Source organism: Lysobacter sp. (assembly GCA_013141175.1).
GTDB lineage: Bacteria > Pseudomonadota > Gammaproteobacteria > Xanthomonadales > Xanthomonadaceae > Lysobacter_I.
Genome location: JABFRN010000001.1, coordinates 1 through 57671 on the forward strand (window position 1 = coordinate 1; position 57671 = coordinate 57671).

At 60.9% G+C, this 57671-nt stretch carries 55 protein-coding genes (1 of these 55 running past the window's edge); 35 read left to right on the forward strand and 20 right to left on the reverse strand.

The features are described from left to right. The first annotated feature begins 1161 nt into the window (after positions 1-1161). From HOP03_00005 to HOP03_00125, 25 genes are all read left to right on the forward strand, one after another. Complete coding sequence (locus HOP03_00005) at positions 1162-1377, forward strand: hypothetical protein (GenBank protein ID NOT86544.1); 216 nt, start codon at positions 1162-1164, stop codon at positions 1375-1377. 1878 nt (positions 1378-3255) lie between these two features. Further along, entirely contained in the window at positions 3256-3612 is a 357-nt protein-coding gene (locus tag HOP03_00010) for a PDZ domain-containing protein (GenBank protein NOT86545.1), read from the forward strand. A gap of 131 nt (positions 3613-3743) precedes the next feature. Beyond that, positions 3744-4496: a hypothetical protein gene (locus tag HOP03_00015; protein NOT86546.1), complete on the forward strand. Its 753-nt coding sequence runs from the start codon at positions 3744-3746 to the stop codon at positions 4494-4496. A 113-nt stretch (positions 4497-4609) separates the two neighbouring features. After that, the gene (locus HOP03_00020) at positions 4610-5089 is read left to right on the forward strand and encodes a hypothetical protein (protein NOT86547.1); all 480 of its coding nucleotides are present in this window, start codon (positions 4610-4612) and stop codon (positions 5087-5089) included. A 1366-nt stretch (positions 5090-6455) separates the two neighbouring features. Next, entirely contained in the window at positions 6456-7271 is an 816-nt protein-coding gene (locus HOP03_00025) for a hypothetical protein (protein NOT86548.1), read from the forward strand. Positions 7272-7802: 531 nt separating this feature from the next. Then, positions 7803-8096 carry a hypothetical protein gene (locus tag HOP03_00030; GenBank protein NOT86549.1) on the forward strand — a complete coding sequence of 98 codons (294 nt, stop codon included), beginning with the start codon at positions 7803-7805 and terminating at the stop codon, positions 8094-8096. 603 nt (positions 8097-8699) lie between these two features. Beyond that, complete coding sequence (locus HOP03_00035) at positions 8700-8939, forward strand: hypothetical protein (protein ID NOT86550.1); 240 nt, start codon at positions 8700-8702, stop codon at positions 8937-8939. 1054 nt (positions 8940-9993) lie between these two features. Further along, positions 9994-10359, forward strand: coding sequence for a hypothetical protein (locus tag HOP03_00040; protein ID NOT86551.1), 366 nt, complete (start codon positions 9994-9996; stop codon positions 10357-10359). Between the two features lie 62 nt (positions 10360-10421). Then, positions 10422-10823, forward strand: coding sequence for a hypothetical protein (locus HOP03_00045; protein ID NOT86552.1), 402 nt, complete (start codon positions 10422-10424; stop codon positions 10821-10823). Positions 10824-12120: 1297 nt separating this feature from the next. Continuing rightward, positions 12121-12555, forward strand: coding sequence for a hypothetical protein (locus HOP03_00050; protein NOT86553.1), 435 nt, complete (start codon positions 12121-12123; stop codon positions 12553-12555). Positions 12556-12664: 109 nt separating this feature from the next. Further along, positions 12665-13135, forward strand: a complete 471-nt coding sequence (locus HOP03_00055) for a hypothetical protein (GenBank protein NOT86554.1) — start codon at positions 12665-12667, stop codon at positions 13133-13135. 885 nt (positions 13136-14020) lie between these two features. Beyond that, positions 14021-14311 carry a hypothetical protein gene (locus HOP03_00060; protein ID NOT86555.1) on the forward strand — a complete coding sequence of 97 codons (291 nt, stop codon included), beginning with the start codon at positions 14021-14023 and terminating at the stop codon, positions 14309-14311. A 538-nt stretch (positions 14312-14849) separates the two neighbouring features. Then, the gene (locus HOP03_00065) at positions 14850-15464 is read left to right on the forward strand and encodes a hypothetical protein (protein NOT86556.1); all 615 of its coding nucleotides are present in this window, start codon (positions 14850-14852) and stop codon (positions 15462-15464) included. Positions 15465-16064: 600 nt separating this feature from the next. After that, positions 16065-16412: a hypothetical protein gene (locus HOP03_00070; GenBank protein ID NOT86557.1), complete on the forward strand. Its 348-nt coding sequence runs from the start codon at positions 16065-16067 to the stop codon at positions 16410-16412. A 598-nt stretch (positions 16413-17010) separates the two neighbouring features. Beyond that, positions 17011-17418, forward strand: a complete 408-nt coding sequence (locus HOP03_00075) for an ankyrin repeat domain-containing protein (GenBank protein ID NOT86558.1) — start codon at positions 17011-17013, stop codon at positions 17416-17418. 124 nt (positions 17419-17542) lie between these two features. Next, positions 17543-17761, forward strand: a complete 219-nt coding sequence (locus HOP03_00080) for a hypothetical protein (protein ID NOT86559.1) — start codon at positions 17543-17545, stop codon at positions 17759-17761. Between the two features lie 1088 nt (positions 17762-18849). After that, complete coding sequence (locus tag HOP03_00085; GenBank protein ID NOT86560.1) at positions 18850-19242, forward strand: hypothetical protein; 393 nt, start codon at positions 18850-18852, stop codon at positions 19240-19242. A 133-nt stretch (positions 19243-19375) separates the two neighbouring features. Continuing rightward, complete coding sequence (locus HOP03_00090) at positions 19376-19861, forward strand: hypothetical protein (protein NOT86561.1); 486 nt, start codon at positions 19376-19378, stop codon at positions 19859-19861. Between the two features lie 124 nt (positions 19862-19985). Then, positions 19986-20657 (forward strand): cyclodeaminase/cyclohydrolase family protein, encoded by a 672-nt coding sequence (locus HOP03_00095; GenBank protein NOT86562.1) that lies wholly within the window; start codon positions 19986-19988, stop codon positions 20655-20657. A gap of 109 nt (positions 20658-20766) precedes the next feature. After that, on the forward strand, positions 20767-21282 hold the full coding sequence (locus tag HOP03_00100; GenBank protein NOT86563.1) for a hypothetical protein: 516 nt from the start codon (positions 20767-20769) through the stop codon (positions 21280-21282). A 116-nt stretch (positions 21283-21398) separates the two neighbouring features. After that, positions 21399-21773: a hypothetical protein gene (locus HOP03_00105; GenBank protein ID NOT86564.1), complete on the forward strand. Its 375-nt coding sequence runs from the start codon at positions 21399-21401 to the stop codon at positions 21771-21773. 664 nt (positions 21774-22437) lie between these two features. Continuing rightward, positions 22438-22815 carry a DUF3592 domain-containing protein gene (locus tag HOP03_00110; GenBank protein NOT86565.1) on the forward strand — a complete coding sequence of 126 codons (378 nt, stop codon included), beginning with the start codon at positions 22438-22440 and terminating at the stop codon, positions 22813-22815. A gap of 163 nt (positions 22816-22978) precedes the next feature. Next, the gene (locus HOP03_00115) at positions 22979-23317 is read left to right on the forward strand and encodes a hypothetical protein (GenBank protein ID NOT86566.1); all 339 of its coding nucleotides are present in this window, start codon (positions 22979-22981) and stop codon (positions 23315-23317) included. Between the two features lie 1137 nt (positions 23318-24454). Continuing rightward, positions 24455-24838 (forward strand): VOC family protein, encoded by a 384-nt coding sequence (locus tag HOP03_00120; GenBank protein NOT86567.1) that lies wholly within the window; start codon positions 24455-24457, stop codon positions 24836-24838. 661 nt (positions 24839-25499) lie between these two features. Further along, positions 25500-26342: a CPBP family intramembrane metalloprotease gene (locus HOP03_00125; protein NOT86568.1), complete on the forward strand. Its 843-nt coding sequence runs from the start codon at positions 25500-25502 to the stop codon at positions 26340-26342. Between the two features lie 246 nt (positions 26343-26588). Here the strand turns inward: HOP03_00125 and HOP03_00130 are convergent, their stop codons facing one another. The 7 genes from HOP03_00130 to HOP03_00160 form a co-directional block, all read right to left on the reverse strand. Then, entirely contained in the window at positions 26589-27056 is a 468-nt protein-coding gene (locus HOP03_00130) for a L,D-transpeptidase family protein (GenBank protein ID NOT86569.1), read from the reverse strand. An 80-nt stretch (positions 27057-27136) separates the two neighbouring features. Continuing rightward, positions 27137-28369 (reverse strand): FAD-dependent monooxygenase, encoded by a 1233-nt coding sequence (locus tag HOP03_00135; protein ID NOT86570.1) that lies wholly within the window; start codon positions 28367-28369, stop codon positions 27137-27139. Between the two features lie 144 nt (positions 28370-28513). Further along, complete coding sequence (locus tag HOP03_00140) at positions 28514-28720, reverse strand: cold-shock protein (GenBank protein ID NOT86571.1); 207 nt, start codon at positions 28718-28720, stop codon at positions 28514-28516. 164 nt (positions 28721-28884) lie between these two features. Then, positions 28885-29649: an S-methyl-5'-thioinosine phosphorylase gene (locus HOP03_00145; GenBank protein NOT86572.1), complete on the reverse strand. Its 765-nt coding sequence runs from the start codon at positions 29647-29649 to the stop codon at positions 28885-28887. Between the two features lie 4 nt (positions 29650-29653). Then, positions 29654-30214 carry a hypoxanthine-guanine phosphoribosyltransferase gene (locus HOP03_00150; protein ID NOT86573.1) on the reverse strand — a complete coding sequence of 187 codons (561 nt, stop codon included), beginning with the start codon at positions 30212-30214 and terminating at the stop codon, positions 29654-29656. Next, positions 30211-31218, reverse strand: a complete 1008-nt coding sequence (nagZ, locus tag HOP03_00155; protein NOT86574.1) for a beta-N-acetylhexosaminidase — start codon at positions 31216-31218, stop codon at positions 30211-30213. The genes HOP03_00150 and nagZ overlap by 4 nt, the downstream gene beginning before the upstream one ends. Next, positions 31209-31742, reverse strand: a complete 534-nt coding sequence (locus HOP03_00160; GenBank protein ID NOT86575.1) for a CYTH domain-containing protein — start codon at positions 31740-31742, stop codon at positions 31209-31211. Before HOP03_00160 ends, nagZ begins: the two co-directional genes overlap by 10 nt. A gap of 248 nt (positions 31743-31990) precedes the next feature. Between HOP03_00160 and HOP03_00165 the strand changes: the two genes are divergently transcribed. Continuing rightward, positions 31991-32857, forward strand: a complete 867-nt coding sequence (locus HOP03_00165) for a hypothetical protein (protein NOT86576.1) — start codon at positions 31991-31993, stop codon at positions 32855-32857. 42 nt (positions 32858-32899) lie between these two features. Here the strand turns inward: HOP03_00165 and rlmD are convergent, their stop codons facing one another. The 3 genes from rlmD to HOP03_00180 all read right to left on the reverse strand — a co-directional run bounded on the left by rlmD (position 32900) and on the right by HOP03_00180 (position 37051). Then, positions 32900-34270, reverse strand: a complete 1371-nt coding sequence (gene rlmD / locus HOP03_00170; protein NOT86577.1) for a 23S rRNA (uracil(1939)-C(5))-methyltransferase RlmD — start codon at positions 34268-34270, stop codon at positions 32900-32902. Between the two features lie 70 nt (positions 34271-34340). After that, positions 34341-34937 carry a YdbL family protein gene (locus HOP03_00175; protein ID NOT86578.1) on the reverse strand — a complete coding sequence of 199 codons (597 nt, stop codon included), beginning with the start codon at positions 34935-34937 and terminating at the stop codon, positions 34341-34343. 59 nt (positions 34938-34996) lie between these two features. Then, positions 34997-37051 (reverse strand): hypothetical protein, encoded by a 2055-nt coding sequence (locus HOP03_00180; GenBank protein NOT86579.1) that lies wholly within the window; start codon positions 37049-37051, stop codon positions 34997-34999. Between the two features lie 24 nt (positions 37052-37075). Here HOP03_00180 and HOP03_00185 point away from each other — a divergent pair, with 24 nt between their 5' ends. Then, on the forward strand, positions 37076-37819 hold the full coding sequence (locus HOP03_00185; GenBank protein NOT86580.1) for a response regulator: 744 nt from the start codon (positions 37076-37078) through the stop codon (positions 37817-37819). On the opposite strand, the gene recO is transcribed toward HOP03_00185, so the two are convergent. From recO to rpoE, 10 genes are all read right to left on the reverse strand, one after another. Further along, on the reverse strand, positions 37789-38562 hold the full coding sequence (gene recO, locus HOP03_00190) for a DNA repair protein RecO (protein NOT86581.1): 774 nt from the start codon (positions 38560-38562) through the stop codon (positions 37789-37791). The genes HOP03_00185 and recO overlap by 31 nt on opposite strands. Positions 38563-38566: 4 nt before the next feature. After that, complete coding sequence (locus HOP03_00195; GenBank protein ID NOT86582.1) at positions 38567-38827, reverse strand: hypothetical protein; 261 nt, start codon at positions 38825-38827, stop codon at positions 38567-38569. A gap of 11 nt (positions 38828-38838) precedes the next feature. Then, a complete protein-coding gene (gene era, locus HOP03_00200) occupies positions 38839-39747 on the reverse strand; it encodes a GTPase Era (GenBank protein ID NOT86583.1) in 909 nt (302 codons plus the stop codon). 145 nt (positions 39748-39892) lie between these two features. After that, positions 39893-40564: a ribonuclease III gene (gene rnc / locus HOP03_00205; GenBank protein NOT86584.1), complete on the reverse strand. Its 672-nt coding sequence runs from the start codon at positions 40562-40564 to the stop codon at positions 39893-39895. A gap of 17 nt (positions 40565-40581) precedes the next feature. After that, entirely contained in the window at positions 40582-40959 is a 378-nt protein-coding gene (locus HOP03_00210) for a DUF4845 domain-containing protein (protein NOT86585.1), read from the reverse strand. 92 nt (positions 40960-41051) lie between these two features. Then, positions 41052-41870 (reverse strand): signal peptidase I, encoded by an 819-nt coding sequence (gene lepB / locus HOP03_00215; protein NOT86586.1) that lies wholly within the window; start codon positions 41868-41870, stop codon positions 41052-41054. Between the two features lie 127 nt (positions 41871-41997). Then, positions 41998-43791: an elongation factor 4 gene (lepA, locus tag HOP03_00220; protein NOT86587.1), complete on the reverse strand. Its 1794-nt coding sequence runs from the start codon at positions 43789-43791 to the stop codon at positions 41998-42000. A 146-nt stretch (positions 43792-43937) separates the two neighbouring features. Then, positions 43938-45521: a DegQ family serine endoprotease gene (locus tag HOP03_00225; protein ID NOT86588.1), complete on the reverse strand. Its 1584-nt coding sequence runs from the start codon at positions 45519-45521 to the stop codon at positions 43938-43940. 91 nt (positions 45522-45612) lie between these two features. After that, a complete protein-coding gene (locus tag HOP03_00230) occupies positions 45613-46548 on the reverse strand; it encodes a sigma-E factor negative regulatory protein (GenBank protein NOT86589.1) in 936 nt (311 codons plus the stop codon). Positions 46549-46586: 38 nt separating this feature from the next. Beyond that, positions 46587-47201, reverse strand: coding sequence for an RNA polymerase sigma factor RpoE (rpoE, locus tag HOP03_00235; GenBank protein NOT86590.1), 615 nt, complete (start codon positions 47199-47201; stop codon positions 46587-46589). A gap of 307 nt (positions 47202-47508) precedes the next feature. Here rpoE and HOP03_00240 point away from each other — a divergent pair, with 307 nt between their 5' ends. From HOP03_00240 to purU, 8 genes are all read left to right on the forward strand, one after another. After that, positions 47509-49575, forward strand: coding sequence for a 3-hydroxyacyl-CoA dehydrogenase (locus tag HOP03_00240; protein ID NOT86591.1), 2067 nt, complete (start codon positions 47509-47511; stop codon positions 49573-49575). Between the two features lie 111 nt (positions 49576-49686). Further along, positions 49687-50925 carry a J domain-containing protein gene (locus HOP03_00245; protein ID NOT86592.1) on the forward strand — a complete coding sequence of 413 codons (1239 nt, stop codon included), beginning with the start codon at positions 49687-49689 and terminating at the stop codon, positions 50923-50925. Between the two features lie 200 nt (positions 50926-51125). Further along, on the forward strand, positions 51126-52199 hold the full coding sequence (locus HOP03_00250) for a glycerophosphodiester phosphodiesterase (GenBank protein ID NOT86593.1): 1074 nt from the start codon (positions 51126-51128) through the stop codon (positions 52197-52199). 94 nt (positions 52200-52293) lie between these two features. Next, complete coding sequence (locus HOP03_00255; GenBank protein ID NOT86594.1) at positions 52294-52761, forward strand: MarR family transcriptional regulator; 468 nt, start codon at positions 52294-52296, stop codon at positions 52759-52761. Positions 52762-52763: 2 nt separating this feature from the next. Then, the gene (locus tag HOP03_00260) at positions 52764-54230 is read left to right on the forward strand and encodes an efflux transporter outer membrane subunit (protein NOT86595.1); all 1467 of its coding nucleotides are present in this window, start codon (positions 52764-52766) and stop codon (positions 54228-54230) included. Beyond that, positions 54227-55414 (forward strand): HlyD family efflux transporter periplasmic adaptor subunit, encoded by a 1188-nt coding sequence (locus tag HOP03_00265; GenBank protein ID NOT86596.1) that lies wholly within the window; start codon positions 54227-54229, stop codon positions 55412-55414. Before HOP03_00260 ends, HOP03_00265 begins: the two co-directional genes overlap by 4 nt. Positions 55415-55433: 19 nt before the next feature. Then, positions 55434-57014 carry a DHA2 family efflux MFS transporter permease subunit gene (locus HOP03_00270; GenBank protein ID NOT86597.1) on the forward strand — a complete coding sequence of 527 codons (1581 nt, stop codon included), beginning with the start codon at positions 55434-55436 and terminating at the stop codon, positions 57012-57014. Between the two features lie 135 nt (positions 57015-57149). Beyond that, positions 57150-57671: the 5' portion of a formyltetrahydrofolate deformylase gene (gene purU, locus HOP03_00275; GenBank protein NOT86598.1), read on the forward strand. 339 nt of this gene lie beyond the right edge of the window; the window shows 522 of its 861 coding nt (coding positions 1-522); the start codon lies at positions 57150-57152; its stop codon lies beyond the right edge, outside the window.

The following is a 57671-nucleotide window of genomic DNA, read 5'->3' on the forward strand; positions in this document are numbered from 1 at the left end:
CGGCCTTTCGGCAAGTTTGTGGTGGTTTCACCCTCCCGGCTTCCTTCCCGCCTAACAAGTCGTTCAAGCCGACGCCGTGTCGTGGCTTCGTTGAAACTTCCGGGTCTGCGGGCAATACTGGCACCCTACCGCCGCGTTCGGCGCGGCTTAACTCCGGCGTTAGGCCTATGAAAAACTTTCTGCAAATGCGCAGCTCAAGGCTTGATTCACCGGCTTCGGTAGGTGCTTCTTTCGGACAGATTCTCGGCGCGTTGCCACTTCGGTGACATCGCTTGGCGCTATGTCCACATCACATGCGTTTCGTTGCCCGGCTTCGGAAACGGTGATAGGCGCGGCCTATCTGTCTGCCACTGATGCGGTCGCTTCGGAGACAACTGGCTCAAAAGCTTCGCCGGGGCGCGCTTCCGGGCATCCAGGCTTCGGCCTTTCGGCAAGTACGCCAAGGCTTCACTTCACCGGCTTCCTTCCCGCCTAACAAGTCGTTCAAGCCGACGCCGTGTCGTGGCTTCGTTGAAACTTCCTGGTCTGCGGGCAATACTGGCTCCCATCCGCCGCGTTCGGCGCGGCTTAACTCCGGCGTTAGGCGGTGAAAAGCGTTCTGTAGTTGTGTCGCCCGCACCTGCAGTTCAATGGCTTCGTTCGGCAGTGCTCTGCGGACAATCTCTGGGCACGTTTCCACTTCGGTGACATCGCCTTGCGCGCTCACACTTCGCATGCGTTACGTTGCCCGGCTTCGGAAGCAGTGATTCGCGCGGCCAAGCTGTCTGCAACTGATGCAGTCGCTTCGCAGACGCCCGGCTGAAAGTTCGCCGGGCGCGCTCAGGCACCTGGTCTTCGGCCTTTCGGCAAGTACGCCAGAGCTTCCTCTCCCCGGCTTCCTTCCCGCCTAACAAGTCGTTCAAGCCGACGCCGTGTCGTGGCTTCGTTGAAACTTCCAGGCATGCAGGCAATACTTGCTACCAACCGCCGCGTTCGGCGCGGCTTAACTCCGGCGTTAGCCATCATGAAAGATTCGTCACATCTTCCCTGCTGGCACTAAAAGCTCTATCGCATGTTCTTCAAATGATCCGACAAATACAAACATGTTGTAACGGCAAGTATCAACGAATCGATCATGCCTATTGCAAGAGGAAAAAGTACGGCGATCCCTTAAATTCATTCTTGACTGAACGAGAAATTGGTGAGGTGACCGGTGGCGGATCCTCGCCAGGGCCAAACGGAGAACCTAATCGAGTTGACGTCAACTTCGATCTTAAAGACCCAGCAGTAAATGCTCTTATTGTCGCAAAGAAGCTCAAGGAACTAGGCGCACCAAAAGGTAGCTATCTGCATTACCGGATCGGTGAACAAGAACATAAAGTCCCAGTAACCAACTGATGGCTAACAATTCGTTCAAGCCGACCCCGCATCGTGGCGTCGGCCACGTGCCTGCGCGCTACGCTAGCACGCGTCCGCCGCCCGCTGCGGGGCGGCTTAACTCAGGCGTTAGCTACCTATGATAGTGCGCTGCAAATTCATCTTAATGCTCGCATTCCTCGCGTCTTCATGTGCAACGCCTGCTAGACGAGATGCGGTGAGCTTCACTTTGCACGCATCGCCCGACCCAGCCGCTTCGTATCAGCTGATGATTTCTCCTCGCAACAACTGCCCAACTCCAAATGGCGAGATCCCCGCAGTGGTTGCTCTGTGGAAAATGCTCGCCAAAGAGCAATGCCAAGGAAGAAAGGTTCAAATCGTTCATAGCCCAGAACCTATACTTGTTGTATCACAGCGCTTCTGTCCAAACTTCACCCAGAAGCGCGGCTACTTTAGTGACGTCGCTGGAGACTTCACTTGTAGGTAGCTAACAATTCGTTCAAGCCGACCCCGCATCGTGGCGTCGGCCACGTGCCTGCGCTACGCTAGCACGCGTCCGCCACCCCGCTGCGGGGCGGCTTAACTCAGGCGTTAGGCGGCAGAAAAGCGTTCTGCAAATGTGCCGTACACAGGCTTTGTTCACCGGCTTCGGTTGGTGCTTCATATCGGAAAGGCTGCCGGCGCGTTACCGCTTCGTCCAAGTCCGCAGGGCGCGCTCACACATCACATGCGTTGCGTTCACCGGCTTCGGCATCAGCGCTTTCTTTCGTTCGGTTTATCGGCTACGCAGACTGTCACTTCTGACAGGTCCAGCTGAAAGTTTGCGGGGCGCGCTCATACTCTCCCGCTTCAGCTTTCGGCAAGTTCGCCAGGGCTTCAACTTCATCGGCATCCCACCCGCCTAACAATTCGTTCAAGCCGACCCCGCGTCGTGGCATCAGCCGTGTGCTTTGCGCTACGCTTGCACACGTCTGCCGCCCCGTCGCGGGTCGGCTTAACTCAGGCGTTATACGCGGTCTAGCAGTAGGTTGTGTGGGTTCACAGTCGCTGCAATTTCATCAGTCATCATGCTGTGCCGCAGCCAAGCACAGCCCGCATTGGTCAGCCCCGTGTTCGCGCCGCTCGCCTTCCGGCGAGACAGCGCTCCGTGTAGTTGTTCGCTCCGTAGCGTGTTCGCTTGATGAAGCGATTCGCACCGGGCGGTCTGCGCTCCGGATGGGCGGCGCTCTGGACTTCGGTGACCAGTCATGGCCGCTGACTGTTATCGCCCCATCCAGTGATGCCCGGCTCCCGATTATCTGCTCCAACAAATCCTGGGAACACTCTCACTTCGCCGGGCTGAGCGTGGTCGCATAACGATTCGTCCAAGCCGACCCCATGTCGTGGCGTCGGCCGTGTGCTTTACGCTACGCTTGCACACGTCCGCCGCCCCGCCACGGGGCGGCTTAACTCAGGCGTTAGGCGGCAGAAAAGCTTTCTGCAAATGTGTCGCTCACAGAGTTGATTCACCTGCTTCGGTGGGTACTTCTTTTCGGAAAGACTGTCGGCGCGTTGCCACTTCGTTCAAGTCTGCAGGGCGCGCTCACAGCTTCACATGTGCGTTGCGCTTGCCGACTTCGGAAGCAACGAGCCTCATCGGTTAGTTTCCCCACGCCGGACCCGCTCCTTCGGAGACGGCCGGCGGAAAGTTCACGGGGCGCGCTCAGACCTTCCCGCTTCGGCTTTCGGCAAGGGCGCCGGGGTTTCACGTCTACCGGCATCCCACCCGCCTAACAATTCGTTCAAGCCGACCCCGCGTCGTGGCGTCAGCCGCGTGCTTTTACGCTACGCTTGCACGCGTCTGCCGCCCCGCCACGGGGCGGCTTAACTCAGGCGTTAGCCCTTCAGCGAGAGATACCAATGACGTTAAATAGAACCGCAAAGACTGCGGCTGCCGTGATACTTCTAGCAATTGCAAGCACCGCATTGGCTGCAAAAGGCAAGCTAGGCTTCGCAACTGAAGCATCAACATCTGGCTTCATCAGTCCGGTGCTTGAAAGTCTGAAGGTAACTATAGTTCGTCCTAAATCACCGGCTGCCGCCGCAGGCTTAAGGTCAGGTGATTACATCACAGCAGTAAACGACCGTTTGACAGCCGGAGCTGATGCGCGAGAAATGGCAGACCAGTTCAAGAGTATAGAAATCGGTCAGAAAATTCGCCTCAAGGTTAAGCGAGGAAATGTTTTCGCCGACATAGAGATTATTGCTGGCCAGTGAAGGGCTAACAATTCGTTCAAGCCGACCCCGCATCGTGGCGTCGGCCACGTGCCTGCGCTACGCTAGCACGCGTCCGCCACCCCGCTGCGGCGCGGCTTAACTCAGGCGTTAGGCCCCACAAGATGCCCCTCATGCAAGCTGAAGCAATGGAAGCGATGACTAGAGCATTCCAGCACATGGAGCGCTCCCTCACGCCACCCGAACGAGTGCCTCATCGCGATTCATTTGTCTTCCGTTATACGAACAAAGGCATTCACGAAGCTCTGGTTCAAAAGCTTGCGAGGAGCATCAGCGGCTTAAACGCAGTCGCAGTGCTACTCGAATCCGGTTACTTCCAAGAGGCTGGCGTTCTTTTCCGTACCTTGGACGAAATTCAGGAAGATATCTTCTTCTTGGCGAGCGCCGAAACGAACGGAGCAAAGACCGAGCGCCACGACCAGTATCTTAATGCCTTTTATGCGGAGGCTGTCTTCTCTCGGCCACAGGGAAGCCTAGAAGTACCGAAGCCCAATTTGGTTCCGCGCAAGAAGATTCGCGCACACACGATGAACACGCTCGGAGATGGGGTGAACGTCTCCCAGGCGTTGGCCGCTGGGGAAAGCGTCAGCACTGCTTACTCGGGGTACGTGCATGCGGCTTCCGAGAATGTAATGGACATGTACGGCGGCGACCCGCCTCACTTCCATCTCACTGGAATGCTCGGAACTCCGCGCGTTGCTACGTGGGCGCAAGAAGCTGAGAATTACTTATATAGGGGCCTTATGGCCACTGTCGTTATCGCAAAGGCGTTTGGTGACCGCCAGCTCGTCGACGAGCTTTACAAGTTCCTCCATGCGTATGAGTTAGCCAATGATCACATCTCAGCGCCGCCGAGTGGGGCCTAACAATTCGTTCAAGCCGACCCCGCATCGTGGCGTCGCCAGCGTGCCTGCGCTACGCTAGCACGCAGTCGCCGCCCCGCTGCGGGGCGGCTTAACTCAGGCGTTAGGGGTCAAAAATGGCATCACCGCAACTTGCAGTTTTTTTATTGCTTCTCAGCGGCTGTGCCACCAGCAGCCATCATACAAATCAAACTGCAATTGATGTGCTTATTGGCTATAACGATGCATACTCAAGCTCATCTGGCATTCTTTCCCGTGACATGTGCACTACGGATGCTTTCATAGTTAAATTTCATCTCGCACAAGAACAGCTCACAAAAATTGGCCACCTCGCCGAGAGCACGGATTTCTTTAGACTACCTAGGTACATAGATGCTGTTTCTGCGCCAGATGACACAATAACTGTCACTGCGCCATGCGCTGAATACTCGCTAGACATCTATCATCGTGGACAACATCATCGCGTTAATTGGGATTGCAGTACCATGTCGGACGGCTCCCCTCCACCGCAAATCGCTGAGACTTTCAATGCTGTTATCAATGTCTTAGCTCCTGCAATCAAAAAGCTGCCCGCGTCCGGGTGCCGCTACTATTGACCCCTAACAATTCGTTCAAGCCGACCCCATGTCGTGGCGTCGGCTGCGTGCTTTACGCTACGCTTGCACGCATCCGCCGCCCCGCCACGGGGCGGCTTAACTCAGGCGTTATACGCGGTCTAGCAGTGGGCTGTATGGCTTGCAGTCGCTGCCACTTCCTCAGTTATCACACTGCACCGCAGCCAAGCACAGCTCGCATTGGTGAGTATTCCGCTCGCACCGCTCGCCTCCCGGCGAGACAGCGCTCCGGTGAGTTGTTCGCTCCGGAACGCATCCGCTTGATGAAGCCATTCGCACCGGACAGTCTGCGCTCCGGATGGGCGGCGCTCTTGGCTTCGGTGGCAGGTCCTGGCCGCCAACCATCCTCGCTCCATGCTGTGCTTCCCGGCTCCCGATTGTCTTCTCCAACAAATCCTGGGGACTGTCTCACTTCGCCGGGCTGAGCGTGGTCGCATAACGATTCGTCCAAGCCGACCCCGTGTCGTGGCGTCGGCCACGTGCTATGCGCTACGCTTGCACGTGTCCGCCGCCCCGCCACGGGTCGGCTTAACTCAGGCGTTAGGCGGCAGTAATCCTTACGCAGTTCACCGCGATCGTCCTGCTCGCTGCTCCGGTCATTTCAGGCCGGCCGCCGTTTTCAACCGCTGCGCTTGTTGTTGTCAGTGTCTATGCATTGCTTCGGCAAGTTCGCAAGGCGCGCTCACATATCTCATGCGTTGCGCTTGTCCGCTTCGGCAACGATGATTGCCTTTCGGAGCGGTTGCTGGCTCCGGACGCTCTGCTTCGGAAGCAGCCGGCGGAAAGTTCACGGGGCGCGCTCAAGCATTCCGGCTTCGGTTCTTCGGCAAGGGCGCCAGCGCTCGATTCGCATCGGCGTCCACCGCCGCCTAACAATTCGTTCAAGCCGACCCCATGTCGTGGCATCGGCCACGTGCTATGCGCTACGCTTGCACGTGTCCGCCGCCCCGCCACGGGGCGGCTTAACTCAGGCGTTAGGCGGCAAAAGCTTTCTACCAGCAGTGCTGCTTTAGTCCGTTCTCGGCTCCGCTCATTTCAGCGCCGTTGCTGCCTTCCACTACTGCGCTTGTGGCTTCTGGGCTATCACGCTTTCCTTCGGATACTTCACTGGGCGCGCTCATGTTTCGCATGTGTTGCGTTTGCTGACTTCGGAAGCAACGATCGGCTTACGGTCGGGTCAGTCGCTCCAGATGGTCCGCTTCGGATAGATCCGGCTGAAAGTTCGCTGTGCGCGCTCAGACAACTGGGCTTCGGCGTTCGGCAGCGCACAATTCAACCGTGGCTCGGGCAGTTGGCCGCTCCGCGACGCCTCGGCCGCCTAACAAGTCGTTCAAGCCGACGCCGTGTCGTGGCTTCGTTGAAACTTACGGGCATGCGGGCAATACTGGCTCCCATCCGCCGCGTTCGGCGCGGCTTAACTCCGGCGTTAGCCTGCGAGGGAGAAATGGAGCACTGGTCACCACTACTACAAACCATCCTATGGGTCGGATTGATCGGCGGGATTGCATACCGTTTCCAAAAGCCCATACATGGGCTCTTGGAGGCGCTCACAGAGAGAATCAAGGCTGGCAGTGATGTTACTGCAGGCCCATTCTCAGTAAAGTCCATGCAATCCCTTCCCCCTCCAGAGCAAGCCGCACGTGCCAACAAAGAGATTGCGGAGGCAAATGAAGTAGCTCACGCTTTGGCACTGCCAGAACCACAAGATGAAGTACAGCCCATCACAGCACCTGCACAGACACCCACGCCGACACCTGAGTTCCGCGCGCAGCATTTTCAGGCAGAGGATCTCGCGCTCCGCGCGGTCCAAGCAGAATTCGGCCAACCAATCAGCAGACAGGTTACAGGCGGACATGATGAAGGATTCGACGGCGCGTTCGTGCTAAATAATAGACTCAACATTGTTGAGATTAAGTACGTATCAAAATCACCGCCAAAAGCGTTGCTACAGCAAGCATTGCACCGCCTCCAATCCTATGTCGCCAGTAATAATTGGAAGAGCGTTAATATAGTTCTAGTTGCTGTAGTTGACCGTACTACTGACATTGAACCAACATTGAAACGTCTCACCGCAGTTGCTGATGAGTCCGCAGTTCCAACAGTAGCTCGCGTGTATGCACTAAGTGAACTGCAAGCAAAGTTCGGCATTGTCGACGCAGGCTAACAATTCGTTCAAGCCGACCCCGTGTCGTGGCGTCGGCTACGTGCTTTACGCTACGCTTGCACGCATCCGCCGCCCCGCCACGGGGCGGCTTAACTCAGGCGTTAGGCGCTTACCTACTGCTGCCGAAAAGGGAGAAAAACATGGGTAGCTTCAGCATATGGCACTGGATCGTCGTGTTATTCATTGTAGGCATTCCAGGTGCAATCGGCTTGATCATTTGGCTGGTAGTCCGCGCTTCAACGCGCCCAGTTGCTCCAGCATCGGCAGCAGCACCGCCACCTCTTCCTGCTTCCGCGCGCTCATCAGTTGAATCTCGCTTGCAAGAAATCACTGACCTCAAGGACAAGGGGTTAATCACGGACACCGAGTATGAGCAGCAACGTGCGTCAATTCTTCACAGTGTCTAGGCGCGCGCCTAACAATTCGTTCAAGCCGACCCCGCATCGTGGCGTCGGCCACGTGCCTGCGCTACGCTAGCACGCGTCCGCCGCCCCGCCACGGGTCGGCTTAACTCAGGCGTTAGGCGCAATCATGCGACTGATATTTCTAATCCTGCTCTTAATCGTATCCCTCGTCGGATGCGATCGCCGCCTCAATAGAGAAATTACCCGAGAAGACGCACTGAAAATTGCTCATAGTGCTGCCAAAAAGCATGGCTATGACATAGATGAGTATATGCTTTCAGACTTTGCCGAAGAATTGAGTCAAGACAAGAAGAAATGGATGTTCCTCTTTCTTAAGAAACCTGTGCCTGCACTTGGCAACCAGTTTGTAGTTGTCGTTGATCGCTCTACAGGAGTTACACATGTAATTCCTGGCGAGTAGAGTTGCGCCTAACAATTCGTTCAAGCCGACCCCATGTCGTGGCGTCGGCCATGTGCTTTACGCTACGCTTGCACACGTCCGCCGCCCCGCCATGGGTCGGCTTAACTCAGGCGTTAGGCGGCAGAAAAACATTCGTTTTCAGCCGCACTTTGCCTGCTCAGCCGCTTCGCTCATTTTCGCTCCGTCACCGTCTTTGGCTGCTGCGCTTGCTGTATTCAGCAATCATGCAATGCTTCGGATCGTTCGTCTGGCGCGCTCAAGGTTCGCAAGCGTTACCTTTTCCCGCTTCGGAAACTGTGGTTGGTGCGGTCTGTGTTCCGCGACTGACACGGTCGCTTCGGAGACACCCGGCTGAAAGTTCTCAGGTGCGCGTCCGGGCCTTCCCGCTTCGTCTTTCGGCAAGTCCGCCTGGGCTTCATCGCCATCAGCATCCCACCCGCCTAACAATTCGTTCAAGCCGACCCCGCGTCGTGGCGTCGGCCACGTGCTATGCGCTACGCTTGCACGTGTCCGCCGCCCCGCCACGGGTCGGCTTAACTCAGGCGTTAGGCGGCTAATCTAGTTCTGCCTCGCGCCAACTATTCATCCAAATGGAGCTTCGCGATGGCAAGTACGCAAAATGCAAAATACAGATTCACGGTCAAGGAAGGTCAACCAACTGCCTCAGGCAAAGATGACGCTCCAATTTCGTTGATGCTTGAACCGACAGAAGGTGAACTGGATATTCTTGAGCCTGGATTTATGTCCCTTCACTTGGCTTCAGGGACAAGTATGAGTGAGGCACATGACCTAGAGAAAAAGCTGAATTTGATAATTAAATCAGTTAGCTTTACAAAGCTGTAGGTTTCAATATTCAGGTCGCGCCGCCTAACAATTCGTTCAAGCCGACCCCGCGTCGTGGCGTCGGCTGCGTGCTTTGCGCTACGCTTGCACGCAACCGCCGCCCCGCCACGGGGCGGCTTAACTCAGGCGTTAGGCGCCTAGGAAAGTTCGCAATTACCGACCTAAAAGCGAGGCGGTATCAGTTGTCACCCTCTTCAGCGGACATAGCATTTCACTTCGCGCCCTACTTCTCGGGGCAAGCCGCTGTAACCAATTGATTCCTTTCCTGGTTTCGCTGTTGACGGGCGCCAGGGAAAGAGCGAGCATCTCAATACCGCCCCAAATATGGGGTCGACTAAGCGTTAGGCCGCAAAAAAGCTGGCACTTTCCGAGAGTCGAGACATGGTGCCCATGCAGCTATGCTACTAGCCGAAGCTTCGGCCGCACTTGGCGTTGATTGGCCTTGATATCCGCGAGCTCCAAAGCTCGGCGTGCTGCATCACGGGCTGCCTGCTCAATGATGTTGTCCATGCCCCCAGCGTCCGAAATACGCACGTTACGTGCTGCGCCGCCGCTAACAATCTTTCCGCTCTTTGCCCGTACCCGGCTGCACCATGAATCCATCATCCGATCCTCTGAAGATAACGTTGTATTAGCTATATGTAGCGCTGCAGTTTCGGCACTTCCCACTAAAAACGGTCAACTTATTGCAGTTTGCACACTTCGAGCCTCGGCCACCCTTACCGCCATTCGCCGGAAGCTTCATCTCGTAGCTACATTTCGTACACTTTCTCCCAGTCGACGTCTCAAAAAAGGTCTGCTCGTCGCACTTGGGGCATCGTTTTCCTGCCATCGGTTCGCCTGATGTATGTGTGTATGTAATTGTGTTTATATGCTTCCACCGGGTCATTGTCAAGAGCTCCATCGGCTATCGTCAGAGCTTGCGGCCTAACAATTCGTTCAAGCCGACCCCGTGTCGTGGCGTCGGCCACGCGCTTTTGCGCTACGCTTGCACGTGTCCGCCGCCCCGCCACGGGGCGGCTTAACTCAGGCGTTAGCCCTCAGGAGAAAATATATGCGCGATGGACTACTTGAAATAATTGTCAGATTTTCGGAAGGCGATGATGCCCTGGAAATGCCGATTACTCTGATTGTCGGTGGATTGCTTGTAACAGGCCACATAATCAGTAAAAAGAAATATGTAGAACAGAACACACTTACTGCGCACATAAAAAAGCTAATGGAATCAATACCAGAAGAGGATAATACTCCTGAGCCTGAAGATGACGGAAAGCGCGAGTACATACATTTGCGCGATGCGCGATATTTATCTCCCGGCCAAGGCCCACTTCCGTCAACTGGATCAATTCAATGCCGGATCAAGCTATCTGATGTATCTGGCTTTAATTTCGGCAATTTTTCATCTTCGGCTGAGGGCTAACAATTCGTTCAAGCCGACCCCGTGTCGTGGCGTCGGCCACGTGCTATGCGCTACGCTTGCACGTGTCCGCCGCCCCGCCACAGGGCGGCTTAACTCAGGCGTTAGGGGGCACAGTGCCGTTTCACTATGGTCTTGGCTATCTGGCAATCGTCACGATCCCAATTGTCGTGGGCGTTGCTGTTGTCGTCGCAGCCATTAAAGGCAAACTGCCGATCCTGACCATACTCTTTATTACCCCAATCGGCATGCTACTTACCTTTGTGCTGACAACCTTCATCGTAGTTAGGTGTTCAAACTCATATGACGTTGTGCTCGCGGCCAAAAAGTTGCTCAATCCTACTGAGCGTAAGACCTTGCATGGTGCAGGATTTATTTGCCCAAACGTATACACTTTTCAGCGGGCAGGCAAAAAGACTTGCCTGGTGTCGGACGGAGATGGCGGGGCATTTGTCGGCTGCGGATAGAGTGCCCCCTAACAATTCGTTCAAGCCGACCCCGCATCGTGGCGTCGGCCACGTGCGTACGCTACGCTAGCACGCGTCCGCCGCCCCGCTGCGGGGCGGCTTAACTCAGGCGTTAGGCGGCAGAAAAACATTCGTTTTCAGCCGCGCTTTGCTAGCTCAGCCACTCCGCTCATTTTCGCTCCGTTACCGTCTTTGGCTGCTGCGCTTGTTGTATTCAGCAATCATGCAATCCTTCGGATAGTTCGTCAGGCGCGCTCAAGGTTCGCAAACGTTGCGTTTCCCGCTTCGGAAACAGTGGTTAGTGCGGTCTCTGTTCCGCGACTGACACGATCGCTTCGGAGACACCCGACTGAAACTTCTCGGGTCGCGTCCGGGCCTTCCCACTTCGTTTTCGGCAAGTGCGTCGGGGCTCGGTCAGCATCGGCATCCACCGCCGCCTAACAATTCGTTCAAGCCGACCCCGTGTCGTGGCGTCGCCCGCGTGCCTACGCTACGCTAGCACGCAGTCGCCGCCCCGCCACGGGTCGGCTTAACTCAGGCGTTAGGCGGCAAAAAGCATTCCGCAGTTGCATTTTCAGTGCTTCAACTGCTCGGCTTCGGTTGGCATTGCTCTTCGGACAGGCTCTCGGCCCGCTCACCCTGCGGTCACATTCGTCAGCGCGCTCATACATTGCATGCGTTGCGCTTACCGGCGTCGGTGGCAATGATTGGCTTGCGTTCGGTTTGTCCGCTCCAGATGCGGTCGCTTCGGTGACGGCCGGCGGAAAATTCACGGGGCGCACTCAAGCATCTGGTCTTCGGCCTTTCGGCAAGTTCGTCATAGCGTCACCCTCGCCGGCTTCCTTCCCGCCTAACAAGTCATTCAAGCCGACGCCGTGTCTCCGCTTCGTTGAAACTTCCGGGCATGCAAGCAATACTGGCTCCCATCCGTCGCGTTCGGCGCGGCTTAATTCCGGCGTTAGGCGGTGAAAAGCGTTTTGTAGCTGTGTTGTCCGCAACTGCAATTCATAGGCTTCGGTTGGCAGTACTCTTCAGATAAGTTCTCGGCACGTTGCGGCTTCGGTGACATCGCTGGGCGCGCTCACACATCGCATGCGTTGCGTTCACCGGCTTCGGAAGCCGCGATTTCTTTCGTCCAGTTTGCCGGCTCCACATGCTGTCACTTCTGACAGGCCCAGATGAAAGTTCGCGGGGCGCGCTCAGGCATCCTGGCTTCGGCCTTTCGGCAAGTACGTCAGGGTTTCACCCTCCCCGGCTTCCTTCCCGCCTAACAAGTCGTTCAAGCCGACGCCGTGTCGTGGCTTCGTTGAAACTTCCCAGCGTGCGGGCAATACTGGCTCACATCCGCCGCGTTCGGCGCGGCTTAACTCCGGCGTTAGGCAGCAAAATTGAGTCCGCTTATATGCTGACAAATCTTTACAAGGCAAATGTCTTAGCTGCTTCTACTTACGCCATAGTGAGTTTCTTCGTGTGCTCAAATTACGAGCTATGGCTACCACATCCAGTTGGTCATATATTTCCAACAGCAAGCGTTATCGTCTCAGTGATTTGGTCTCTACACTGCTGGCAACTCGGCATTGCACGTGGCTACCCCAACAAAACAGCCATCCATAATGCGGCTTATCCATTGGCTATCTCACTGATCGCTGGATTCGCTTGCTGGATCCACTATGAAATGGAGATTGTTCAATCCTTCAAAGCCATAGAGTGGTTTCACGGGTCTGCTGCCTAACAATTCGTTCAAGCCGACCCCGTGTCGTGGCGTCGGCCGCGTGCCTACGCTACGCTAGCACGCATCCGTCGCCCCGCCACGGGGCGGCTTAACTCAGGCGTTAGGTGCCATGGGAAAGTTCATCGTCAATCTACTCATAAGCCTAGTTACATTTCCATTGGTATATGCAGTTGCATCGCTTGCTAGCTTTGCGTGGATTGATGCCTTCTTAGCCGATCGAATCTTCACTGAATACTTCGGCTTCATGGCTGGTGACAGCCTGTTGGTCTGGGCTTTTTACTTCATCTTCTTTGTGGCAGTGGGCATTGGCTTTCCAGCCCTTCTGCGGACCCATCGGCCACTCATATGGGCCACTAGCTTCGGCCTCGCATACTCGCTCTATCGTTTAGTCGCTGGAACACACTACATCTTCTACCCCGACATGCACTTGTATGTGCAACTCGCAGGGGAGTACGCCATGCCCGTACTTGGCTGTGCAGTGGGTGCTTTGCTTGGCCGCAGGATACGCGGCATGGCACCTAACAATTCGTTCAAGCCGACCCCACATCGTGGCGTCGGCCGCGTGCCTAAGCTACGCTAGCACGCGTCCGCCGCCCCGCTGCGGGGCGGCTTAACTCAGGCGTTAGGCGGTGAAAAGCATTCTGTAGTTGTGTCGTTCGCAACTGCACTTCATCGGCTTCGGTTGGCAGTGCTCTTCGGACATTCTTTGGGCACGCTCCTACTTCGGTGACATCGTTTGGCGCGCTCGCACTTCACATGCGTTGCGTTGACCGGCTTCGGAAACGGTGATTCGCGCGGCTAAGCTCTCTGCCACTGATGCAGTCGCTTCGGAGACTCCCGGCTGAAAGTTCGCCGGGCGCGCTCAGGCCTCTGGGCTTCGGTCTTTCGGCAAGCACACCAAGGTTTCACCTTCACCGGCTTCCTTCCCGCCTAACAAGTCGTTCAAGCCGACGCCGTGTCGTGGCTTCGTTGAAACTTACTGGCATGCGAGCAATACTGGCCCCCAACCGCCGCGTTCGGCGCGGCTTAACTCCGGCGTTAGGCGGTGAAAAGCGTTTTGTAGTTGTGTTGTCCGCAACTGCGGTTCATCAGCTTCGGTTTGCAGTGCTCTTCGGACACTTTCTCGTCGCGTTGCCACTTCGGTGACATCGCTTGGCGCGCTCACACATCTCATGCGTTGCGTTCACCGGCTTCGGGAATTGCGCTTTCTTTCGTCCAGGTTGCCGGATCCACATGCTGTCACTTCTGACAGGTCCAGCTGAAAGTTCGCGGGGCGCGCTCAGGCATCCGGGCTTCGGCCTTTCGGCAAGTACGCCAGGGCTTCACCCTCACCGGCTTCCTTCCCGCCTAACAAGTCGTTCAAGCCGACGCCGTGTCGTGGCTTCGTTGAAACTTCCCGGCATGCGGGCAATACTGGCTCCCATCCGCCGCGTTCGGCGCGGCTTAACTCCGGCGTTAGACCTGCATGGAACTACCCAGCGACGTTAAAACATTCATTGAGGGCAACTTTCCACTCGATCAGCGGGAGGAGGCGCTATCCATCCTCTCTCAAGCCCGCATCGAAGACGGTACAGTCCCCAATCCTCGCCTCGTTCGGTGCGCTGCTTTTGCAAGCCATGGCAGTTTGCTGCAGTTGAAACAGCTCGCTGCATTGCTGGCGGTAGATTGGAGGGATGTGATAGTGGCGGGCGAGTACGAATTGCATGATGAGGTGCTGGTGCGCATTCGTGACCTGAGCCTGCCGCTGCAGGTCTAACAATTCGTTCAAGCCGACCCCGTGTCGTGGCGTCGGCCGCGTGCCTACGCTACGCTAGCACGCGTCCGCCGCCCCGCCACGGGTCGGCTTAACTCAGGCGTTAGGCGGCAGAAAAGCGTTCTGCAAATGTGCCGCTCACGGACTTTGTTCACCGGCTTCTGTCGGCAGTGCTCGTCGGACAGGCTATCGGCGCGTTGCCGCTTCTTTCAAGTCCGCAGGGCGCGCTCATCGTTCACATGTGCGTCGCGCTTACCGGCTTCGGAAGCAATGTTCGTCTGCTGCTAGTTTCCCTGCGCCGGACCCGCTCCTTCGGAGACGGCCGGCGGAAAGTTCGCGGGGCGCGCTCATGCTCTCCCGCTTCGGCCTTCGGAAAGTCCACCAGGGCTTCAACTCCGTCGGCATCCCACCCGCCTAACAATTCGTTCAAGCCGACCCCGTGTCGTGGCGTCGGCCACGTGCTTTTGCGCTACGCTTGCACGTGTCCGCCGCCCCGCCACGGGTCGGCTTAACTCAGGCGTTAGCTCTCAGGAATTATATAATGGCACACGAAGAAGAGCAGGAAGGATTTCTGCGCGATGATTCTTTGGAGAATCGTGTAACTAAACAAAGTAAAACAGACTGGTGGCAAACGATTGGGGTTTTCGCATCTTTCTTATTCGGAATATGGGGAGCCGGGCTAAGCTCGTGGCAGTACTATGAATCAAAAATTAGGGATAGCCCAATAATTTATGGTCTTCTCACAGTGTCACCGTCAACAACAGTGATATCGCCTTCAGGATATGATGTAGCGCTTAAGATTCATAATGCGGGGACTAATACCATAACGCTAGAACCAACAATGCAGCTCACCATGTTCGCGCCTAACGGGTCCATTGTACCTCATAGTTATTTTAAGCCTGAGTTATCTGTTGACGAAGATGAAAATGTTCAACTCCTCCTCCCGCTAAGTATTGATCCTGGCAAATCTGGAGTAATTAAGAAACGCATAATGTCACCTAGTGAGATATTTAAAGAAAAAATTCAATACGCAGTAATCATTACAGACTCTAGAAATCAGAAATACCGCGATACTTTTTCAGAAAATAGTATTACTGTAAGAGACAAGGATGAAATCTATCAACAGTTTGAATATCGTGTGCTAATACGACTCTGAGAGCTAACAATTCGTTCAAGCCGACCCCATGTCGTGGCGTCGGCTGCATGCTTTACGCTACGCTTGCACGCATCCGCCGCCCCGCCACGGGTCGGCTTAACTCAGGCGTTATACGCGGTCTAGCAGTAGGTTGTGTGGGTTCACAGTCGCTGCAATTTCATCAGTCATCATGCTGTGCCGCAGCCAAGCACAGCCCGCATTGGTCAGCCCCGTGTTCGCCGCCGCTCGCCTTCCGGCGAGACAGCGCTCCGTGTAGTTGTTCGCTCCGTAGCGTGTTCGCTTGATGAAGCGATTCGCACCGGGCGGTCTGCGCTCCGGATGGGCGGCGCTCTGGACTTCGGTGACCAGTCATGGCCGCTGACTGTTATCGCCCCATCCAGTGATGCCCGGCTCCCGATTATCTGCTCCAACAAATCCTGGGAACACTCTCACTTCGCCGGGCTGAGCGTGGTCGCATAACGATTCGTCCAAGCCGACCCCATGTCGTGGCGTCGGCCGTGTGCTTTACGCTACGCTTGCACACGTCCGCCGCCCCGCCACGGGTCGGCTTAACTCAGGCGTTAGGCCCTGTCCAAAGAATCACGTCAAGGAAGCACTTGAATGAATTTCTCGGAAAACCTCCTGCACACGCTGATAGCTCAAGCTGAAGCTTCCGATATTGATGCGGTGTATACCGACGATAACAATGAATACATTGTTGAGAAGTTTTTTATAACTAATCATGGTGCTTTCAACTACCGGCTGGCGATTAAAAGATTAGATAATGGGCTCATTCGGTCATGGCGCACTCTTCAAGACATAAAAAATAGCATTGTCGGAGAAGATGTAGTAGCAGTTGAAATCTATCCCCGAGAGTCAGATGTGACCGACACGGCAAATATTTACCATCTCTGGGTTTTCAAAGATGGACTTTCTCCAAACGTCGCCATAATTCCACCACAGAAATGACACCATACGGGCCTAACAATTCGTTCAAGCCGACCCCGCATCGTGGCGTCGGCCACGTGCCTGCGCTACGCTAGCACGCGTCCGCCGCCCCGCTGCGGGGCGGCTTAACTCAGGCGTTATGCGCGGTCTAGCAGCGTGTTGTGCGGGTTCACTGCAACTGCTGCTTCATCAGTCATCACGCTGTTCCGCAGCCAAGCAAAGCCCGCATTGGTCAGTTCAATGTTCGCGCCGCTCGCCTTCCGGCGAGACAGCGCTCCGGTTAGTTGTTCGCGCCGGATGGTACCCGCTTGATGAAACTGCTCGCACCGGAGAGTCTGCGCTCCGGATGGGCGGCGCCCTGGGCTTCGGTGGCCAGTCATGGCCGCCAACCATCCTTGCTCCATCCTGTGTTAACCGGCCCCCGATTGTCTGCGCCAACAAACCCTGGGGACACTCTCACTTCGCCGGGCTTCTGGTGGTCGCATAACAGTTCGTCCAAGCCGACCCCATGTCGTGGCGTCGGCTGCGTGCTTTACGCTACGCTTGCACCCATCCGCCGCCCCGCCAAGGGTCGGCTTAACTCAGGCGTTAGGCCTCACATCGTGTGGAGGATGGCCCCATGAAGAAAGATCGCCCAGACGTTGACCGAGCAGGTCGAACCGCGCTCCATTACGCCGCCTTGAACGGAGACCTTGCAGAGACCGTTAGGTTACTTGCTTCTGGCTTAGATCCGCGGGCCACAGATGACAATGGTTTCACCCCGCTCCATTTCGCGACTCAATCCAGTTCAATTCCTGTAAGTGAAGCGCTGCTCTCAGCTGGTGCTGAGATCAACGCGGTCGATCGGAATGGCAACAGCCCTCTCTCAAATGCTGTTTTCTATTCCGGCGGAAAAGGTAGTCTTATCGCCCTACTCATCAATGCTGGCGCCGACCCTGATTTGAAGAATTTCCACGGCGTTTCACCGATCGGCCTTGCCCAGACCATGGCAAATCCAGATTTGATCAAGTTCTTTGATCCGGCGTAGTTGAGGACGGCCTAACAATTCGTTCAAGCCGACCCCGCATCGTGGCGTCGGCCACGTGCCTACGCTACGCTAGCACGCGTCCGCCACCCCGCTGCGGGGCGGCTTAACTCAGGCGTTAGGCCCCATGACCAAGCATCGACTACTGGCTGTGTTAATTGGATTTTTTTCTGCCGGATGGATAGCACCGCTTTGGTGTGGCGTTTATTTTCTTATGATGCACTGGCAAGCAGAAGCTCTGCCGTTACTTACTGGGCAACAAACAACATTCAGTTCATTTTCCTTAGTGGATGCTTCTCTTGAAAGCTTTGGCATTGCATTTATTTGGCTCTTTGCAGCCATTTAATTTTTCTCATATAAATGCCATATGAAAAATTCACGCAAACATGTGTCCTAACAAGAGTCAAAGCATCTGAGAAAATGCTTGGTGAATCAGACCTAGAACCCCGGCTGGGGCCTAACAATTCGTTCAAGCCGACCCCGCATCGTGGCGTCGGCCACGTGCCTACGCTACGCTAGCACGCGTCCGTCGCCCCGCTGCGGGGCGGCTTAACTCAGGCGTTAGGCGGCAGAAAAACGTTCGTTTTCCGCCGCCGATTTGCTTGTCTGTCCAACTGTACCGCTCATTGCCGCGTCTTTGCCGTTTTCAACTGCTGCGCTCATTGCGCTCGGCAATCATGCATTGCTTCGGTACGTTTGCGGGGCGCGCTCAAACTTCGCATGCGTTACGTTCGCCGGCATCGGAAACGCTGATTGGGTTTCAGTGAGTTTCTCGGCTCCAGATACAGTCGCTTAGGAGACATCGAGGAAAGTTCTCAGGGCGCGCTCGGGCCTCACCGCTTCGGCTTTCGGAAGCATTGGCCGGGCTCATGTCGCGCCGGCATCCTCCGCCGCCTAACAATTCGTTCAAGCCGACCCCGTGTCGTGGCGTCGGCCACGTGCTATGCGCTACGCTTGCACGCGTCCGCCGCTCCGCCACAGGGCGGCTTAACTCAAGCGTTAGGCGGCAGAAAAGCGTTCTGCAATTGTGTTGCTCGCAAACTTAATTTCCTGGCTTCGGCTAGCGTTGCTCTTCGGCCAGGTTCTTGGCACGCTGCTTCTTCGGTCAAGTCCGTGTGGCGCGCTCACACTACGCATGCGTTGCGTTGGCCGGCTTCGGAAACGGTGATTGGTGTCGTCATGTTCTCCGCTGCTGATGCAGTCGCTTCGGTAACGTCTGGGGGAGAGTTCTCGGATCCGCGCTCGGGCTTTCCCGCTTCGGCTTTCGGCAAGTGCATCCGGGCTCGGTGCGCATCAGCATCCCCCGCCACCTAACAATTCGTTCAAGCCGACCCCGTGTCGTGGCGACGGCCACGTGCTATACGCTACGCTTGCACATGTCCGCCGCCCCGCCACAGGGCGGCTTAACTCAAGCGTTAGACCGACAGGATTGCCATGCACACATCTGCACGTTTGTACATCACTGTGATTCTCAGCATATTGGCCACTTTTGCAATTGCGGCTGATGGTGATTTTCAGAGAAATGTGAATAAGGCTCAAGCTAATGGTCGTACCCAGGCAGGCGCGACATACGACGCGACACTTGGAAAAATGCTGCAAAATAACGCCAAGTTTGAGTCCGGCATGACCGATTGCTTGACAAAGAATCCCGGCACTCAATCAGTTCGTGGCTATTTTCACTTCATATCTGCAACTAAATATCAGGTGGTTCTTGAGCCTCAAAATGATTTTTCGGCTTGCCTCGCCAATGCCTTGGAGGGTCTTAATTTACCTGAGCCCCCAAGCATCCCTTACTTCAACAGCTTTTCGTTTTCAACTGTCCCGTGAGTCGGTCTAACAATTCGTTCAAGCCGACCCCGTGTCGTGGCGTCGGCCGTGTGCTTTGCGCTACGCTTGCACACGTCCGCCGCCCCGCCACAGGGCGGCTTAACTCAAGCGTTAGATTTGCTAGGAGGCAACTGTGTCAACATTGAGCAATAAAGACCAAGCAGCACTGGCATCCCGCGGAATCTTCGTTACCACCAGATTATCCGAATCCGAAATCGGACTAACTCCCGTTGGCATTTCCTGGCTATTAAACTACCTTCACTCATCAGGAAAAATCGGCTCAAGCCTCAATCTCAAGCTCCTGAAAGATGTTGCCAAATTTCAGGCAATGAAAAACGCCTGGCGCGAGCTACGATTTATGGCGGTTCCGATACCTGTGTACAGCACAAACTACTTTCAACTGACTTTCTATCTTGAAGGCTCACCACCAAGAGCATTTCTGGCATTTTCTCCCAGCATTTCGTCAATTCCGGAGATCTTCGATGTTCCACACATGCAGGAAGGCGTGTTCAAAACTCGCAACGACCAGATAGTACAAATTATGTTCTCCGCGATCGAGGTCGAGCAGTTGTCAAAAGGCAATCGTCTCGCTGCCGACGTCAGTGGGCAGCAAATCTAACAATTCGTTCAAGCCGACCCCGCATCGTGGCGTCGGCCACGTGCTTTACGCTACGCTAGCACGCGTCCGCCACCCCGCTGCGGGGCGGCTTAACTCAGGCGTTAGCCCTTACCAGAAGTTACTCATGGCCCAAGAACTGATCAAGCTTCCAACTGACCAACTACTTACAAAATTCGGCTCCGGCGGTCACAAACCCGGATCAGGAAGTGCTGCGGCGTTGCTTGGTCTTGTCGCCTGCAAGCTGACTCAGACTGTTGTGTCTTTGTCAGCTGGCAGGGATCAGTATCAAGGTGTTGAGGCTCAGTTAACTCTGGCAAACCAAGACGTTCTTGACGGTATAGAACCCGTACTGTTGGCTGCCGTGCAAGAAGATTCAGAACAATTCGACCGGGTGATACAGGCACGTCGTCTAAGAGATGCAGAAGCAGACAAAGCAAAGAAGAGGCAACTTTCTGAAAAGGCATTAAGCGAGCTAAGGGATGCAACTGAAATTCCAATTCGCATTGCTGAGACATGCCTGCATCTTGCAGAAAAAGCTATCGTTGTTTTTGATCTTGGGTTCAAAGCTGCACGAGGCGATTCAGGCGTAGCCATAAGTTCAGCTCTTGCGGGTTCTTCTGGCGCAATCTCCATAATTTATCTCAATCTAACAAGTTTCAAAGGCGGTGAATGGGCTATTCAGACCAGAAAAAAAGCTGACGATCTATCTCAGAGAACTCAAGCTTTGCAGCTACAGCTGCTGGAACGAATAACTCGCCTCCAACAAGAGGTGATACTACGCGAGGGTCAGGGCTAACAATTCGTTCAAGCCGACCCCGCATCGTGGCGTCGGCCACGTGCCTGCGCTACGCTAGCACGCGTCCGCCACCCCGCTGCGGGGCGGCTTAACTCAGGCGTTAGGCCTCATGACAAAGATTTTCAAGGCTCACTTAGCAGTACTGATAATTGCTCTTGCAAGTTGCGCATCTGTTCAGGTATCTCCTCCTCGGGCAGGCTCTTGGACTGATCTGTGCTACACAGACTTTGATCGTGATGTTTCGGAAACAGTTGGGGAACCTGTTGTTGACTGCGGTTTCTTGTCGGCCATCTCTTCAAAGACTGATCGTTCTGCCACAAAAGCCTGCGCTAGAGATGCAGTAAATAACGGCAAACCATTTAAATTCGGATATAGCAGCTTTGGCTACGACTCTGCTTTTTGTGATGTTGCACTACGGCGAGCTGATGGACAGCTTATTTCATTCTTTTTCGACTCAGACGTGACCGGCCAATTCGGCACTAACGGCAACAACTCCACTGTGTGGACATCGCGCTGCTCGGCTATTGAGTTCAAGCCCGGCACTATAGGCCACGGCAGCTTTTTCGACATGCAAGGATGCGTAGAGGCGCCTGAGATATTTTCTGGCTTGTCTAGTCGGAAATGAGGCCTAACAATTCGTTCAAGCCGACCCCGCATCGTGGCGGCAACAGCGTGCTTTGCGCTACGCTGCACGCTGTTGCCGCCCCGCTGCGGGGCGGCTTAACTCAGGCGTTAGCGCCCATGAAGTACGTATTCGCAACTTGGGGTTTGATCATCTCTGCGCTGCTAGCCAACCCGGTTAGTGCCTGCATACCCATCCCGCCAAATCCAAACGAAGATGCTGCAGCGGATGCTGTCTTCTTCGGCGTTGTCGTTGCCATACGCCAACTGCCCTCCGAAGGACCACTCATTGAGTCCGCTTTAACTATCGAAAAATCCAAATTACTGAAGGGTTCTGCGCCACCCAATATTGAAGTAACACCTCGCTGCGGTGACTACTACCCAAGCCTCAATGAGCGGGTAATTGTGGTTCGCCTCGACAACTACGACATTGTTCGCCGTGCCGGAGGCCAATACGAGCGTCTTCTGCTTTCCGCACTCGGGCATGGGCGCTAACAATTCGTTCAAGCCGACCCCGCATCGTGGCGTCGGCCACGTGCCTGCGCTACGCTAGCACGCGTCCGCCGCCCCGCCACAGGGCGGCTTAACTCAGGCGTTAGGGCCCGCATGGCAAAGAATCGTGATCTGAAAGGAATTGCCTGTGGCGTTGCCGAGAGTTTCATTAGCCGCAACAACGATATTCCGGGTTATTGAGGCATAGGCATGCTCTACAAAGAATCTATTGAACACTCCGTAACGGTCATTGAGCTTGATCTCATCACAGGTCAATCTCTGCCGGATGCTCCAGCCTCACAAGCTGCCGTTTCGCATTACTCCACGTACATTACTAAACGACTCGCTGGCCAGCAGATTCTCGCTGGTAGAATTACGCTTGAGTTCGGCACTTTTGGCAAAGCAATACAACCTTGGACGTTCTCCTACGGCGACCCATTCGCCTGCACCGTACTGCTCACTTCCTCAGCCGGGCGGACATATGTTTGCTGCAGGGGCGGTCGTAGCAGGCCACATTCAAGTATTGAGTCTCGCAGGTATCAGGGCGGGCCCTAACAATTCGTTCAAGCCGACCCCGCATCGTGGCGCCGGCCACGTGCCTACGCTACTCTAGCACGCGTCCGCCGCCCCGCCACGGGGCGGCTTAACTCAGGCGTTAGGTGCCACAATGAACGCATACCTGATCGGCATTGGTATAGCGTGCCTAGCATCGGCAGTTTTCTTGCTGTGCAGGCGCCTCCTTGTCTTATTTGTTGGAGTGTCCGTGACCGGACACGTGATGGGGCACGAGGCACGTACGGATGATGGCTCTGTTTCTTACCTGCCAATCGTTGAGTTCAAGGACTCATGGGGCGTCGCACATCGGTTCACCTCGGTTGCAGGGCGCTCTACGCGCCATCCACTGCAAGGGACAAATGTAGTTGTACGCTACCTCCCCGCCCACCCCAAGATTGCATTCATTCAATCGTTTCTTCACATGTGGGCCGCGCCATTGGTTTTAGTCGTGCTTGGATTAGCCGCGTTATACGTCTTCGCACAAAGGTAGCTGGGTGGCACCTAACAATTCGTTCAAGCCGACCCCGCATCGTGGCGTCGGCCACGTGCCTACGCTACGCTAGCACGCGTCCGTCACCCCGCTGTGGGGCGGCTTAACTCAGGCGTTAGGCGCTAAACGAATTTTCTCGTGGCTCAATAATCTGGAAAATGAAGTGCAATCGCTTTCTCGAAACGACTTGCTTAACGAGGGGCTATATCTCGCCATGGAGTGGGGAGAGGATTGGTTAAAACCCATCCAGGAGCGTCTAGCTGTCCGCCATCCCGCACTCTCAAAAGAAGATCTAGATAAGATCAACGCTATTTCTCAAGAGGCAATGCGTTTCGGACACGGGGCTGTGTATGACCTCGCTTTAAAGTCTGGAGATGAAACAAGTTATGGAGACTTTGAGCCAGCAATGATTGCCCAATATCCTTGGGTTGACGCAAAGAACCTCTCGCGCCTTTTCAGTCAGGGCATGTACTACGCTTGGAAAGATACAGGCCTAAGGTGACGCGCCTAACAATTCGTTCAAGCCGACCCCATGTCGTGGCGGCTTAACTCAGGCGTTAGGCCTGAAGCTTCCGCTGACCGCTTGATAATGATATTAACGTTACCCTTATAGCGCGATAATCACATTAAATATGTGATCGCGCCTCTGCGGCCAATTTTCTCATATCATCAGGAACAGACTTAAGACTAGGGAGACATCATGATTATTCAAACAAACGCTCGTACATTGAACGAGTTGATAGAAAGCATCAATGAGCATGTTGCAGCTCTGCATGCTGCGTGCAGCGGCTTCTTATCTCAGCAAAGCAACACCCAGAAAACAGCACCACGTGAAATCAGGATTGATATACGGTCAAGTTTGGATGAGCCTGAGTCGCGGCGGTCGGTTCTAGACACCCGAGAGAGTTCGATGGAGTGCTGGGATAACACCTACATCTGTGGCAAGAGCGCATCAGGGTATATCTACTGCAATCAGAGAGTTTGCATGATTGTCGGTCCGATTACCCTTGAGTCCTGATAGGCAACGTACAAACCCCGGGCCCAGAAAGTTGGTGGGGCCTAACAATTCGTTCAAGCCGACCCCGCGTCGTGGCGTCAGTCGTGTGCTTTGCGCTACGCTTGCACACGTCTGCCGCCCCGTCGCGGGTCGGCTTAACTCAGGCGTTATACGCGGTCTAGCAGCAGGCTGTGTGGGTTCACAGTCGCGCGACTTCATCAGTCATCACGCCGTGCCGCAGCCAAGCACAGCCCGCATTGGTCAACTCCATGTTCGCGCCGCTCGCCTTCCGGCGAGACAGCGCTCCGTTGAGTTGTTCGCGCCGGATGGCATCCGCTTGATGAAACCGTTCGCACCGGGCAGTACGCGCTCCGGATGCGCGGCGCTCTGGGCTTCGGTGGCCAGTCATGGCCGCTGACTGTTATCGCCCCATCCAGTGATTACCGGCTCCCGACTGTTTGCGCCAACAAATCCTGAGAACAACCTCACTTCGCCGGGCTGAGTGTGGTCGCATAACGATTCGTCCAAGCCGACCCCATGTCGTGGCGTCGGCCACGTGCTTTTGCGCTACGCTTGCACGTGTCCGCCGCCCCGCCACGGGTCGGCTTAACTCAGGCGTTAGGCCTCTCATAAAGCTTCCACATGTTTGACCACATAGACTTCGCAGTCACAGATTTCCCTCGCAGTCGCGACTTCTATACCAATGTCTTGGCTGTTCTTGGCTTTTCTCCATTCATGGAGATCCAGCGTGAGGATGGCCGAGAAGGCACCGGTTTTGGTTCCCTGCACGGCCCACAATTCTGGATTGGTGGCGGTCAACCTGTTACTGGGCGCCTTCATGTTGCTTTCCAAGCCGCATCAAGAGATACGGTGGATGCTTTTTACGCTACTGCCCTGAGCATGGGCGGCGTAAGCCACGGAAGCCCTGGCTTGAGACCGCAATATGGAGAGCCATACTATGCTGCCTTCGTCCTTGACCCGGATGGGCACGTAATAGAGGCTGTTTGTCGACGGGCAGAGGCCTAACAATTCGTTCAAGCCGACCCCATGCCGTGGCGTCAGCCGCGTGCTTTTTCGCTACGCTAGCGCACGTCCGCCACCCCGCCACGGGGCGGCTTAACTCAGGCGTTAGGTGCGCTCATGCTTCGGATTGAACACCGCCAAATGTTCCGCCCCAATGGCCTCATTGATGACTTCGTGTTGTACGGAAGGCGAATCGATTACGTTGCTTTCGCGAGAAAAGTAGAAGCAGCAATTGACGGTGGGGGAGCGGAAACTCTCTGTACTGAGTCAGGCATCCACGTTGAGATCCTCAGCGTAGGCGGGCAAAACGAGCTGTGCACATCCCTACAGAACCAAAGAGATGTCTATCCATCAATGGACGACTGGCAGCAAAGGAACATCCTCAGAGTATCTGGTAGCGCAGTTGTGCTTGAGAAATTGCGCCACTTCTTGGTAGAACTATCTGGACGAGGCGAGGGCTACAGCTACATTTCTGAGTATTCTGAAGAGCCGCCTTACTCAATGGATTCTCCAGAGTGGAGGCTACATGTCCAAGCCACATAGGTTGGCTAGGTCAGAAGTACTTGCGGCAACGCTGCCAGAGCACGCACCTAACAATTCGTTCAAGCCGACCCCGTGTCGTGGCGTCGGCCACGGGTCGGCTTAACTCAGGCATTAACGTCATATGCACATAGACGTGTCGAGCGACCGGAATCAAGCATTGATCTTCATTGTTTCAGTGCTTGCAATAAGTTGGAGCTTTGAAGCCTTCATCATCGTCAATGGCGGTGTCAGGGACTTCGGCCCGCTCTGGATCGTCGCCCTGATGTGCATCCCGGGCGTCCTTTCCGTCATGTTGAGGTTCATCCTGAAATCGGGATTTGGAGATGTTGGATTTCGAGTCGGGAAGGGACGCTACTACATCCATGCCATCGCAGTTCCTCTGTTGCTGGCATTGCTCTTGGGGCTTTTATCCGCAGCCTTCGATATCCGGAAGTTCTCTCTGATTTCCCCGGAAGAACTCATCCAAATCACACCTGTTCTGCTATCCGTTCTCGGGCTTGGCCTCATTGGCGCGTTCGGGGAAGAACTCGGGTGGCGCGGATTCCTGTTGCCTAAAATGATGAGCGGTGGCTTCAAGAAGCCCTACCTTGCATGTGGGCTTGTGTGGGCGTCCTGGCATCTTCCGCTCATTGCCTTCGGGAATTTTTACCAGACGAACAGCGCATTGCTCATGGCGTTGATCTATGGCCTCGGCATCATCGCCATGAATTACGTTTTCAGCGAGCTCAGAGTGCGCTCCGGGTCTGTCTGGATTGCCACGATCGCCCACGCTGCCCACAACTTTTTCTTCCAGTTCGCGTTTCCGGTACTGCTTCTAACGGTGCCGGGGTCGTATTCGGAGTTGTGGGATGTCGTGGCCGGCGACACGGGCTTGTGTATCGCTGTGCTCTACACTGCTGCGTATCTCATCTTTCGCCATGTTCTTCGACGGCAGAGGGCTTGCAAGGATCGCAATGACGTCTGACGATTCATTCAAGCCGTCGCCGCTTTGCGGCACGGCTTAATCCAGGCGCCATGCGGCAGGAAATCCTTCTGCGACGGTGTTTCTCGCAAGCACGAGTCATCGGCTTCGGTGGATGATTCTCTTCGGAAAGATTGCTGGCGTATTGCCGCTTCGTTCAAGTCTGCAGGGCTCGCCCACACTTCGCGGGCGTTGCGTTCACCAGGTTCGGAAGCATGACTCGTTTGCGGTCAGGCCGGCATCTCGGGATCACGGCGAAATGACGATGGGGGTACCTACCGGCACCAGCCGCCAGACTTCCTCGATCTGCTGGTCCGTCAATGCGATGCAACCATCGGTCCAGTCCCTCGAGTAACCGGGCGGCGTCTTGCCGTGGATCATGATGTCGCCGCCGGGATCGACACCCCGTGCCTGTGCCTGCGCGCGATCGGCTTCGTTGGGATAGGAAATCCGCAGCGAGAGGTGGAAGCGGCTCTTGTCGTTGCGGAAGGTGATGCTGTAACGGCCCTCCGGTGTGCGCTCGTCGCCTTGCTGGCGTTTATGGCCGATCGGTGCATCGCCCAGCAGGATGCGATAGGTCTTGATGACCTTGCCAAGGCGCAGCAGTTCCATCCGTCGTTCGGATTTGTCGACGCGGATTTCGTCCGCGCGTTCCGGGGCAGCCACGAGCGCTGGCGGCCATGCGGCCTGCGCGGGCGCCACGGGCGCTATCGCCATGAAGACTGTCGCGATTGAAAAAGCGATTGGAACAAGGGTCGCACTCGCCGCGAGGCCGTTACGCTCGGATCGATGGCTCATCATGGTTCTCCAGCATTCGACAGTCTTTCGATGAAGTCCGGCGGCAACGGCCAACGCCCGAACCAGCCGCGCCGCGTTCCGGTCAGTATCCGCAGCGATTGTCCACGACCACCGGGGATGCGCGACAGCGGATGGAACAGCAGGTCGCGCAGCCCGGCTGCGTGGTCATGCTCGGACTGGAACAGCGGGGTCAGCCAACGGCTCCAGAAATGGTAGATGTCCAGATGCCGGCGACGCTCGCGCTGATAGGTGTCCAGCGCTTCTGGCAAGGTCGATGCACTGCGCAATACATCGCGCAATGCCAGCGCGTCGGCCAGCGCCATGTTCACGCCCTGCCCCAGCTGAGGGCTCATCGCATGGGCGGCATCGCCGACGAGGACAGCGCGTCCTCGATACCAGCGTCGAACCACCGTGTCGCGGTAGCAGGCCTGCGCGAGGCCGTCGGGCACTGCCGTCGTCTGCAGACGCTGCACCGCATCCGGCCAGATCTCGGCAACCTCCGCGCGCCAGCGCGCTTCATCGCGGCCCGCATCAGGCAGTTCAACGGCAGGCAGGCTCCAGAAGAAACTCAGTCTCGGAATCGGATCGCCCGGGCGAGTGCCCACCGGCAGCATGCCGACCATCCGTCGCGCATGGCGATAACGCTGGCGCAGTTCGTCGGGCCATGGCCAGTCGCCTGCGGGCACGAGACACCACTGCGCACCCCAGGGATACGGCCGATCGAACACGATCTCGCCGATCTGCGCGCGCAGCTTCGACCCCGAGCCGTCGGCGACGACGACGAGATCGAACGGCCCGTGTTCGTCGCCACGGTCGTCGCGCAACAGGCCGCGCTCGAGATCGACATGGACGATCTCGCGGCCACAGTGGATGCGACGCGCTTGCGTCCATGCGCGATCGAGCAGTTCGAAGATCGCGCCGCGTTGCAGCCCCAGGCCGAACAATGCCGGATGCAATTCGCGGTAGCGCATGTCCATGACCCTGCGCGACGCGATGGTTTCGCCGTAGAGCCGTCGCACCACCGCGCCGTGTTCCAGCGCAGCATCAAGCAGACCGAGCTCCCACAACACGCTCAGGCCGGTGGGCTGCAGCAGGAATCCGGCGCCGACCGGGCCCGGATCCGGTACCCGCTCGAATACCTCGACGCGATGACCGTCGCCGCTCAAGGCCACGGCAAGCGCTTGCCCGGCGGAGCCGTAACCGACGATCGCGATATGCATGACCGCTTTCATCGCGAGTTGGGACTCATGGATCCGGATTCACAGCACCGCATGCTCAAGACATGCCCATGCAATCGCGCATGAAAGCGCGCCCATGAAAAAGCCCCGCCGAAGCGGGGCCTGGAGTGCGGGTGGCGACCACGACCGTGGTCGACCTCATGCAACCGGCGTGATGTTTGCCGCCTGCGCGCCTTTCGGTCCCGTGGTGACTTCATACGACACGCGTTGTCCTTCCTGCAAACTGCGAAAACCTTTTGCGCTGATTGCAGAGAAGTGCGCGAACACATCGGCACTGCCATCCTCGGGGGCAATAAAGCCAAATCCCTTGGCATCGTTGAACCATTTCACTGTTCCGTACGGCATATCCTGTTGACCTCGATTGGGATGCGGTGGCGTGCGTCGTGAGCGCCCAGGCTAGGGCTCGCATAGCGCACGGCGCGAGTATGCCTGAGCGAAACGCGTACGCAAGGGGGCACGCGAACCCCACGGGGCCATGTCACAGGACGCCGCAAAACCGGCGCGAAGCCTCAGTCGTGCGCGAGCAGCGCCGACAGCAACGGGCCGAGTCCGGCGCTCGCGGCCTCGACATGGGCCAGCACTTCCTCGAGCGTGATCGGTTCGTCCGGATCCGGGCCGGCACCCGCGGCCCAATTGGCGACGATGGCCAGGCAGGCGTAATCGAGCCCGAGCTCCCGCGCCAGCCCTGCTTCGGGCATCCCGGTCATGCCGACCAGGTCGCAGCCGTCCCGGCGCATCCGCGCGATCTCCGCCCTGGTTTCCAATCTGGGGCCCTGGGTCGCGCCGTAACAGCCACCATCGACCACCGCCACGCCTGCGCCCGTCGCTGCAGCGATGACCTCGCGGCGCAGCAGCGGCGTGTAAGGATCGCCGAAATCCACATGCAACACCTCGCTACCTGTCTCTTCAGACAGGGTGGAAATGCGGCCCCAGGTGTAATCGATCAACTGATCCGGGCAACCGAGTACGCGCGGGCCGAAGCGTTCGGTGATGCCGCCGACGGTATTGAGCGCGAGCACGCGTCGCGCACCCACCGCCTTCAACGCCGCGAGATTGGCGCGATAGTTGATCCGGTGCGGCGGCACCGAATGGCCTTCGCCGTGGCGGGCCAGGAACGCCACCCGCTTGCCCGCCAGCCTGCCGATGCGGATCGGGCCGGACGGTGCGCCGTAGCGCGTCACCGGCTGGTGGGTTTCGACATCATGCAGATCGGCGAGCGCGTACAGGCCGGTACCGCCGATGATGGCGAGTGCGAGCTCGGGAACGGCCGGCATCGGATCAGTCCTTCAATGCGTAGATCGCGGGCAGATTACGGCCCTGTTCGTGATAATCCATTCCGTATCCGAACACATAACGGTCCGGCACCTCGACGCCGACATGATCGGCTTCGATCCCTTCGACGCGGCGGTCGTGGTTCTTCACCGCGAGCACCGCAACGCGTACGTCGGCCGCGCCCTGGTCTTCGCACCAGCGCTTCACCGCCAGCAATGTGTGGCCTTCATCGAGAATATCGTCGACGAGCAGCACACGGCGGTCGCGCATCGGCGTGGCCGGACGATGCAGCCAGGCCAGGCCGGAGCCCGAGGTGTGACCGCGATAACGCGTGGCGTGCAGATAATCGAATTCGAGATCGAGCCCGCGCTCGCCCAGCGCGAACGCCAGTTGGGCCGCGAACGGCATGCCGCCATGCATGATGGTGACGAACAGCGGCGGCCTCGCATCGGCCGCGTATTCGGCGCGTACGGCATCGGCCATCGTCTGGATCGCGCGATCGAGCGTCTCGCGGTCATGGATCACATCCGCGGCCGGCAATACTTCGGCGAGGTTCGGCGCGGTCATGCGAATGCTCCCATTCCATCGGCCAGGCGCACCTGCGCATCGCCGTAACGCGCGTCGGCGAGGAGGGCATCCCAGCTCATCGCACCGCGACCCATCAGGCCGGTCAATACCATGGTGTCGAGCGCGCGCCCATCGACCGCCGTCAGCGATTCTTCGACCAGTTCCGGATGGCAGACCAGCACCACGTCGCAGCCTGCATCCAGATGCGCATCGATCCGCTGTTGGATGCCGCCTGCGGAGAATGCCGCCGCCATACCGATGTCGTCGGAGAACACCACGCCGCGGAAGCCCATCTCTTCGCGCAGGATCGTGTTGATCCAGTACGGCGAATAGCCGGCGGGCTCCGGTGCGACTTGCGGATAGGTCACGTGCGCCAGCATCACCGCCTCTGCGTTCGCTTCGATTCCGGCCACGAACGGCACCAGATCGTGGGTGCGGATCAGATCGAGTGGACGGTCGTCGACCGCCGCATCGAAATGCGTGTCTTCCAGCACCGAGCCGTGGCCCGGGAAATGTTTGATCGTCGCCGCCATGCCCGCACTGTGCATGCCGCGCACGTAAGCCCGGGTGAAGTCGGCGACGATCTGCGGGTCGTCCGAGAACGCGCGGTTGCCGATGGCGAGATTGCCGCGGCCCAGATCGACCACCGGCGCGAAGCTCAGATCGACGCCGGTGGCGCGGATTTCGCTGGCCATCAGCCACGCATGCGATTCGGCCAGCGCCAACGCGCGCATCGGGTCGGCGGCATACAGCCTGCCGAAACCATCCAGCGGCGGCAGGGCGCTGTAGCCCTCCTCGAAGCGCTGCACGCGACCGCCTTCCTGATCGACGCAGATCAGCTGTGGACGCGACGCCGCCTCGCGGATCGCGGCGGACAGCTCGGCGACCTGCGCTTTCGATGCGAAGTTGCGCTTGAACAGGATGACGCCGGCGCAGGCATCGTGTCGCAGCCAATCGCGTTCCTGCGAGGTGAGTTCGGTACCGGCGACGCCGATCACAAGCATGGGTCTGACTCCAAGTCGGTTGCGGCGCGCTCGGCTTCGCTCCATTGCGAATACGGGCGCGAAGCCAAGGCGAGATTGTAATAGCGGGTGCTGTCGGTCACTTCCAGGCCCAGCCAGGCGGGACGTTCGAACCATTCGTCGCCGGAATCGAGTTCGACTTCGGCGACGATCAGACCCGCGTTGTCGCCGAGGAACTCGTCGATTTCCCAGAGGTGACCGAGGTGTTCGACCAGATGCCGGCGTTTGTCGATCAACCCGCCCACGCAGCGCCCCAGCAGCGCACGCGCGTCGTCGACGGGAATCGGATAATCGTATTCGTGTCGCGTGTGGCCGACATCGCGCGATTTCAGGTTGAGCCGGGCTTCGTCGCCCTCCAGCCGCACCCGCACCGAAACCCGCTGCGCACCGCTGTCCATCGACGCCTGGTCGTTGAGATAGCCTTGCGCCATCGGGATCACTTCTTTGGCCTGCGCACGCCAGGCGTCGTCGAGGACGAGGAATTTGCGTTCGATTTCGAGGGCCACGTTCGGCTGGGGTCCTGTCACAGGGCATGCCCGCAGGCTGGGGCGATATTGTAGGCGGTCGGAGCGGAAGTAAGATCGTCGCGCCAACGGCCATGGCCAACGATGCGGACGATCGCTTGTTTCGTCTGTGTCCCGTGCTACGATTAAGGCGGTTGTCTGGCGATTATCGAATTTTTAACAATTCATCGGCCTGCCGGGCGAAACTGACGATTGCCGATCGTCCACTAACTCAATGAGGGAAGCTCGCCATGAACAGCGAAACTCCGAAGGACAGCGCATCGTCTTCGCACCATCACGCCGTGCACACGAAAGACGAATCGAACAGCGAGACGCCGGGTTCCCACGGTCTGGAAATGCTCGAACCGATGGATGCGGACTTCGACGACGGCGATGGCTACGACGCCAACAACAACGACAACGATGGCAACTTCCTGGCGCCGCACGAGCGCAAGTTGTCGCTGGCGGAACAGCGCCAGCTTCTTGCGATGCGGCGGCGCCCGGACGACGACGACAATATCGAAGAAGTCGAAATACGCAATGGCCGTCGCCCATGGCATATGCACGACAAAGAGCACGGGATCAGCCACGACGGTAGTCATCGCTCCACCAGTGCAACAGGCGCCACGAAAGAGACACCCGCCGAATCCGCAACGACCGCTGCCGTCGCCCCATCCGGTTCTGCGATCCCCGGTGGGACAGCGTTGCTGAACGACCCCGCCAATCCGAACAAACCGCTTTACGACGCGGTCCTGCAGGGGGTCGGCAATCTGGATGCATCGAAGTTGTCGTTGACGGGGACCGAACAGATCAACGTCGCCGGCGCGCTGACCGCCAGCATGACCCAGACGCCCGGCTTCAATCGGGGCAATCCCGATCCTGCGGCGATCTCGATCGCCGTCAGCGAGAACGGCGATCGCGTGTTCGCGATCAATAGCCAGAACCCGGGCGCGCCGAATGCGATGTACACCAGTGTCGAGGTGGAACAGGTTCGCAACCAGTCGCTCCAGGCGAGCAGCTCGCAGGTCGCGCAACCGCCATCCTTGCCGGAGCCGCCGAAACCCGCCCAGGAACAGACGATCCAGTCGGAACAACCGCAGATACGCGGTATCGCCTGACACACGCGCTGCCTCCGTCCGCGCCGAAGGGCGCGGGCGGCATCACTTTGGTTCGAATACCGCGATCGATTCGACATGCGCGGTGTGCGGGAACATGTCCATCGCTCCCGCCGCCATGAGCTTCCAGCCGCGTTCGTTGACCAGATAACCCGCGTCGCGCGCGAGCGAGGCCGGGTGGCAGCTGACGTAGACGATCCGCTTCAGGCCCTTCAACGGCAGTTGCTTCAATACGATATCCGCACCGGAACGCGGCGGATCGAGCAGCAGTCTGTCGAAGCCTGCACGCATCCACGCATGACCCGACAGATCCTGCGCCAGATCCGCGGCGTGGAACTGCACGTTGGCCAGTGCGTTGCGGGTCGCGTTCTCGCGTGCGCGCGCCACCAGCCCCGCCTCGCCTTCCACGCCTACGACTTCGCGCCCGACGCGCGCCAGCGGCAAGGTGAAATTGCCCAGGCCGCAGAACAGATCGAGCACGCGGTCGTCGGGCTGCACGTCGAGCAGTTCCAGGGTCTTCGCGATCATCTTCTGATTGAGGCCGGCATTCACCTGGATGAAATCCAGTGGCCGGAAATCCAGTTCGACGTTCCACTGCGGCAGCACGAACGACAGCGGCACCGCTTCCGGCCAAAGCGCATGCACCGAATCGATGCCGCCCGGCTGCAGGAAGATCGCGAAATCGTACGCTTGGGCGAATGCGACCAATGCATCGCGATCGCGGTCGCTCAGCGGCTGCAGATGACGGAACACCAGCGCGACCGTCGCATCGCCGGCGATGAATTCGATCTGCGGAATATCCCGGCGGCCATCCATCGCATCGACCAGCGCCGAAATCGCGCCGAGTTTTTCGCCGATCCGCGGAATCACCGTGTAGCAGACCGAGAGGTCGGCGACAAAGCGTGGATCGGCTTCGCGGAAGCCGACCAATGTCTTGTCCTTCTTCTCGACCCTGCGCACCGACAATCGGCCCTTGCGGCGATAGCCCCAGGCCACGTCGGTCAACGCCGGCAACAGCGTGGCCGGCTGCACGTGGCCGATCCGCTGCAGGTTGTCGATCAGCACCTGCTGCTTCGAGAGGATCTGCTTGTCTTCGGCCAGATGCTGCAGCACGCAGCCTCCGCACACGCCGAAATGCGGGCAACGCGGTTCGACGCGATCCGCCGATGCGGATATCACTTCGACCGTGGTCGCCTCGTCGAAATGCCGCGATCTCGCGGTCTGTTTCGCCATCACCCGTTCGCCCGGGAGTGCGCCGGACACGAAGACGGTCTTGCCGGCGTTCGCATCGCCGTCCGGGCGACGCGCGACCCCACGACCGTCGTGGCCTAGCGAAACGATGTCGAGTGCGAACGGAGTCTGGTCGATGCGGGCCACGGGATTCTTGGAAGAAAGATGGGCCGGCGATTGTCTCATGACACCGAAACGACGACGCCCGCCGAAGCGGGCGTCGCGACAGTGTCCAGGAGTGGTCCCGGAAACGCGCTTATTTCTGCTTCCACGCCCCGCCGCGCTGATACCACCAGCCCGAACGGGCGCTGTCGACCCATTGCTTGGCGAACACGCTGCGGATCTGGCCTTCCCATTCCGCATGGCCATTCGCGACGGCGATTTCGCGGTAGACCGCCTTGCGGTCGCGGTTCTCGTCGGCAACGGCGGTATTGACCGGCACGCGGTCCTTCAGCGCCAGCGCAGCGGCATCGCGCACCACCACCAGGCCATCTTCTGTGAACCCGAGCGCGCCGGAATCGAAGTGCGGGCGCAGGGCGCTGTCGAAACGCTGTTCCATCCGCGACTGGATCGCGGTGATGGCCGGGGTCTGGATATTGAAGTCGGGCTGGCTCTGGGCGTAGGCCGGAGCGATACCGATGAGCATCAGCGGATCGAAACGCGGCGCTTCGAACGCCATGCCGCCACCGGGCTGCGGAGCGGGCTTCGGCGCTTCGGCGGCGTCGTTGATGACCTGCTCGACGAAGACCTTGGCCGCTTCCTTGGCTTCGGCCGCGGGGAAATACACATTGATGGTGACGCAAGCGCTGAGCGCCAGCGCGGCGACCGTGGAAACCCCCAACAAACGACGCATGTTCTTATCTCCCGGAATGATGTCGAATCTTACTTGACGGTGGGCCGCTCGAAGGGACATTACTCGACGACCGGTTTGAGATCGCCGCTGCCCACCGCTTGGAGACGTTCGAGCAGCGTCGGCCAATCGACCTGGCGGTTGAAGCCCACCACGTTCAAACGCGGAATACCCGCGCCTTGGATGACAGTAAATCCACTGGTGTCTGAACCGGAGCCGGCCACCTCTTTGCCGATGCTCTCCAGACCACCCATCGCGCAGACCTGATTCTGCAGCCGGCAGGAAATGCCGAGCCGCCGGTAGCCGAAATCGTCGAACAGGCCGATCAACTGCCCCTGCAGGCTGGTCACGAAAGAAGCATCGCCGACGCTGGAGATATTCTGCACCGCGCGCTGGCTGATCCGCTGCTTCACGCCTCGCCTGCGCTGGGTGTACAGCTCGGCGTCGAACGCGGTCGCGGTCCAGTCGACCAGACGCAGGTCGCGGATGCTGCCGTCGAGACGGCCGCTGATGCTGCCGAAATCGAAGACTTCGGTGACCGACAGCAGATCGAGATCGTCCAGCGCCAGATCGGCCGACAGCGTCGGCGCCACGCCGAACGGCCGCTCCATCGCCAGCGACGACACTTTGACGCTGCCGTCGAAAACGCGCATCTCCAGACCGCCCGCGAACACCAGTCGGTCGTCGAGATAGCGGGCGTCCGGAATGCTGCCGCTGAGCGTGCCCCGGAATGCCGGCCAGCCCATGCTTTGCGCGAGTTTGCCGATGTCGAACGCATCCAGGCTCAAGCCGAAGTTCGCCTGCAGCCCCTGTTCGCCCTGTGGCGGTCGCAGCTGGAAACGGTCGAAGCGGAGCTTGCCGCCGATCGCCTCGACCGTGGCCGGTGCGCGCAACGCGATCACACCGTCGGCGCTGTGCAGCGGCAATTCGACGGCACCGAAGTCCAGGCCATACAGCTGACCGCTGCCCCAACGCAATGTGCTGTCGACGGGCGAATCCGCAGAAAAGCGCAGTTCGCCGTCGAGGCGATCGAACCTGAATTTTCCGCCGGGTTCGCGCACGGCTACCTGATCGAAATGCGCGTCGAAACCGCGCATCCCGGCTGCGTCAAGCTGGACCCGGGCGCGCATGCGCCCCGTCATGCTCAGTTCGCCGAGGCCGAAACCGCCGAGCCAGCCGGACAGGTAACGATCCGCCACCGGCGACAGGTCGTCGCTGTCGATCTCGATATCGAGCGCGTGCAGACTGCCATCGGGCGCGAGCGTGGCGCTGCCCTGCGTCGCGAGCGTGCCGCCGTCGCCCCAGCGCAGGATCGGCAGCCGCCAGCCGTTCGCGTCGCCGATGGCCTCGACCTGCCATTCGACCGGCGTCGACGGCAAGGCGACATAGGCACTGCCGAAGAGGAGTTCGCCGCCGCGCAATGTGCCGCGCAGGTCGACGCGCTGCCCGGCAGCGGCATTGCGGTAGTCCAGCGTGAGCTGCGCGCCGAGACCTTCGGCGGCGATGCTGCCGTCCGGCGTTTCCAGCGCTGCGGCGGACAGCGTCAGCGGCCCGTAGACGCGCAGCGGCTGGTTCGCCGGCGCGCTGACCACCAGCCGACCGTCGAGCTGACCCGTCTTCCAGCGACCGTCTGTCCACGCGCGACCGAGCAGCGCCTGCGACCAGACCAAGGGGACTGTCATGAGATCGATGCGGGTGTCGTCGGGCGCGGCGGCCTGACGATGCACTTCCAGTCGCGATTCGCCCTGGCGCAGGACGACATCGGTGAATGCGGTCCCGAGTGCGATGTCCAGGCGCATCGGCTTCGCGCCGCCGCTGCGCAGTTCGCCCTCGCAGCGCCAGCCGCCGTCGCCGTCGCGCTGCAGCGGGCACTGCCAGCTCAGGTCGCGGAAGGCATAACCGAGCTCCGGCGCATCGAGCTTGCCGACGCGCAGTTGCAGCGTCCCGCGATCGGCGGTGTCCGGCCAGTCCAGGCGCACATGCACCTGTTCCAGCGTGGCGATTCCGGTGCGGATGCGTGCGATGTCGGCGGTCGCGGTACGCGCCTGCACCGCCGGCACCCAGAACGCGGCGGACAGCACGGACACCAGCAGGATGCGTAGGATCGACAGCGACATGGCCCTCAGCTTAAATGACCCGCGATGAATACATCCGCTTTCCCCCTGCCCCGCATCCTGCTGCTGGAAGACGATCCGGTCAGCGCCGCATTCCTGTGCGCGGCGATCGAAGGCGTGCCGGCAAGGGTCGACAGGGCCGGAACGCTGGCCGAAGCGCGCAACAAGGCGGCTGCGCAGACGCACGATCTGTGGCTGTTCGATGCGAACCTGCCTGATGGCCTCGGCGCGGATCTGCTCGCCGAACTGCGCGCGCAGGGCCAGCTGACGCGGGCACTGGCGCACACCGCCGACGCGCGGCGCGAAGCGCTCGATGCGCTGATAGATGCGGGTTTCGAGGAAGTGCTGATCAAGCCGCTGTCGGTTGCGCAACTGCAGGGCACCGTGCGGCGATTCTGCGGCGGTGCCTGCGTCGAAGCGGACGCCGTCGACAGTAACGATACCTTCCTGCGCTGCGGCAAACAGCCGGTATGGAACGACGATGCGGCCCTGCGCGCGCTCAACGGCAGCCGCGCGCATGTCGACACCATGCGCGGCCTGTTCGCGCTGGAATTGCCGCGGGTGTCGGAGCGTGTGAGGGCTGCACTGGCGTATCGCGATGTCGCTGCGCTGCGCAGCGAACTGCACAAATTGCAGGCGAGCTGCGGCTTTGTCGGTGCGGCACGCCTGGGCGCGGCGACGCGCGCACTGCAGGATGCTCCCGATGTCGCGAGCGTCGTCGCGCAGTTCGAGGGCGCGCTTCAGGACACGCTGGCGTCGCTGTCCGGCTGAGTCGCGACGGCCGCGCCATCCGCCGGCGCACGCGGCAGCGATGCGATCAATTCCCACGACTTCAGACCGCGTCCGCCGAGGTGATGCAGCAACAGCGCACGGATGACGCGGCGCAGGCCGGGCATGTCCTCGGTGCAGGGCTCGCGGTCGGCGGCGAGATCGAGCAGCGCGCGCCCGGTGGCGGTCTGGCTGCGTCCTGCCCTGCCCGCATCGCCCAGCACGCGCCGCGGTCCGTGTTCCGGATCCAGCACATAGCGCGCCGCCGGATCGATGACGATACCGTCGCCATCGCAATCCCAGGCGAACCCGACCCCCAGCGCTTCGAACAGGTCGCGCTCGAAGCGTCGCAGCGTCCACGCCAGCGGCAGTTCCAACCCCAGCCGCGCGCGGGTTTCGCCGTAGATCGCGTACAGCATGCCGACGCCGTCGTGGCGAGGCGCCAGTCGCAGCATCAATTCGTTGAGATAAAACCCCGCGAGCATCACCTCGCCGTGCAGGCGCGGCGCTTCGTCGATGGCTTCGGCCGCGCTCAGCTGCGCGAGCTCGCCGCGCTGCACGCCGTCGAAGCGGATGTGCTGCAGCGGCTGCAGCGCCGCGCGGAGCTGTTGCTTCTTCGGCCCGTGCACGCCGCGCGCGATCAGTCCCACGCGTCCGTGTTCATGGGTCAGCACTTCCACCAGCAGGCTGGTTTCGCGCCAGGCGCGGGCGTGGAGGACGAAGGCGGGCTCGGCGGCGTAGCGCATCGGATCAGGAGTCGTCCGCGATCTCGTGCGGGTTCGGTCGACGCACATGAGGCAGATCTTGTTCTCGCGATGCGCCGAACAGCCGGTAATTGGCGCGGCCCGCAGTCAAACTCAGATCGCCGTTGGGCCCGCCCCGCACGTCGTCAGCATCATCGTCGTCCTGGCCGTCATCTTCCCAGAAGCAGACCGGACAGATGTCGTAAGCGCCTCTCGTCGCAAGCGTCTTGCAGCCACAGCATGGACAGCGATGCGGAAGATCGGCCATCGTCGCTACGGCTATTCCGTATACCCGAACGCCTTCAATGCCGCCTCGTCGTCCGACCAGCCGTCGCGCACGCGGACCCAGGTTTCGAGGAAGACCTTGCTGTCGAACATCCGTTCCATCTGGATGCGCGCCTTGCTGCCGATCTCGCGCAGGCGGGTGCCGCCCTTGCCGATGACGATGGCCTTCTGGCTCTCGCGCTCGACGAAGATCACCGCGCCGATACGCAGCATGGTGCCATCGACGACGAAGCTCTCGATCTCGACCGTGGTCGCGTACGGCAGTTCGGCGCCGAGTTGGCGCATCAGCTGCTCGCGGACCAGTTCGCCGGCGAGGAAACGCTGGCTCTTGTCGGTGATTTCGTCCTCGGCGTAGAGCGCGGACTGCTCCGGCAACTGCGTCAGCACGGTTTTCACCAGCGATTCCAGGCCTTTGCGCTTGAGCGCGGACACCGGATGGATGCTTGCGAACTCACGGCCTTCGGTGGCCGTCTGCAGATACGGCAGCAGCGCGGTCTTGTCGGGGAAGCGGTCGACCTGATTGACCACCAGCACCACCGGGATGCCGGCGTTCTTGAGCGCGTCGTAGGCCAGCGTGTCTTCCTCGCTCCACTGCCCCGCGCGTACCACCAGCATTGCGGCGTCGACGCCTTCCAGCGCACCGCGCGCGGCACGGTTCATCATCTTGTGCATCGCCGAAGCGGTGGCCTTGCCGTGATCGCGATGGATGCCGGGGGTGTCGACCAGCAGCAGTTGGCCTTCGGGAAACGTGGCGATGCCGAGCAGGCGGTGGCGGGTGGTCTGCGGTCGCGGCGAGACGATGCTGACCTTGCTGCCGACAAGGGCGTTGATCAAGGTCGATTTGCCGACATTCGGTCGGCCGAGGACGGCGACGTGGCCGGCGCGGTAGGGAGATTCGGTCATGGCGGCATTGTACGGCGCCGACTACGGATAACGGGCGCGCAGCGCATGCGCGGAAAGGATGCTGCCCTTGTGGGAGCGGCGGAAGCCGCGATGAACAACGGAAATTCGGCTCAGCATCGCGGCTTCCGCCGCTCCCACAGGAGATTCAGGCGCCCGGCGCGACCACCTGCAGGACCGCCTCCGCCGCCAGTTGTTCAGCAGCCCGGCGCGACGCGGCTTCGCCTGCGCGGCGCACGTCCGGCTCGCTCAACGCGCATTCGGCGCGGAATACCTTGGCATGGTCTTCGCCGGTTTCGGCCAGCAGCGTGTAGGTGGGCAGCGGAAACTGCCGGGCTTGCAGCCATTCCTGCAGGCGGGTTTTGGCGTCCTTGCCCAGTTTGTGCGGCGGCGGGAGGGCCTCGATGGCATCTGCGAACCAGGGCAGCACCGCCGCGCGACATGCCTCGAAACCGGCGTCGATATAGATCGCCGCGACGACGGCTTCCAGCACGTCGGCCAGAATCGAATCGCGGCGATGGCCACCGGACTTCATTTCCCCCGGCCCGAGCACGATGCGCTGCCCGAGTTCGAGCTTGCGCGCGAGCTCGGCGAGCGAAGATTCGCGGACCAGTTCGGCGCGGGCGCGGGTCAGCTCGCCTTCGACCGCTTTCGGCCAACGCATGTACAGCGCTTCGGCCACGATCATCCCGACCAGGGCGTCGCCGAGGAATTCGAGCCGTTCGTTGTGGATGGCCGCGGCGCTGCGATGCGTGAGCGCCCGTTCGAGCAGCGCCGGGTCGCGGAATACATGTCCACCGCAAGCGATCGTCGCAGACACCCTCGATCGCCCCGTGATCAGTAGCCAGCCTGGCCGGTGAGCGGCTGATCGACGTTGAATCTGCCGACCGCATCGAGGTTGGCGATCATGTTGACGCGCACTTCGTAATTGATGTGCATGATCTTGCTGCTGCCGGTGCTCTCGATCTTCACGTGTTCGGGCTTCACATCGTCCACGTAACCGATATTGAACCGCCGGAACAGCTTCTGCTTGATCTGCGCGGGCTGTTCGTTGGCGATGCCGGCTTCGGCCGCCAGGCCCTTCACCGCCGACTTCACCGCGTAGTACTCCTGGTACATCGGGAACAGCTTCATGGCGATGTACAAGGCAGTGCCCACCACTGCCGCTACGATGACGAAGCTGATCAAGGTCATACCGCTCTGATTGCGTCGCATGTCTGAAATCCCCCGGAACGATGACGTAGTTGATGAAGGCGGTGTTGTTGAAGGCGTAAGCGGAAACGTGCGGATGCCGAAAACGGAGGTGCTTACGGAATCCCGTTGCCGATCCGGGAGGTGTCGAAACTGTCGGTGCAGAACCAGCCCTTGCAGTTCAACCACACCAGGAACGCCCTGCCGCGGAGCCGCTCCTCCGGCAGATAGCCCCAGAATCTACCATCATCGCTGCGGTCGCGATTGTCGCCCATCACAAGGTAGTGACCGGCCGGGACGGCCCACTCGCCCTCGCCCTGATCGATCCCCGGAAGCTGGGTGATCTCCAGCACCGAGTGCGGGTGGCCCTCCAGTTTCTCGCGGATTTCGCTGGCCCCGGTCATCTCCACACCGGGGCCGGTGCCCACGTATTCGCCGATCGGCTCGTACACCACCGGCGTACCGTTCACGGTCAGCTGGTTGTCGCGATAGCTGACGCTGTCGCCGGGCATGCCGATCACGCGCTTGATGTAATCCAGCCCGGTGTTCGGGTCGTTCGGGCCCTTGCCCGGGTAGCGGAACACCACCACGTCGCCGCGTTCGGGCTGGCCGATCTCGATGATCTTCTTGTTGGTCACCGGCAGGCGCAGGCCATACGTGAACTTGTTGACCAGGATGAAATCGCCGATCAACAGGGTCGGCATCATCGAACTGGACGGGATCCGGAACGGTTCGGCGACGAAGCTGCGCAGCATCAGCACCACCGCCAGCACCGGAAAGAACGCCCGTGCGTAATCGACCACGACCGGCTCCCTGGCTTCGTCCAACAGGCCTCCGGCATTCGCCCGGCGCTTGGCGAAGAACAACCGGTCCCCCAGCCAGATCAGGCCGGTCAGCAGGGTCAACGTGACGAGGATGAGTTCAAACCAGACCATGGGGCTTCCTTCGGAACGGAAATCGAGAATAGGGAATCAGAATGGGGAACGGGCCAATCGCAGATGCAGGATGCCCGCCCTGGAAGCGTTGCGACGCTTCCCGATGGCCGACGTCCGCATCCTCGACTTATTTGCTGTCCATCTGCAACACGGCGAGGAAGGCTTCCTGCGGGATTTCCACCCGCCCGACCTGCTTCATCCGCTTCTTGCCTTCTTTCTGTTTCTCGAGCAGCTTCTTCTTGCGGCTGATATCGCCGCCGTAGCATTTGGCCAGGACGTTCTTGCGCAGCGCCTTCACCGTGCTGCGCGCGATGATCTGCGAACCCACCGCGGCCTGGATCGCGACATCGAACATCTGTCGCGGAATCAGGTCCTTCATTTTTTCGCACAGGTCGCGACCGCGACGGTCGGCGTAATTGCGGTGCACGATGATCGACAGCGCATCGACCTTGTCGCCGTTGATCAGCGTGTCCACGCGCACGAACGGGCCGGCTTCGAAGCGCAGGAAGTGGTAGTCCAGCGACGCATAGCCGCGCGACACGGATTTCAGCTTGTCGAAGAAATCCAGCACCACTTCGGCCATCGGCAGTTCGTAGCTGATCTGCACCTGGCCGCCGAGATAGTTGATGCCGATCTGCGAACCGCGCTTCTCTTCGCACAGCGTGATGCAGTTGCCGACGTAGTCCGGCGGCGTGAGGATGTTCGCACGGATGATCGGCTCGCGGACTTCCTCGATGTGATTGGTCGGCGGCAGCTTGGCCGGGTTGTCCAGCGACATGACCGTGCCGTCGGTCTTCAGCACCTCGTAGACCACGGTGGGCGCGGTGCTGATCAGATTGAGGTTGTATTCGCGCTCCAGGCGCTCCTGCACGATTTCCATGTGCAGCATGCCGAGGAAGCCGCAGCGGAAGCCGAAGCCCATCGCTTCGGAGCTTTCCGGCTCGAAGCGCAGCGCGGCGTCGTTGAGCTGCAGTTTGTCCAGCGCTTCACGCAGATCGGGATAGTCCTCGGCATCGACCGGAAACAGGCCGGCGAACACGCGCGGCTGCATTTCCTGGAAACCCGGCAGTGGTTTGTCGGCGGGGTCGCTGGCCAGCGTCAGGGTGTCGCCGACCGGCGCGCCGTGCACGTCCTTGATGCTGGCGTTGATCCAGCCCACTTCGCCCGCGCCGAGTTTCTTCAACTCTTTGCGCTTGGGCGTGAATACGCCGACCTTGTCGACGAGATGGGTGCGGCCGGTGGTCATCACCAGGATCTTGGTGCCGGGCACGATCTCGCCCTGCATCACCCGGACCAGCGAAACCACGCCAAGGTAGTTGTCGAACCACGAGTCGATGATCAACGCCTGCAGCTTGTCGGTATCGCGCGGCTTGGGCGGCGGAATGCGATGGACGATGGCTTCGAGCACATCGATCACGTTCAGGCCGGTCTTGGCGCTGATCGCGACCGCGTCGGTGGCGTCGATGCCGATGACCGCTTCGATTTCGGCCTTGGAGCGCTCGATGTCGGCGGTCGGCAGGTCGATCTTGTTGAGGACCGGCACCACTTCCAGGCCCTGCTCGACGGCGGTGTAGCAGTTGGCGACCGACTGGGCCTCCACGCCCTGCGCCGCGTCCACCACCAGCAGCGCGCCCTCGCAGGCGGCCAGCGAACGACTGACTTCGTAGCTGAAGTCGACGTGGCCGGGGGTGTCGATGAAGTTGAGCTGGTAGACCTGCCCGTCCTTCGCCTTGTAAGGCAACGACACGGACTGGGCCTTGATGGTGATACCACGCTCGCGCTCGATCGGATTGGAGTCGAGCACCTGCGCTTCCATTTCGCGCGCCTCCAGCCCGCCGCAGAGCTGGATGATGCGATCGGCAAGCGTGGATTTGCCGTGGTCGACGTGGGCGATGATGGAGAAGTTGCGGATGTTCCGCATCGGATCAGTCATGGGGAGCGGCGCGGGCCATCGTGGCCTTGAGGTCAAACGTCGGATTATCGCACAGCGCGACCTCGGGCCCGGCACGGATCGGATCCATGCCTGCCGGAACGTCGCCCCGTGCGCCGGGGGCGACGCGTACGCAATTACTCCTTGTCGCCCTGGCTGGGCGCGATCGCGATGAACTGGGTCGCGCCACCGCGACGGACCAGCAGCATCACGGTCCGATCGACGCCGGTCCTGGCCACTTCGCGATCGAGCGCCGAGGCGGTGCCGACCGGCACGGTGCCGACCCGCAGGATGATATCGCCCGGGCGCAGCCCGGCATTGCGCGCCGCATTGCCCTCGACCCGGGCGATCGCCACGCCCTCGCCATCGCGCAGCCCCAGTTCGCGGCGCTCGTCGGCGCCGATGTCCTGACCGACCAGCCCCAACCGATTGACCTTGCCCTGCTGCGACGGCTCGCGCGGCGATGAGCGCTGCGGGTTGCCGGCGACGGTCGATTCGTCGAGTCGGGTCAGGGTCACGCTGCGCTCGATCGGCTTGCCGTTGCGCAGAATGCCCAGCTTGGCGGTCGCACCGGGCGTCATCGCACCGATCAGCGGCGGCAGATCGCTGAAGTCGTCGATCGGGGTGCCGTCCACCGTACGGATCACGTCGCCGGCCTCGATCCCGGCCTTCTCCGCCGGGCTGCCGATCCGGACATCGTTGACCAGCGCACCGCGGGTGTCGGGCAGACCGAAGCCATTGACCATCTCCGAAGTGACCGCGCCCACCTGCACACCGATCTGGCCGCGGCTGACCTTGCCGCTGGCCTTGATCTGCTGGGCGACATTCATCGCCACATCCATCGGGATCGCGAAGCTCACGCCCATGTAGCCGCCGGAGTTGCTGAAGATCTGCGAATTGATGCCGACCACTTCGCCACGGGTGTTCAACAGCGGGCCGCCGGAATTGCCGCGGTTGATCGCCACATCGGTCTGGATGAAGGGCACATAGCGTTGCTCGACATTGGCGGCGCGACCGACCGCGCTGACGATGCCGGCGGTGACCGAGTGATCGAGACCGAACGGCGAACCGATCGCGACCACCCACTGCCCCGGCTTCAACGCCCTGGATTCGCCGGTGCGCAGATACGGCAGGTCGTCGGCAGCGATCTTCAGCACGGCAACGTCGGACTGCGGATCGCTGCCCACCACCTTCGCCTTGAATTCACGGCGATCGGACAAGGTGACCTTGACCTCGTCGGCGCCATCGATCACATGATGGTTGGTCAACAGATAGCCGTCGCCGGAGATGATGAAACCGGTGCCGATGGAGAGACTGTCGGGGCCACCCTGCGGGCCGCCGGGACCACCAGGCCCGCTGGGACCGCCGGGAAACGGCGCATCCGGGCCGAAGAAGCGACGGAAGAACTCCGGCACTTCCTCTTCGTCCGGCGCGGCATCGCGATCGCGCGCAGCGGCCTTGCTCCGGCCCGAACCGGTGGCTTCGATATTGACCACCGCCGGCCCGACCCGCTCCACCAGTTGGGTGAAATCGGGCAGGCCGGTCACCATCGGCGCGTTGATCGCCTCGGCAGCGACGGCAACGCCCGTATGCGATGCCGTCGCTGGTGCGCCGGGCGACGCCGCGGTCTGGCTTGCGGTGATCGGAAGAATGGTCGTCGCGGCGGCGGTGGCCGCGACAGCAGCGGAGACGAGCGCGAGCGTACGGAACGACTGTTTCATCGGGGAAGCGTCCTCGATAAAGGGAGAAAGGGAGTTTTGACGATGGCTGCGGAGACGATGGCTGCGGACAAGCGCCGCCCGCCGCGGACGATCAGGGCGGCGAGGCGCTGTCTTCGACCGGGTAAGCGGGTTGCGGAGCCTGCGGGTCGAGCCGCGGCTGGAACGGACGGAACGCGGGCGATCCTTCGAAGTCGGCAGTCACTTCACCATGCACGGCGGCACCGGGCACCAGCGCGCGCGGCCATGGTTTGGACGCTATCTGGGCCTGGGCCGCGATAGCGCTGCCCTGGGCAGCGACGCCCGCAACAGCAGTCGTGCGCGCCGCTGCCGTAGCGACCGTTTTCGTCGTCGACGCGGAGGACACCGCGACGGCCTGATCTCGGGCGAGGATCCGCGGACGCGAGCTGCGGCGGTCGCTGCCGGCGACTGCGGCCAGTACGACGGCCGTGCCCGCTTCTGCGATCAACGATCCGGTCTGGTCGAGCGGCCGTGGCGCAAGGTCGGCCGCCGGGAGGGGTGTGGATATCGGTGCCGGTGTCGGAGATGTGGGCACCGGGGCCGGCTGTCCGGCGGAGGCCGTGCTCGGCGCCACTGACGATGATTTACCGTCCGGCACCGGCAGCATGCGGGTACCGATCAGCGCAGCCAATGCCACCGATGCGGCCAGCGCGGCACCGCCGCCCCAACGCAACAACGACCCGCGCGCGTTGCCATGCGCGGCCACCGCCAGCGGTGCGTCATCCATGGCGGCGACAGCAAGATCGTCGGCGATGGCGCGACCGACGCGACGCGAGAAATCAGCGGGCAGGGCGCGATCGGCCTGACCGCGCAGCGCATCGCCGACGAACTGCCAGCGTTCCCAGCAATCGGCGAGCGCATCGTCGTGCTCCATGCGTCGGAGCAGGAACTTGGCTTCATCGGCCGAAAGCGCACCGTCCATCATCGCGGACAGCTGTTCGCGGTGGAAATCCCGGCCATCGGCATCGCGTGAAACGGAAGAAGCGGGGGAATCGGGCAATCCAGTCATAGGGCGTCGATGTCGGATTACGGATGAAGGTCTGCGAATCAGCGGGTTGCGCGTTCGCGGGGATTGGGTGCATCCATGAGGGGGCGCAACTGCGTGTCGATGGCATCGCGGGCCCGGAAGATGCGCGAACGGACCGTGCCGATGGGGCACTGCATCTGCTGCGCGATCTCTTCGTAGCTCAAACCGTCCACCTCACGCAATGTGATCGCCGCCCGGAGTTCCTCGGGCAAGGCTTCGACCGCGCGCATCACCGTTTGTTCCATCTCCTGACGCATCAATTCGCGCTCCGGGGTGTCGTTGTCGCGCATCCGCAGCGCCGACTCGAACTGTTCGGCGTCGTCGATGTCGATGTCGTCGCCGGGTGGGCGACGCTTGTGGGCCACCAGATGATTCTTTGCTGTATTCACGGCGATGCGATGCAGCCACGTTGAGAACTGGGCGTCGCCGCGGAAGTTCCCGATCGCCCGGTAGGCGCGCAGGAACGTGTCCTGGGCGACATCCTGGCACTCGCTCCAGTCGTGGATATAGCGCCCGATCACGGCCACGACCCGATGCTGGTGCTTGCGCACCAACAGGTCGAACGCCGCGCTGTCGCCGCGCTGCACCCTTCGGACCAGTTCGAGGTCCAGGTTTTCTGTCGTCACTTCGGCCATCCGGCCGGCTCTCCTTGGATGTGGATCGGGCCGGCGGACTAGCCGGGCCTTCGGACAATACAGGTCGGGCAAAAGTTCCCCACCCCCGGCAGCCCGACCACGACCGCCCCATGCACCATGCATTCATCTGGGGACAGCGCACCACTGCCACAAGCCATGCCGCAAAGGCGTGCCGCGCCGGCTCGCGCGCTGGCTCGCGGGCCGTCTCGCAGTATCGTGTCGTCCGCCATCTCGAAATGCCCGATTTGACGCCGTCCCACCATGGTCCGGATCATAGGGCCATCCTCCAGCGTATGGATTCACGATCATGACCTCCGCCCTGCCCGGCCTCGATGGCCTGCGTCTGCGCCACTGGAAGACCGAACTGCGACCGGACGGCGTGTTCGTGCTGTCCTTCGATCGCGAGGGCGAATCGGTGAACACCTTCGGCCAGGAGGTGCTGATCGAACTGAACAGCCTGCTCGAACGCATCGTGCTGGAACCGCCGAAGGCGCTGGTGCTGCGCTCGGGCAAGGACAAGGGCTTCATCGCCGGCGCCGATATCCGCGAATTCCAGGAATTCGACCGCAAGGGCACCATCGGCGATTCGATCCGTCGTGGCCAGGCGATCTTCCAGCGCATCGCCGACCTGCCCTTCCCCACGGTGGCCGCGATCCACGGCTTCTGCATGGGCGGCGGCACCGAGATCTCGCTGGCCTGCCGTTACCGCATCGCCACCAACGACCCGTCCACCCGCATCGGCCTGCCCGAAGTGAAGCTCGGCATCTATCCCGGCTGGGGCGGCAGCGTGCGTCTGCCGCGCCTGATCGGCGCGCCTGCGGCGATGGACATCATGCTCACCGGGCGCACGTTGTCTGCATCGTCCGCGCGCGCGCTGGGCGTGGTCGACAAGGTCGTGGACGCTGCGAATCTGATCGAAGCCGCCGCGACGCTGGCGCTGAAAGGCAGCGACCGGCCGTTCAAGCAGAACTTCATGGCCTGGATCACCAACACCCGGGTTGCACGGGAGATCCTCGCACCGCAGATGGTCAAGCAGGTTGCGCGCAAGGCGCGCAAGGACCACTATCCGGCACCGTTCGCGCTGATCGAAACCTGGCGCCGCAGCAGCGGCGGCACCCGCGCGCTGCTCGAGGCCGAACGCAAATCGGTGACGAAGCTGGCCGCCACGCCCACCGCGCGCAACCTGACCCGCGTGTTCTTCCTGCAGGAGCGCCTGAAAGGGCTCGGCGGCAAGGATCATGGGATCGCGCACGTGCACGTGGTCGGCGCCGGCGTGATGGGCGGCGACATCGCCGCATGGGCCGCGTACAAAGGCTTCAACGTCACCCTGCAGGATCGCGAGCAGCGCTTCATCGACACCGCGATGGCCCGCGCGCAGGAGCTGTTCGCCAAGCGCGTCAAGGACGAGAGCAAACGTCCCGAGGTCGCGGCACGGCTGGCATCGGATCTCGAAGGCGACGGCGTGGCCAAGGCCGATCTGCTGATCGAAGCGATCATCGAACGCCCCGACGCCAAGCGCGACCTGTACACCTCGGTCGAACCGAAGATGAAAGCCGATGCGCTGCTCACCACCAACACCTCGTCGATCCCGTTGACCGAACTGCGCGGACACATCGCGCGTCCGGCGCAGTTCGCCGGCCTGCATTACTTCAACCCGGTGGCGATGATGCCGCTGGTGGAGATCATCCACCACGACAGCATGGCGCCGGAGACCGAAAAACGCCTCGCCGCGTTCTGCAAAGCCATCGACAAACTGCCGGTACCGGTCGCGGGCACGCCGGGTTTCCTCGTCAACCGTTTGCTGTTCCCGTACATGCTCGAAGCGGTCACCGCCTATTCCGAAGGCATTCCCGGCCCGATCATCGACAAGGCCGCAGTGAAGTTCGGCATGCCGATGGGCCCGATCGAACTGATCGACACGGTGGGTCTGGATGTCGCCGTCGGCGTCGGCGCCGAACTCGCGCCCTTCCTCGGCCTGCCGATCCCGGCCGCATTGTCCGCACCGCCGGAAGCCGGCAAACGCGGCAAGAAGGACGGCCAGGGCATCTACAAGTGGGAGAACGGCAAGGCGCGGAAGCCGGAGATTCCCGCCGACTACAAAGCGCCCGACGATCTGGAAGACCGCCTGATCCTGCCCTTCCTCAACGAAGCCGTCGCCGCCCTGCACGACGGTGTGGTCGCCGACGCGGAGCTGCTGGATGCCGGCGTGATTTTCGGCACCGGCTTCGCGCCGTTCCGCGGCGGCCCGATCCAGTACATCCGCGACACCGGCACCGACGCGTTGCTGGCAAAACTCGAAGCGCTGCGGACGGCGCACGGCGACCGCTTCGCGCCGCGTCCGGGCTGGGACAATCCGGCGCTGCGGAAACAGTAGCGTCCGCAGCGCGGGCCGAATGCCACCGCGCACGCGTCGTCCGGTCGGCTGTGCACCAGCCGACCGGATGCAACTCCGAACCGAACATCCCGCGCAGCGTTTGAAACCACGATGCACAACGACCCGCCGCCCGACCCATTCGGCGCCACCCAGACACCGGCAGCGGACGCGCAGTCGCTGAAACCGACGTCGATCAAAGCGAAGGCTTCGCCGCTGCAGCGCGAATTCGATCGTCTGGTCGGCCGGATCGAAGCGTGCCAGGCGCTGCTGACCGCATGGCGGCAGCAGCCAGCGGCGATCCTCGAGAAATATCACGCGAAGATGGAGCCTGCGCTGCGCGATCTGCGCGATGCGCAGACCACGTTGATCGTGCAACTCGACGCGATGCTGACATCGCCCCCGAAAGGCCTGCGCATGACCGCGCGCAGACGCGATGCATTGACCGACTATCTGCTCGATCTGATCGACAGCGTCATGCCACACAATGCGGACGATACGTTGATCGCGATCCACGACCGCTACAGCGACACACCGATGCAAGCGATTCTGGAAGGCGATGAAGCCGACGAGAAGGCCGAGATCATCGCGATCTTCGAGCAGACCTTCGGCAAAGGCACCATCCAGCAGGCGCCGGACGAAACCCACGATGCCTTCATGGCGCGCGCGCGGGCGCAGCTGTTTGCGGAGCTGGATGCCCAAGAGCGCCGCGAAGACGATGCGCGCCAACGTCGTGCCGAAAAACGCGCCGCGAAACAGGACGCCAAGCGCCGCGCGAAGACACCTGCGGTGAACGCGACGGAGCCCGCCGCCGAACCGCCCAAGCCCGACCTGCTGCGCACGCTGTATCGCAAACTCGCCAGCAACCTCCATCCCGATCGCGAATCCGACGCGGCGGAAAAAGTGCGCAAGACCGAAACGATGCAGGGCATCAACACCGCCTACCAGAACAAGGATCTGCTGGCGCTGCTGAAACTGCACAACCGGACGCTTCAGGACGACACCATCGCCACCGACGCGCTGGCCGAAGACACCCTGCGCGAATACAACGCACTGCTGAAAGCACAACTGGCGACGATCGAGTCCGAGATCTTCCGCACGATCGACGAAGTCACGCCGCCCGGCGTCGCCATGCGGAGCGGCCGGGTCAAGCGCCCCGAACAGCTCGAACGCCTGATGGACAACGACATCCAGCATCTCCGCAGCACGGCGGACAGCATGCTCCGCACCGTACGCGATCTGAACGACCCGAAGCTGCGCACCCATGTGATCAATGATCTGGTGGAGATGAGCGAAGAACGCCACGAGATGGATGAATTCGATGGAATCCTGTCCGGTTTCTTCGATCGATAGCGGTTGCCGCGAGATGAGCGCGGTGGCACGTAGGCTGGCGCTGGACACGGGGCATGATCGGGCCGACATGCGCGCGCGGGGAACTCGGGCGGATGACGACCCGGCCCCGCAACCGTGACGACATTGAAATATCGGGCTGGCATCATCGATGCTCCCACTCCGAGGCTCCCGCTCCGATGCGACGCGCCATGCCGAACCGCCTGCCCGCATACCTGTGCCTGCTGCTGACCATGGCAGGATGTGTTTCCATGCCCATTCCGAAGAAACCCGCACCGATGCCTTCTTCCAAAGCCCTGGTCATCGGCCATCGCGGCGCCAGCGCGCTACGACCCGAGCACACGCTGGCGGCGTATGCGAAGGCGATCGAGGACGGTGCCGATCTGATCGAACCGGATCTGGTCAGCACCCGCGATGGCGTGCTGGTGGCGCGCCACGAGAACGAGATCTCCGGCACGACCGATGTGGCGCAGCATCGCGAGTTCGCATCGCGCAGAACAACGAAGACGATCGACGGCGAGCGCACCACCGGTTGGTTCACCGAAGATTTCACGCTGACGGAGTTGAAGACCCTGCGCGCCCGCGAGCGCTTGCCGGAGCTGCGCTCGACCGCGTTCGATGGACAGTTCGGGATCGCGACGCTGGACGAGATCATCGCGCTCGCTGCTGAAGCGTCGGCGAAGCACGGACGAACGATCGGACTGGTGCCGGAGATCAAGCATCCGAGCCATTTCGCCGCGCTCGGTCTGGCGATGGAAGACAAATTGCTCGCCGCCCTGCGCGCGGATCCGCATACCCGCACCGCGCCGGTGATCATCCAGTCGTTCGAGATCGCCAACCTGCGCGAACTGCGCCGCAAGATCGCTGGCGATCCGAACATTTCGCTGCTGCAACTGCTCGGCAGCGCGGGCGATCAGCCGCACGACACCGTGATCGCAGGCGCCCCGCTCCGCTACGGGGCGATGATGACCACCGACGGCTTGCGCGAAGTCGCGACCTACGCCGATGCGATCGGACCCGCATATCGCGATCTGGACCCTGCGCACGGCCGCAGCCGGCTCGTCGACGACGCGCACGAGGCCGGTCTGCGCGTGATCGCCTACACCTTCCGCCCGGAAAATCATTTTCTCGATGGCGGCTTCCGCAGCGGTGGCGGCCCCGCCGAGCGGCATGAGGCGGGATCGGTCGCACAGATCCGCACCTGCCTCGCGCTGGGGATCGATGCTTTCTTCACCGACGACCCGGCACTGGGCCGGCAGGCGGTCGACGGCCGGTAATCCTTGGCCGGATGGCTGAACGGCAGTATCGAATCTATTGCATATGCAATAGTTGCATTGACAAATATATCCCGGTCAATAAAAAATACCGGGCATGAGCCTTTCCGACCCGCCCCCGCACATTCATTCCCATTCCGGGCCCCAGCTCGGTCTACTGTTCCGGCAACTGCGCGACGCCATGTGGGCGCGCATGGCGGTGGAACTGGCCGGCGCCGGCCATGACCTGACCTTCAGCCAGTACATCACCCTCAAACGTCTCTCCGAGGGGGATGCCAGCGCCAGCGAACTGGCGCGGACGGCGGACCTCAATCCCGGCGCGATCACGCGTCTGCTCGACCGGCTCGAGGAAAAGCGGCTCACGACCCGGATCGTCGATCCGGGCGACCGCCGCGCCCTGCGCGTGGCGCTGACCGAAACCGGCATGCGGATGTGGACGGATATCCACCAGTGCGGGCTTCGCGTACGCGAACGTGCGCTCGAGCACATGGATGCCGAAGAACAGGCCGTGTTGTTCCAACTGCTCGCCCGGATCCGCGAAAACCTCACCCGAGAAGACGATTGACCATGCCCGTCGTGTCCTTGCCATTGCGTTGCGTATCCGCCGCGACCCTGTTGGCTGCGTTCGTGCTGTCCGGCTGCGCCGGTACCCGCGGTTTGCGGCCCGCGCTCACGCCGGACGACGCTGATGCGCTGGCGGTCAGCCATAGCTTCGAGGGCGACACATTGTCCGCCGCAGCGTGGCCGACACAGGATTGGTGGCATGCCTGGGGCGATCCGCAACTCGATGCGCTGATCGCGGAGGCGCTGGCAGGCACCCCCGGCCTCGACGCCGCCGACGCGCGCGTGCGCAAAGCCGAAGCCCAGGCCGGACTGGCCGACGATGCGCGCCAACCGCACCTCGGCGCGAACCTGCAGTATTCCGGCGCCTATCTTCCGGAAACATTGCTCCCGGCCCCCTATGGCGGCGATTACAAAGGGGTCGAACTCGCGACCCTGAACTTCCGCTACGCGCCCGACCTGTGGGGCGGCAAACGTGCGCATTGGCAAGCGGCGGTGGGCAGTCTGCGCGCCGCTGAAGTGGACGCACAGCAAGCCCGCCTGCTGCTGGCGGGCAACATCGCACGCACCTATCTCGATCTTGACCAGGCGCATGAAGCCCATCAGGTGGCGACTGCGGAAACCGCGCGTGCGCAGCGGCTGCTGGCACTCGCGACGCAGCGTGTCCGCGCCGGCATCGACAACCAATCGCAGATGCGCCAGGCGGAAAGCAGCGTCGCCTCCGCCACGCAACAGGGCGAAGCCGCGCAGCAACGTATCGGACTGCTGCGCAACGCCATCGCTGCGCTGCTCGGCCAGGGACCGGATCGCGGCCTGGTGATCGAAGCGCCATCGCTGCTCGCGGTCGAAGCGCCGGCATTGCCGAGCACCCTGCCGAGCGAACTGCTGGGACATCGTCCCGATGTGGTCGCGGCACGGTGGCGGGTGGAAGCCGCCGCGCGGAACATCGATGCCGGCAAGGCCGATTTCTATCCCAGCCTCGATCTGACCGCGATGGCCGGACTCGCAGCGGGGCGCCTGTCCGACCTCTTCACCCGCGATGCCGGCGTTGCGCTGGGCGGGCCGGCGCTGAGTCTGCCGATCTTCGACGGACCCCGTCTGCGCGGACAGCTGGCCGGCAACAACGCCGACTACGACCTCGCCGTCGCCCACTACGACCAGACCCTGGTCGCTGCTGTGCGCGAAGTCGCGGATGCGCTGCAGTCCGCGCGCACGCTGGACAAACAGATCGCCGCAGTCGCGCAGGCGCGCGACGCTGCGCGCAAGGCGTGGTCGCTCGCGGACAGCCGCTACCGTGCCGGTCTCGGCACCCAGCTCGATGTGCTCGCCGCGCAACGCCCTTTGCTGCAGCTCGATCAACTGTCGGTCGCGCTGCAGGCGCAGCGTCGGACCGTCGCCGTCGATCTCGCGGTCGCCATCGGCGGCGGCCTGTCGCCGACCTCTCCCACACTCTCTTCTTCCGGTTCGCCATGACCACCGAAATCAATCCGACACCCGCCGTCTCCGCGTCGATGCCGAAAGCCGGCAAGCGCAAACGCGCGCTCGCGATCCTGGCGGTCGCGATCGCCATCGCCGCGATCGGCGCGACGATCTACTACATGTCGGTCGCGCGCTGGCACGAAGACACCGACGACGCCTACGTGCAGGGCAACATCGTGACGATCACGCCGCAGACCACAGGCACGGTCGTCAGCATCGGCGCCGACGACGGCATGAAAGTCGTGGCCGGCCAGGTGCTGGTGAGGATCGACCCCAACGACGCGCGCGTGGCCTACGAACAGGCGGAGGCCAATCTCGCCACCACCGTGCGTCAGGTGCGCGGGCTGTACAACGCGGTCGACGCCGGCCGGGCCGATCTGGACGCGCGCGCGGTCGCGGTGCGCCAGGCGCAGGCCGATGTCGCACGGCGTAGCGGACTGGTGGCGAACGGCGCGGTTTCGGCCGAGGAACTCGCGCATGCGCGGGCGCAACTCGAAGCCGCCGAGGCCGCACTGGGATCGGCACGTGGACAACTCTCGCGCAACCGTGCGCTGGTCGACCAGACCACGCTGTCGCGACAGCCGCAGGTCGCGGCGGCTGCCGCGCAATTGCGGCAGGCGTATCTCAACCTGCAGCGCGCCGCGATCGTCGCGCCGGTATCGGGTTACGTGGCGAAGCGCAGCGTGCAATTGGGACAACGCGTGCAGCCGGGCACGGTGCTGATGACCGTGATTCCGCTGGAGCAGGTCTGGGTGGACGCGAACTTCAAGGAAACGCAGTTGGCGAACATGCGGCTCGGGCAACCGGTGGAACTCACCGCCGATGTCTACGGCAGCGATGTCCGCTACACCGGCACGCTCGCCAGCATCGGCCTGGGCACAGGCAGCGCCTTCGCGCTGCTGCCCGCGCAGAACGCCAGCGGCAACTGGATCAAGATCGTGCAGCGCATTCCGGTGCGCATCGCGCTGGCGCCGAAGCAGTTGATGGAACATCCGCTGCGGCTGGGCATGAGCATGTCGGTCGATGTGTCGATCCGCGACCAGCACGGCGGTGTGCTGCCCGCCAGTCCGCCGAAGGCGCCGGTGCTCACGACGACCGCGTACGAGCAGCAGTTGTCCGAAGCCGATGCCTTGATCCAGCGCGTCGTCCGCGAGAACCTGCCCGGCCATCGCGGCTGAGCGACGGCGGACCGCGCCCATGTCCATCGAATCCGCCAACCGCGATGGCGCATCCGCCGCTGCGCCGACTCCGGCCGCTGCCGGATTCCGCCCGCCCAACCTTGCCTTGACCACGCTCGGTCTGGCGCTTGCATCGTTCATGCAGGTGTTGGATCTCACCATCGCCAACGTCTCGCTGCCGACGATCTCCGGCAACCTGGGCGGCAGCGCCAATCAGGCCACCTGGGTCATCACCTCGTTCGCAGTGAGCAACGCCATCGCGCTGCCCCTCACCGGCTGGCTGACCCGTCATTTCGGCGAGCGCAAACTCTTCATCTGGGCGACGTTCCTGTTCGTGCTCGCATCGCTGCTGTGCGGTCTCGCCAGCAGCATGGGGCTGCTGGTCGCGGCGCGCGCGCTGCAGGGCTTCGTCGCCGGGCCGATGTATCCGATCACGCAGGCGCTGCTGATCTCGATCTATCCGCCGCAGAAGCGCGGCCAGGCGATCGCGCTGCTGGCGATGGTGACGGTGGTGGCGCCGATCGCCGGACCGATCCTGGGCGGCTGGATCACCGACAACTACAGTTGGGAATGGATTTTCTTCATCAACATCCCCATCGGCCTGTTCGCCAGCTTCGTGGTCGGCCGGCAACTGCGCGGACGACCCGAGCGACTGGAAAAGCCGAAGATGGATTACGTCGGCCTGATCACGCTGATCTTCGGCGTGGGCGCGCTGCAGATACTGCTCGACCTCGGCAACGACGAGGACTGGTTCCGCTCCACCACCATCATCGTGCTGGCGGTGATTTCGGCGATTTCGCTGGCGGTGTTCATGATCTGGGAACTCACCGACGACGACCCCATCGTCGACCTGCGCCTGTTCCGACACCGCAATTTCAGCGCCGGCACCGCGGCGATGGTGGTGGCATACGCCGCATTCTTCAGCGTCGGCATCCTGGTGCCGCTGTGGCTGCAGCGCAATCTCGGCTACACCGCGATCTGGGCCGGCTTCGCCACCGCGCCGATCGGCATCCTCCCGGTCCTGCTGACGCCCTTCGTCGGCAAGTACGCGAACCGTTTCGATCTGCGCTGGCTGGCCACGATCGCCTTCATCGCGATGGCGATGACCAGTTTCGCGCGTTCCGGCTTCAATCTGGATGTCGACTACAGGACGATCGCCATCGTTCAATTGTTCCAGGGCTTCGGTGTGGCGCTGTTCTTCATGCCGGTATTGCAGATCCTGCTCTCCGACCTGCAGCCGCATGAGATCGCGGCGGGTTCGGGCCTGGCCACATTCATGCGTACGCTCGGCGGCAGCTTCGCCGCATCGCTCACCACCTATGCCTGGACAGCACGCGGTGCCGTGCATCACGCGCATATCTCCGAGAACATATCGGCCTACGATCCCGCAACGCTGGACACCGTCTCGCGCATGGGCGACGGTCGACTGCAGGCCGGCGCCGCAGCGCTGGAGCGCATGATCGCGAACCAGGCCGCACAACTCGGTTTCAACGAGATATTCCACCTGCTCGGCATCATCTTCCTGTTGGTGATCGCATTCGTCTGGATCGCCAAACCGCCGTTCTCGGCCAAGATCGGTCCAGCGGCAGCCGGGCATTGATCGGTAACGCCTCGGCGTTTGCGGGCAAGATCCGGCCTCTGTCGTATTCCAACCCGGACTGGTTTCGCGTTCCGCCACGGCACGTTCGCGGGTCGATGCAGTAAAGTCGGCGTACCCCACCCCACGCGAGTGCCCATGGCCCCCGCTCAATACGTTCTGACCTTTTCCTGTCCCGATCGCCCGGGTATCGTCAATGCTGTCTCCGGACTCCTGTTCGGCCACGGCGGCAATATCCTGGAATCGCAGCAGTACGGCGATACCGGAACCGGACGTTTCTTCATGCGCACCGTGTTTTCGTTGGCAGACATGTCGGTGTTCGCGGTGTTGTCGACGGAAATGGTCGCGATCGCCACGCATTTCGGCATGCAGTGGACATTGCGCGACCGGAGCCAGCGCCGGCGCGTGATGCTGCTGGCCTCGAAGTTCGACCATTGCCTTGCGGATGTGCTGTACCGCTGGCGGATCGGCGAACTGCCGATGGAGATCGTGGCGATCGTTTCGAATCATCCGCGCGACACCTACCGGCATCTGGATTTCGGCGATATCCCATTCCACTATCTGCCTGCATCGCGCGACGACAGGACCGCGCATGAAACGCCGTTGCTCGATCTGATCGAACAGACCGGGACCGAACTTGTGGTGCTCGCACGATACATG

What these genes read in the sequence shown, in the direction of transcription:
- HOP03_00255 (NOT86594.1), top strand. Translation starts at nt 52,294, where the DNA reads ATGAGCCTTTCCGACCCGCCCCCGCACATTCATTCCCATTCCGGGCCC.
- HOP03_00145 (NOT86572.1), bottom strand. Translation starts at nt 29,649, where the DNA reads ATGCCGGCCGTTCCCGAGCTCGCACTCGCCATCATCGGCGGTACCGGC.
- HOP03_00165 (NOT86576.1), top strand. Translation starts at nt 31,991, where the DNA reads ATGAACAGCGAAACTCCGAAGGACAGCGCATCGTCTTCGCACCATCAC.
- HOP03_00070 (NOT86557.1), top strand. Translation starts at nt 16,065, where the DNA reads ATGAATTTCTCGGAAAACCTCCTGCACACGCTGATAGCTCAAGCTGAA.
- HOP03_00230 (NOT86589.1), bottom strand. Translation starts at nt 46,548, where the DNA reads ATGACTGGATTGCCCGATTCCCCCGCTTCTTCCGTTTCACGCGATGCC.
- HOP03_00245 (NOT86592.1), top strand. Translation starts at nt 49,687, where the DNA reads ATGCACAACGACCCGCCGCCCGACCCATTCGGCGCCACCCAGACACCG.
- lepA (NOT86587.1), bottom strand. Translation starts at nt 43,791, where the DNA reads ATGCGGAACATCCGCAACTTCTCCATCATCGCCCACGTCGACCACGGC.
- HOP03_00085 (NOT86560.1), top strand. Translation starts at nt 18,850, where the DNA reads ATGCACACATCTGCACGTTTGTACATCACTGTGATTCTCAGCATATTG.
- HOP03_00150 (NOT86573.1), bottom strand. Translation starts at nt 30,214, where the DNA reads ATGACCGCGCCGAACCTCGCCGAAGTATTGCCGGCCGCGGATGTGATC.
- HOP03_00240 (NOT86591.1), top strand. Translation starts at nt 47,509, where the DNA reads ATGACCTCCGCCCTGCCCGGCCTCGATGGCCTGCGTCTGCGCCACTGG.
- HOP03_00265 (NOT86596.1), top strand. Translation starts at nt 54,227, where the DNA reads ATGACCACCGAAATCAATCCGACACCCGCCGTCTCCGCGTCGATGCCG.
- HOP03_00175 (NOT86578.1), bottom strand. Translation starts at nt 34,937, where the DNA reads ATGCGTCGTTTGTTGGGGGTTTCCACGGTCGCCGCGCTGGCGCTCAGC.
- HOP03_00040 (NOT86551.1), top strand. Translation starts at nt 9,994, where the DNA reads ATGCGCGATGGACTACTTGAAATAATTGTCAGATTTTCGGAAGGCGAT.
- HOP03_00125 (NOT86568.1), top strand. Translation starts at nt 25,500, where the DNA reads ATGCACATAGACGTGTCGAGCGACCGGAATCAAGCATTGATCTTCATT.
- HOP03_00135 (NOT86570.1), bottom strand. Translation starts at nt 28,369, where the DNA reads ATGAAAGCGGTCATGCATATCGCGATCGTCGGTTACGGCTCCGCCGGG.
- HOP03_00020 (NOT86547.1), top strand. Translation starts at nt 4,610, where the DNA reads ATGGCATCACCGCAACTTGCAGTTTTTTTATTGCTTCTCAGCGGCTGT.
- HOP03_00110 (NOT86565.1), top strand. Translation starts at nt 22,438, where the DNA reads ATGAACGCATACCTGATCGGCATTGGTATAGCGTGCCTAGCATCGGCA.
- HOP03_00225 (NOT86588.1), bottom strand. Translation starts at nt 45,521, where the DNA reads ATGAAACAGTCGTTCCGTACGCTCGCGCTCGTCTCCGCTGCTGTCGCG.
- nagZ (NOT86574.1), bottom strand. Translation starts at nt 31,218, where the DNA reads ATGCTTGTGATCGGCGTCGCCGGTACCGAACTCACCTCGCAGGAACGC.
- HOP03_00185 (NOT86580.1), top strand. Translation starts at nt 37,076, where the DNA reads ATGAATACATCCGCTTTCCCCCTGCCCCGCATCCTGCTGCTGGAAGAC.
- rpoE (NOT86590.1), bottom strand. Translation starts at nt 47,201, where the DNA reads ATGGCCGAAGTGACGACAGAAAACCTGGACCTCGAACTGGTCCGAAGG.
- rlmD (NOT86577.1), bottom strand. Translation starts at nt 34,270, where the DNA reads ATGAGACAATCGCCGGCCCATCTTTCTTCCAAGAATCCCGTGGCCCGC.
- HOP03_00075 (NOT86558.1), top strand. Translation starts at nt 17,011, where the DNA reads ATGAAGAAAGATCGCCCAGACGTTGACCGAGCAGGTCGAACCGCGCTC.
- HOP03_00010 (NOT86545.1), top strand. Translation starts at nt 3,256, where the DNA reads ATGACGTTAAATAGAACCGCAAAGACTGCGGCTGCCGTGATACTTCTA.
- HOP03_00140 (NOT86571.1), bottom strand. Translation starts at nt 28,720, where the DNA reads ATGCCGTACGGAACAGTGAAATGGTTCAACGATGCCAAGGGATTTGGC.
- HOP03_00035 (NOT86550.1), top strand. Translation starts at nt 8,700, where the DNA reads ATGGCAAGTACGCAAAATGCAAAATACAGATTCACGGTCAAGGAAGGT.
- HOP03_00095 (NOT86562.1), top strand. Translation starts at nt 19,986, where the DNA reads ATGGCCCAAGAACTGATCAAGCTTCCAACTGACCAACTACTTACAAAA.
- era (NOT86583.1), bottom strand. Translation starts at nt 39,747, where the DNA reads ATGACCGAATCTCCCTACCGCGCCGGCCACGTCGCCGTCCTCGGCCGA.
- lepB (NOT86586.1), bottom strand. Translation starts at nt 41,870, where the DNA reads ATGGTCTGGTTTGAACTCATCCTCGTCACGTTGACCCTGCTGACCGGC.
- HOP03_00180 (NOT86579.1), bottom strand. Translation starts at nt 37,051, where the DNA reads ATGTCGCTGTCGATCCTACGCATCCTGCTGGTGTCCGTGCTGTCCGCC.
- HOP03_00030 (NOT86549.1), top strand. Translation starts at nt 7,803, where the DNA reads ATGCGACTGATATTTCTAATCCTGCTCTTAATCGTATCCCTCGTCGGA.
- HOP03_00055 (NOT86554.1), top strand. Translation starts at nt 12,665, where the DNA reads ATGGGAAAGTTCATCGTCAATCTACTCATAAGCCTAGTTACATTTCCA.
- HOP03_00015 (NOT86546.1), top strand. Translation starts at nt 3,744, where the DNA reads ATGCAAGCTGAAGCAATGGAAGCGATGACTAGAGCATTCCAGCACATG.
- HOP03_00270 (NOT86597.1), top strand. Translation starts at nt 55,434, where the DNA reads ATGTCCATCGAATCCGCCAACCGCGATGGCGCATCCGCCGCTGCGCCG.
- HOP03_00105 (NOT86564.1), top strand. Translation starts at nt 21,399, where the DNA reads ATGAAGTACGTATTCGCAACTTGGGGTTTGATCATCTCTGCGCTGCTA.
- HOP03_00100 (NOT86563.1), top strand. Translation starts at nt 20,767, where the DNA reads ATGACAAAGATTTTCAAGGCTCACTTAGCAGTACTGATAATTGCTCTT.
- HOP03_00065 (NOT86556.1), top strand. Translation starts at nt 14,850, where the DNA reads ATGGCACACGAAGAAGAGCAGGAAGGATTTCTGCGCGATGATTCTTTG.
- HOP03_00060 (NOT86555.1), top strand. Translation starts at nt 14,021, where the DNA reads ATGGAACTACCCAGCGACGTTAAAACATTCATTGAGGGCAACTTTCCA.
- HOP03_00120 (NOT86567.1), top strand. Translation starts at nt 24,455, where the DNA reads ATGTTTGACCACATAGACTTCGCAGTCACAGATTTCCCTCGCAGTCGC.
- HOP03_00080 (NOT86559.1), top strand. Translation starts at nt 17,543, where the DNA reads ATGACCAAGCATCGACTACTGGCTGTGTTAATTGGATTTTTTTCTGCC.
- HOP03_00130 (NOT86569.1), bottom strand. Translation starts at nt 27,056, where the DNA reads ATGGCGATAGCGCCCGTGGCGCCCGCGCAGGCCGCATGGCCGCCAGCG.
- HOP03_00260 (NOT86595.1), top strand. Translation starts at nt 52,764, where the DNA reads ATGCCCGTCGTGTCCTTGCCATTGCGTTGCGTATCCGCCGCGACCCTG.
- HOP03_00195 (NOT86582.1), bottom strand. Translation starts at nt 38,827, where the DNA reads ATGGCCGATCTTCCGCATCGCTGTCCATGCTGTGGCTGCAAGACGCTT.
- HOP03_00210 (NOT86585.1), bottom strand. Translation starts at nt 40,959, where the DNA reads ATGCGACGCAATCAGAGCGGTATGACCTTGATCAGCTTCGTCATCGTA.
- recO (NOT86581.1), bottom strand. Translation starts at nt 38,562, where the DNA reads ATGCGCTACGCCGCCGAGCCCGCCTTCGTCCTCCACGCCCGCGCCTGG.